55 protein-coding genes (1 of these 55 only partly in view) are annotated in these 55125 nt (G+C 67.5%); 26 read left to right on the top strand and 29 right to left on the bottom strand.

Annotated features, from left to right (window positions below; all coding sequences use genetic code 11):
• Positions 1 to 189: the 5' end (the start) of a thioredoxin domain-containing protein gene (locus tag GTW51_RS17850; RefSeq protein ID WP_425483276.1), read on the bottom strand. 213 nt of this gene lie to the left of the window's left edge; the window shows 189 of its 402 coding nt (coding positions 1–189); it begins with the start codon at positions 187 to 189; its stop codon lies off the left edge, out of view.
• A gap of 124 nt (positions 190 to 313) precedes the next feature.
• Between GTW51_RS17850 and GTW51_RS17845 the strand changes: the two genes are divergently transcribed.
• The 11 genes from GTW51_RS17845 (at position 314) to GTW51_RS17795 (ending at position 9794) form a co-directional block, all read left to right on the top strand.
• Positions 314 to 1048, top strand: a complete 735-nt coding sequence (locus GTW51_RS17845; protein ID WP_163045417.1) for a cytochrome c biogenesis CcdA family protein — start codon at positions 314 to 316, stop codon at positions 1046 to 1048.
• A 44-nt stretch (positions 1049 to 1092) separates the two neighbouring features.
• A complete protein-coding gene (locus GTW51_RS17840; RefSeq protein WP_425483279.1) occupies positions 1093 to 1674 on the top strand; it encodes a SoxW family protein in 582 nt (193 codons plus the stop codon).
• Between the two features lie 153 nt (positions 1675 to 1827).
• Positions 1828 to 2286, top strand: a complete 459-nt coding sequence (gene soxX / locus GTW51_RS17835; RefSeq protein WP_163045451.1) for a sulfur oxidation c-type cytochrome SoxX — start codon at positions 1828 to 1830, stop codon at positions 2284 to 2286.
• 13 nt (positions 2287 to 2299) lie between these two features.
• Entirely contained in the window at positions 2300 to 2755 is a 456-nt protein-coding gene (gene soxY, locus GTW51_RS17830; protein ID WP_163045415.1) for a thiosulfate oxidation carrier protein SoxY, read from the top strand.
• 85 nt (positions 2756 to 2840) lie between these two features.
• On the top strand, positions 2841 to 3167 hold the full coding sequence (soxZ, locus tag GTW51_RS17825) for a thiosulfate oxidation carrier complex protein SoxZ (RefSeq protein ID WP_163045414.1): 327 nt from the start codon (positions 2841 to 2843) through the stop codon (positions 3165 to 3167).
• Positions 3168 to 3241: 74 nt separating this feature from the next.
• The gene (soxA, locus tag GTW51_RS17820) at positions 3242 to 4108 is read left to right on the top strand and encodes a sulfur oxidation c-type cytochrome SoxA (RefSeq protein ID WP_203566159.1); all 867 of its coding nucleotides are present in this window, start codon (positions 3242 to 3244) and stop codon (positions 4106 to 4108) included.
• Positions 4109 to 4188: 80 nt separating this feature from the next.
• A complete protein-coding gene (gene soxB, locus GTW51_RS17815; RefSeq protein ID WP_163045413.1) occupies positions 4189 to 5883 on the top strand; it encodes a thiosulfohydrolase SoxB in 1695 nt (564 codons plus the stop codon).
• Positions 5884 to 5976: 93 nt separating this feature from the next.
• Positions 5977 to 7245 carry a sulfite dehydrogenase gene (gene soxC / locus GTW51_RS17810; RefSeq protein ID WP_163045449.1) on the top strand — a complete coding sequence of 423 codons (1269 nt, stop codon included), beginning with the start codon at positions 5977 to 5979 and terminating at the stop codon, positions 7243 to 7245.
• Positions 7229 to 7918 carry a c-type cytochrome gene (locus GTW51_RS17805; protein WP_163045412.1) on the top strand — a complete coding sequence of 230 codons (690 nt, stop codon included), beginning with the start codon at positions 7229 to 7231 and terminating at the stop codon, positions 7916 to 7918. Before soxC ends, GTW51_RS17805 begins: the two co-directional genes overlap by 17 nt.
• A gap of 50 nt (positions 7919 to 7968) precedes the next feature.
• Positions 7969 to 8490, top strand: a complete 522-nt coding sequence (locus tag GTW51_RS17800; RefSeq protein WP_163045411.1) for a DsrE family protein — start codon at positions 7969 to 7971, stop codon at positions 8488 to 8490.
• Between the two features lie 215 nt (positions 8491 to 8705).
• Positions 8706 to 9794 carry a YeeE/YedE thiosulfate transporter family protein gene (locus GTW51_RS17795; RefSeq protein ID WP_163045410.1) on the top strand — a complete coding sequence of 363 codons (1089 nt, stop codon included), beginning with the start codon at positions 8706 to 8708 and terminating at the stop codon, positions 9792 to 9794.
• A 90-nt stretch (positions 9795 to 9884) separates the two neighbouring features.
• Here the strand turns inward: GTW51_RS17795 and phnN are convergent, their stop codons facing one another.
• The 8 genes from phnN to phnK form a co-directional block, all read right to left on the bottom strand.
• Positions 9885 to 10505 carry a phosphonate metabolism protein/1,5-bisphosphokinase (PRPP-forming) PhnN gene (gene phnN / locus GTW51_RS17790; RefSeq protein WP_343034052.1) on the bottom strand — a complete coding sequence of 207 codons (621 nt, stop codon included), beginning with the start codon at positions 10503 to 10505 and terminating at the stop codon, positions 9885 to 9887.
• Positions 10495 to 11634 carry an alpha-D-ribose 1-methylphosphonate 5-triphosphate diphosphatase gene (locus GTW51_RS17785; RefSeq protein WP_163045409.1) on the bottom strand — a complete coding sequence of 380 codons (1140 nt, stop codon included), beginning with the start codon at positions 11632 to 11634 and terminating at the stop codon, positions 10495 to 10497. Before GTW51_RS17785 ends, phnN begins: the two co-directional genes overlap by 11 nt.
• Before the next feature lie 78 nt (positions 11635 to 11712).
• Positions 11713 to 12534, bottom strand: coding sequence for a phosphonate ABC transporter, permease protein PhnE (phnE, locus tag GTW51_RS17780; protein WP_163045408.1), 822 nt, complete (start codon positions 12532 to 12534; stop codon positions 11713 to 11715).
• Positions 12535 to 12644: 110 nt separating this feature from the next.
• Positions 12645 to 13652, bottom strand: coding sequence for a phosphonate ABC transporter substrate-binding protein (gene phnD, locus GTW51_RS17775; protein ID WP_163045407.1), 1008 nt, complete (start codon positions 13650 to 13652; stop codon positions 12645 to 12647).
• 38 nt (positions 13653 to 13690) lie between these two features.
• Complete coding sequence (gene phnC / locus GTW51_RS17770; RefSeq protein WP_163045406.1) at positions 13691 to 14545, bottom strand: phosphonate ABC transporter ATP-binding protein; 855 nt, start codon at positions 14543 to 14545, stop codon at positions 13691 to 13693.
• A 119-nt stretch (positions 14546 to 14664) separates the two neighbouring features.
• On the bottom strand, positions 14665 to 15282 hold the full coding sequence (locus GTW51_RS17765; RefSeq protein ID WP_163045405.1) for a DapH/DapD/GlmU-related protein: 618 nt from the start codon (positions 15280 to 15282) through the stop codon (positions 14665 to 14667).
• The gene (gene phnL / locus GTW51_RS17760) at positions 15282 to 16004 is read right to left on the bottom strand and encodes a phosphonate C-P lyase system protein PhnL (protein WP_163045404.1); all 723 of its coding nucleotides are present in this window, start codon (positions 16002 to 16004) and stop codon (positions 15282 to 15284) included. Before phnL ends, GTW51_RS17765 begins: the two co-directional genes overlap by 1 nt.
• Positions 16005 to 16007: 3 nt before the next feature.
• Complete coding sequence (gene phnK / locus GTW51_RS17755) at positions 16008 to 16802, bottom strand: phosphonate C-P lyase system protein PhnK (RefSeq protein ID WP_163045403.1); 795 nt, start codon at positions 16800 to 16802, stop codon at positions 16008 to 16010.
• 77 nt (positions 16803 to 16879) lie between these two features.
• On the opposite strand from phnK, the gene GTW51_RS17750 reads away from it, so the two are divergent.
• Both GTW51_RS17750 and GTW51_RS17745 read left to right on the top strand, forming a co-directional pair.
• On the top strand, positions 16880 to 17176 hold the full coding sequence (locus tag GTW51_RS17750; protein ID WP_163045402.1) for a BrnT family toxin: 297 nt from the start codon (positions 16880 to 16882) through the stop codon (positions 17174 to 17176).
• A 64-nt stretch (positions 17177 to 17240) separates the two neighbouring features.
• Entirely contained in the window at positions 17241 to 17471 is a 231-nt protein-coding gene (locus GTW51_RS17745; RefSeq protein ID WP_163045447.1) for a BrnA antitoxin family protein, read from the top strand.
• A 28-nt stretch (positions 17472 to 17499) separates the two neighbouring features.
• Here the strand turns inward: GTW51_RS17745 and GTW51_RS17740 are convergent, their stop codons facing one another.
• The 4 genes from GTW51_RS17740 to phnG all read right to left on the bottom strand — a co-directional run bounded on the left by GTW51_RS17740 (position 17500) and on the right by phnG (position 20713).
• Positions 17500 to 18375 (bottom strand): alpha-D-ribose 1-methylphosphonate 5-phosphate C-P-lyase PhnJ, encoded by an 876-nt coding sequence (locus GTW51_RS17740; protein WP_163045401.1) that lies wholly within the window; start codon positions 18373 to 18375, stop codon positions 17500 to 17502.
• 163 nt (positions 18376 to 18538) lie between these two features.
• Positions 18539 to 19642 (bottom strand): carbon-phosphorus lyase complex subunit, encoded by a 1104-nt coding sequence (locus GTW51_RS17735; RefSeq protein ID WP_163045400.1) that lies wholly within the window; start codon positions 19640 to 19642, stop codon positions 18539 to 18541.
• 1 nt (position 19643) lies between these two features.
• Positions 19644 to 20246 (bottom strand): phosphonate C-P lyase system protein PhnH, encoded by a 603-nt coding sequence (gene phnH / locus GTW51_RS17730; RefSeq protein ID WP_163045399.1) that lies wholly within the window; start codon positions 20244 to 20246, stop codon positions 19644 to 19646.
• Positions 20246 to 20713: a phosphonate C-P lyase system protein PhnG gene (phnG, locus tag GTW51_RS17725; protein ID WP_163045398.1), complete on the bottom strand. Its 468-nt coding sequence runs from the start codon at positions 20711 to 20713 to the stop codon at positions 20246 to 20248. Before phnG ends, phnH begins: the two co-directional genes overlap by 1 nt.
• Positions 20714 to 20836: 123 nt before the next feature.
• Between phnG and phnF (GTW51_RS17720) the strand changes: the two genes are divergently transcribed.
• Positions 20837 to 21562 (top strand): phosphonate metabolism transcriptional regulator PhnF, encoded by a 726-nt coding sequence (phnF, locus tag GTW51_RS17720; RefSeq protein ID WP_163045397.1) that lies wholly within the window; start codon positions 20837 to 20839, stop codon positions 21560 to 21562.
• 59 nt (positions 21563 to 21621) lie between these two features.
• Here phnF (GTW51_RS17720) and phnE (GTW51_RS17715) read toward each other — a convergent pair whose 3' ends face one another.
• From phnE (GTW51_RS17715) to GTW51_RS17705, 3 genes are read right to left on the bottom strand one after another with little or no spacing between them, the layout of a single operon-like run.
• Positions 21622 to 22428, bottom strand: a complete 807-nt coding sequence (phnE, locus tag GTW51_RS17715; RefSeq protein WP_163045396.1) for a phosphonate ABC transporter, permease protein PhnE — start codon at positions 22426 to 22428, stop codon at positions 21622 to 21624.
• On the bottom strand, positions 22421 to 23266 hold the full coding sequence (locus tag GTW51_RS17710) for a phosphonate ABC transporter ATP-binding protein (RefSeq protein WP_343034051.1): 846 nt from the start codon (positions 23264 to 23266) through the stop codon (positions 22421 to 22423). Before GTW51_RS17710 ends, phnE (GTW51_RS17715) begins: the two co-directional genes overlap by 8 nt.
• Before the next feature lie 2 nt (positions 23267 to 23268).
• A complete protein-coding gene (locus tag GTW51_RS17705) occupies positions 23269 to 24126 on the bottom strand; it encodes a PhnD/SsuA/transferrin family substrate-binding protein (protein ID WP_163045394.1) in 858 nt (285 codons plus the stop codon).
• Positions 24127 to 24197: 71 nt separating this feature from the next.
• Here GTW51_RS17705 and GTW51_RS17700 point away from each other — a divergent pair, with 71 nt between their 5' ends.
• Both GTW51_RS17700 and phnF (GTW51_RS17695) read left to right on the top strand, forming a co-directional pair.
• A complete protein-coding gene (locus tag GTW51_RS17700; RefSeq protein ID WP_246233247.1) occupies positions 24198 to 25409 on the top strand; it encodes an alpha-D-ribose 1-methylphosphonate 5-triphosphate diphosphatase in 1212 nt (403 codons plus the stop codon).
• Positions 25410 to 25413: 4 nt separating this feature from the next.
• A complete protein-coding gene (gene phnF, locus GTW51_RS17695; RefSeq protein ID WP_246233246.1) occupies positions 25414 to 26196 on the top strand; it encodes a phosphonate metabolism transcriptional regulator PhnF in 783 nt (260 codons plus the stop codon).
• A gap of 73 nt (positions 26197 to 26269) precedes the next feature.
• Here phnF (GTW51_RS17695) and GTW51_RS23600 read toward each other — a convergent pair whose 3' ends face one another.
• The gene (locus tag GTW51_RS23600) at positions 26270 to 26440 is read right to left on the bottom strand and encodes a hypothetical protein (protein WP_203566158.1); all 171 of its coding nucleotides are present in this window, start codon (positions 26438 to 26440) and stop codon (positions 26270 to 26272) included.
• 234 nt (positions 26441 to 26674) lie between these two features.
• Here GTW51_RS23600 and GTW51_RS17690 point away from each other — a divergent pair, with 234 nt between their 5' ends.
• Positions 26675 to 28039 (top strand): aspartate aminotransferase family protein, encoded by a 1365-nt coding sequence (locus GTW51_RS17690; protein WP_163045392.1) that lies wholly within the window; start codon positions 26675 to 26677, stop codon positions 28037 to 28039.
• Between the two features lie 21 nt (positions 28040 to 28060).
• Here GTW51_RS17690 and GTW51_RS17685 read toward each other — a convergent pair whose 3' ends face one another.
• The 5 genes from GTW51_RS17685 to GTW51_RS17665 all read right to left on the bottom strand — a co-directional run bounded on the left by GTW51_RS17685 (position 28061) and on the right by GTW51_RS17665 (position 33142).
• Positions 28061 to 29578, bottom strand: a complete 1518-nt coding sequence (locus GTW51_RS17685; RefSeq protein WP_163045391.1) for a tripartite tricarboxylate transporter permease — start codon at positions 29576 to 29578, stop codon at positions 28061 to 28063.
• Between the two features lie 18 nt (positions 29579 to 29596).
• On the bottom strand, positions 29597 to 30088 hold the full coding sequence (locus tag GTW51_RS17680) for a tripartite tricarboxylate transporter TctB family protein (protein ID WP_163045390.1): 492 nt from the start codon (positions 30086 to 30088) through the stop codon (positions 29597 to 29599).
• The gene (locus GTW51_RS17675; protein WP_425483278.1) at positions 30085 to 31038 is read right to left on the bottom strand and encodes a Bug family tripartite tricarboxylate transporter substrate binding protein; all 954 of its coding nucleotides are present in this window, start codon (positions 31036 to 31038) and stop codon (positions 30085 to 30087) included. Before GTW51_RS17675 ends, GTW51_RS17680 begins: the two co-directional genes overlap by 4 nt.
• Before the next feature lie 201 nt (positions 31039 to 31239).
• On the bottom strand, positions 31240 to 32505 hold the full coding sequence (locus GTW51_RS17670; RefSeq protein WP_163045388.1) for an MFS transporter: 1266 nt from the start codon (positions 32503 to 32505) through the stop codon (positions 31240 to 31242).
• Between the two features lie 13 nt (positions 32506 to 32518).
• On the bottom strand, positions 32519 to 33142 hold the full coding sequence (locus tag GTW51_RS17665) for a Uma2 family endonuclease (RefSeq protein WP_163045387.1): 624 nt from the start codon (positions 33140 to 33142) through the stop codon (positions 32519 to 32521).
• Positions 33143 to 33307: 165 nt separating this feature from the next.
• Here GTW51_RS17665 and metH point away from each other — a divergent pair, with 165 nt between their 5' ends.
• Positions 33308 to 37105: a methionine synthase gene (gene metH / locus GTW51_RS17660; protein WP_203566157.1), complete on the top strand. Its 3798-nt coding sequence runs from the start codon at positions 33308 to 33310 to the stop codon at positions 37103 to 37105.
• Between the two features lie 68 nt (positions 37106 to 37173).
• Positions 37174 to 37464, top strand: a complete 291-nt coding sequence (locus GTW51_RS17655; RefSeq protein ID WP_163045385.1) for a DUF1289 domain-containing protein — start codon at positions 37174 to 37176, stop codon at positions 37462 to 37464.
• Between the two features lie 88 nt (positions 37465 to 37552).
• Here the strand turns inward: GTW51_RS17655 and GTW51_RS17650 are convergent, their stop codons facing one another.
• Together GTW51_RS17650 and GTW51_RS17645 are read right to left on the bottom strand one after the other, a co-directional pair.
• Positions 37553 to 38035: a Dps family protein gene (locus GTW51_RS17650; protein WP_163045384.1), complete on the bottom strand. Its 483-nt coding sequence runs from the start codon at positions 38033 to 38035 to the stop codon at positions 37553 to 37555.
• Positions 38036 to 38133: 98 nt separating this feature from the next.
• Complete coding sequence (locus GTW51_RS17645) at positions 38134 to 38607, bottom strand: hypothetical protein (RefSeq protein ID WP_163045383.1); 474 nt, start codon at positions 38605 to 38607, stop codon at positions 38134 to 38136.
• Positions 38608 to 38768: 161 nt separating this feature from the next.
• Between GTW51_RS17645 and GTW51_RS17640 the strand changes: the two genes are divergently transcribed.
• Positions 38769 to 39041 carry a DUF1289 domain-containing protein gene (locus GTW51_RS17640; RefSeq protein WP_246233245.1) on the top strand — a complete coding sequence of 91 codons (273 nt, stop codon included), beginning with the start codon at positions 38769 to 38771 and terminating at the stop codon, positions 39039 to 39041.
• 19 nt (positions 39042 to 39060) lie between these two features.
• On the opposite strand, the gene GTW51_RS17635 is transcribed toward GTW51_RS17640, so the two are convergent.
• A complete protein-coding gene (locus tag GTW51_RS17635; protein WP_163045381.1) occupies positions 39061 to 41073 on the bottom strand; it encodes a vanadium-dependent haloperoxidase in 2013 nt (670 codons plus the stop codon).
• Between the two features lie 357 nt (positions 41074 to 41430).
• Between GTW51_RS17635 and GTW51_RS17630 the strand changes: the two genes are divergently transcribed.
• Complete coding sequence (locus GTW51_RS17630; protein WP_163045380.1) at positions 41431 to 41583, top strand: hypothetical protein; 153 nt, start codon at positions 41431 to 41433, stop codon at positions 41581 to 41583.
• 196 nt (positions 41584 to 41779) lie between these two features.
• Here the strand turns inward: GTW51_RS17630 and GTW51_RS17625 are convergent, their stop codons facing one another.
• Both GTW51_RS17625 and GTW51_RS17620 read right to left on the bottom strand, forming a co-directional pair.
• Positions 41780 to 45034, bottom strand: coding sequence for an autotransporter domain-containing protein (locus tag GTW51_RS17625; RefSeq protein WP_163045379.1), 3255 nt, complete (start codon positions 45032 to 45034; stop codon positions 41780 to 41782).
• A gap of 338 nt (positions 45035 to 45372) precedes the next feature.
• Positions 45373 to 46161 carry a DUF4394 domain-containing protein gene (locus tag GTW51_RS17620; protein WP_163045378.1) on the bottom strand — a complete coding sequence of 263 codons (789 nt, stop codon included), beginning with the start codon at positions 46159 to 46161 and terminating at the stop codon, positions 45373 to 45375.
• 353 nt (positions 46162 to 46514) lie between these two features.
• On the opposite strand from GTW51_RS17620, the gene GTW51_RS17615 reads away from it, so the two are divergent.
• From GTW51_RS17615 to GTW51_RS17605, 3 genes are all read left to right on the top strand, one after another.
• Positions 46515 to 47051 (top strand): sigma-70 family RNA polymerase sigma factor, encoded by a 537-nt coding sequence (locus tag GTW51_RS17615; protein WP_163045377.1) that lies wholly within the window; start codon positions 46515 to 46517, stop codon positions 47049 to 47051.
• The gene (locus GTW51_RS17610) at positions 47048 to 47773 is read left to right on the top strand and encodes an anti-sigma factor (RefSeq protein WP_163045376.1); all 726 of its coding nucleotides are present in this window, start codon (positions 47048 to 47050) and stop codon (positions 47771 to 47773) included. Before GTW51_RS17615 ends, GTW51_RS17610 begins: the two co-directional genes overlap by 4 nt.
• Before the next feature lie 204 nt (positions 47774 to 47977).
• Positions 47978 to 48535 carry a DUF3291 domain-containing protein gene (locus GTW51_RS17605; protein WP_163045375.1) on the top strand — a complete coding sequence of 186 codons (558 nt, stop codon included), beginning with the start codon at positions 47978 to 47980 and terminating at the stop codon, positions 48533 to 48535.
• A gap of 69 nt (positions 48536 to 48604) precedes the next feature.
• Here the strand turns inward: GTW51_RS17605 and GTW51_RS17600 are convergent, their stop codons facing one another.
• Positions 48605 to 51754: a multidrug efflux RND transporter permease subunit gene (locus GTW51_RS17600; RefSeq protein WP_163045374.1), complete on the bottom strand. Its 3150-nt coding sequence runs from the start codon at positions 51752 to 51754 to the stop codon at positions 48605 to 48607.
• Positions 51751 to 53175 (bottom strand): efflux RND transporter periplasmic adaptor subunit, encoded by a 1425-nt coding sequence (locus tag GTW51_RS17595; RefSeq protein ID WP_163045373.1) that lies wholly within the window; start codon positions 53173 to 53175, stop codon positions 51751 to 51753. The genes GTW51_RS17600 and GTW51_RS17595 overlap by 4 nt, the downstream gene beginning before the upstream one ends.
• Before the next feature lie 90 nt (positions 53176 to 53265).
• Between GTW51_RS17595 and GTW51_RS24380 the strand changes: the two genes are divergently transcribed.
• Together GTW51_RS24380 and GTW51_RS17585 are read left to right on the top strand one after the other, a co-directional pair.
• Positions 53266 to 53961, top strand: a complete 696-nt coding sequence (locus tag GTW51_RS24380) for a TetR family transcriptional regulator (RefSeq protein WP_343034050.1) — start codon at positions 53266 to 53268, stop codon at positions 53959 to 53961.
• Between the two features lie 166 nt (positions 53962 to 54127).
• Complete coding sequence (locus GTW51_RS17585; RefSeq protein WP_163045371.1) at positions 54128 to 54946, top strand: ferredoxin--NADP reductase; 819 nt, start codon at positions 54128 to 54130, stop codon at positions 54944 to 54946.
• The last annotated feature ends 179 nt before the right edge of the window (positions 54947 to 55125 follow it).

Raw genomic sequence — 55125 nt, 5'->3', positions numbered from 1 at the left:
CGCGAGGCGCCCGGCCGCCGTCGCCGGATAGGCCGGCGCGATCTCGGCGTCGAAGCGCTCGCACCAGATGCAGCCGGGCCGCTCCAGCACCAGCAGCTCGGCGGCCAGGGCCGCTCGGCCCGGCATCGCCGCGAAGGCCAGCAGCAGGGTGGTCAGCAGAGCGAAGCGCCGGCCGGGCGGCCGTGTCATCGCGAGCATCCGGTTTGCAATAGATGAAAACATATGCATTCTTCTATTTAATGCGAAGCCCGGATCGGCGCAATCACAAGCGCTTCCGGGAGCACCACATAATGTCGCACCCGGAAACGTCCAAATGCTAGATGTTGGCTACGGCGCAGCCTTGCTGGCGGGGCTCTTGTCCTTCGTCTCGCCATGCGTTCTGCCGATCGTCCCGCCCTATCTCGCCTATCTGGCGGGGCTGAGCTTCGACCAGGTCCGCGACCGCGGCGCCGAGCCGGCGGTCAAGCGCCAGATCATGCTGGCCTCGCTCGCCTTCGTCGCCGGCTTCACCACCGTCTTCGTGGCGCTGGGCGCCACCGCCAGCGTGCTGGGGCAGGTCGTCGCCGAGTGGTTCGACGTCCTGTCGGTGATTGCCGGCATCATCATCATCGTCATGGGGCTGCATTTCCTCGGCGTGTTCCGGCTGGCGCTGCTCTACCGCGAGGCGCGGGTGCAGGTGGCGCGCAAGCCGGCCGGCCCGGCCGGCGCCTACGTGATCGGCCTTGCCTTCGCCTTCGGCTGGACGCCTTGCGTCGGGCCCGTCCTGGCTGCCATCCTGTTCGTCGCCGGCACGCAGGACACGGCGCTGCGCGGTGCCGGGCTGCTCGCCGCCTATTCGCTCGGGATCGGCGTGCCCTTCTTGCTGGCGGCGGCCTTCGCCACCAGGTTCCTGGCTCTGGCGGCACGGTTCCGCCGGCATATGGAAACGGTCGAGAAGATCATGGGTGGCGCGCTGGTGCTGACCGGTATCCTGTTCGTCACCGGCCAGATGGCGACCATATCCTACTGGTTGCTGGAGACCTTTCCGGTCTTTGCCACGATCGGCTAGGTCCGGCGCCAGGCGCGCCGGAAACAAGGGAGGAGAAGCGCATGATGAGGCAGATTTTTTTCGCCGCTGCGGCGCTGTTGTGTCTGGCCTCGGCGGCCCCTGCCGCGGAGGTGGGCGACGACGGGCTGCACAAGGAGCCGTGGTTCACCCTGACATTCCGCGACGTCGCCGACGACATCGAGGCGGCCCGCGCCGACGGCAAGCGCCTGGCGCTGGTGTTCGAGCAGCGCGGCTGCATCTACTGCCGGCAGATGCACGAGGAGGTGCTCGCCGACCCGGCGGTCGCCGACTACATCGCGGCGAATTTCCACGTGGTCCAGTACAATCTCTTCGGCGACGAGGAGGTCACCGATCTCGACGGCAGCACGCTGGCGGAAAAGACCGCGGCGCGGCGCTGGCGCGTGGTGTTCACCCCGACGATCCTGTTCATGCCGGAATCAGCCCCATCGGAAGGGACCGCCGGCGACGCCGCCGTTGCCACCATGCCGGGCGCCTTCGGCAAGCAGACGTTCCTGCACATGTTCCAGTGGGTCCGCGAAAAGGGATACCAGGGCGAGGAGCATTTTCAGAAATATCATGCTCGCAAGCTGGCCGAGGCCGGTGCCACAATAGAGTCGAGCCAGTGATTGCTGCGCTGCGGTGCAAACCGTGAGCAGTCGCAATACATTCGAAAATAACAATACTTGCATTCATTCTCCCGGACTGCTTTACTCACTGCGGGAAAACGAAGCAGTTTCGGCCGACGAAAGCCGGCATTCGGGAGGTATAATTTGTCCATGATGCGCCCGTTCGCGCTCGGCCTTGCTCTGACCATGGCGTTGCCGCCGCTGGCCCTTGCAGCCGAGACCGCTCCTGCCGATGTATCCTTTGCCGACGCCCAGATCGCCGATCCGCTGACCGACAAGGCCGGCGACCCGGCCGAGGGTCGGAGCGTCTTCATGGATCGCGGCCTCGGCAACTGCCTGGCCTGCCATGCCAATGCCGATCTCGACGACCAGCTGTTCCACGGCAATGTCGGGCCGGAGATGAACGGCGTCGCCGATCGCTGGGAGCCGGGCCAGCTGCGCGCGATCCTGGTCGACGCCAAGCAGGTCTTCGGCGAACAGACCGTCATGCCGGGCTTCTACACGCTCGATGTCGGCGTCAACGTCGCCGAAAAATATCAGGGCAAGCCGATCCTCACGGCCCAGCAGGTCGAGGATGTCGTTGCCTATCTCGAGACGCTGAAAGGCGACTAGGAAGGAAATTTCCATGAACATGACGAGACGCCAGATCTTCGCGCTGTCCGCCGGCGCTGCCACCTACGGCCTGTTCGCCTTCACCCCGAGCCGGGCCTTCGCGAGCGTCGAGGCGACCGAGGAGGCGCTGGCCGCCTTCACCGGCGGCACCGAGCCGCAGACCGGTACGATCAGCCTGACGGCCCCGGAGATCGCCGAGAACGGCAACACCGTGCCGATCTCGGTGACGGTGGAGAGCCCGATGACCGAGGACAGCTACGTGGAATCGGTGACGATCCTCGCCGAGGGCAATCCCAACCCCGAGGTCGCCACCTTCCACTTCACCCCGATGAGCGGCAGCGCAACGGCGACGACGCGCATCCGGCTGGCGCAGACCCAGAACGTCATCGCGGTGGCGAAGATGAACGATGGGTCGGTGTTTTCCGACCGCAAGGAAGTGAAGGTCACGATCGGCGGCTGCGGCGGCTGATTGCCCGCCCTGAGCCCGTCGAACCGAGATCGAGAGAGATGCGTGACCTTGCTTCCGGCGAGCGTCACATGAGGAGAACCAGACCATGGCAACGCCGAAGCCGAGAGTGAAAGTCCCCAAGAGCGCCAGCGCCGGGGAAATCGTCACCATCAAGACCCTGATCAGCCACGAGATGGAATCGGGCCAGCGCAAGGACGCCGACGGCAACGTCATCCCGCGGCAGATCATCAACAAGTTCACCTGTGAGTTCAACGGCACCAAGGTGTTCGAGTGCGATCTCGATCCCGCCGTGTCGGCCAATCCGTATTTCGAGTTCACCGCCAAGGTGCCCGAGAGCGGCACGTTCAAGTTCACCTGGGTGGACGACAACGGCGAGACCTACACGGACGAGCAGCCGATCGAGGTCCAGTAGGCGCCGGATCCGCATCCGGGTGAGGAAAGAGGGTCGGCCGTAAGGCACTGGCCTCGTCGTGGGAGGAAAACCGTTTGAACAAGTCTGTCATCGCCCTTTTGGGCTTTTCCTGCCTCGGCAGCCTGGCGCTGGCGTCCGGTGCCTATGCCGATCCCGTCGACGAGACGCTGACGATCGACGGCGAGGAGATGATCACCGTCGCTCCCGCGCCGACGGAGCCGCCCGGCCACGCCTTCGAACAGGTGGAATCCGGCTGGCTCTACCGCGAGGCGGAGACCCGCGCGACGCAGATGGACAGCTTCGAGAATCCCGGCATGCTCAATGTCGAGCGCGGTGAGGAAATCTGGAACACGGTCGACGGTGACGCCGGCAAGTCCTGCGCGACCTGCCACGAGGACGCGTCCGAGACGATGGCGGGCGTCGGTGCCCACTATCCGAAGTGGAATGCCAAGGCCGGCAAGCCCTTTAATCTCGAGCTGCAGATCGATGCCTGCCGGACCGAGAACATGCAGGCCGAGCCCTACAAGTTCGACGCGCAGGACCAGAAGGACCTCGTCACCTTCATCAGGCACCAGTCGCTGGGCGAGCCGGTGGATATCGACCTCGCCGAGGGCGAGATGATGAGCTGGTGGGAGAAGGGCAAGGAGCGCTATTACCTGCGCACCGGCCAGCTCGACCTGTCCTGCGCCTCCTGCCACGAGAGCGCCAACGGCAAGTACATCCGCGCCGACCATCTGAGCCAGGGCCAGACCAACGGCTTCCCGACCTATCGCTTCAACACCGGCGGCATGGTGTCGCTGCACAACCGTTTCCGCGGCTGTGTCCGCGATACGCGGGCGGAAATGCCGAAAGCCTTCTCCGACGAGCTGATGGCGCTCGAGGTCTACACCGCCTGGCGCGGCGAGGGCCTGTCGGTCGAGACGCCGGCCGTGCGCCAGTAGCAAATCCGCGGCAGCTCCGGCTGCCAGCCCTTGAACCGGCCGGTCCGGATCGCCTCGGCGGTCCGGATGGAGGATGACCCATGTTTTCCAGACGCGAATTCCTGACGGCGACGGTGGCACTGGGGGCGCTGACGGGATCCGGCCTGTCGGGCCGCTGGTCCCGGGCCGCCGCGCAGCAGCGGCTGACCGAGGACGATTTGCTCGGCGCCGCCGATTTCGGCAACGTGACGCTGCTCCATGTCACAGACATCCACGCGCAGCTGAAGCCGGTGTATTTCCGCGAGCCCGCCGTCAATATCGGCATCGGCGCGGTGGCGGGCCTGCCGCCGCACGTGACCGGCGCGGACTTCCTGAAGCTTTACCAGATTGAGCCGGGCTCGCCCGACGCCTACGCCCTGACGTCGGAGGATTTCGGCGCCTTGGCGCGGCAGTATGGCAAGATGGGCGGCCTCGACCGGATCGCCACGATCGTCCGCCGCGCGCGCGCCGAACGCGGCGAAGGCAACGTGCTGCTCCTCGACGGCGGCGACACCTGGCAGGGCAGCTACACCGCCAACAAGACCGCCGGCGCCGACATGATCACGGCGATGAACGTGCTGGCGCCCGACGCCATGACCGGGCACTGGGAGTTCACCTATGGCACCGACCGGGTGCAGGAGGCGATCGACTCCCTGGCCTTCCCGTTCCTCGGCTCGAACATCTTCGACAATGAATGGGACGAGCCGGCCTTCGAGGCCTGGAAGATGATCGAGCGCGGCGGCGCGAAGATCGCCGTGATCGGCCAGGCCTTCCCCTACACGCCGATCGCCAATCCCTCCTGGCTGATCCCCGGCTGGTCCTTCGGCATCCGCGACGAGCAGATCGCGCTGCATGTCGAGGCCGCGCGGGCGGAAGGCGCCGATCTCGTCGTCCTGCTCTCCCACAACGGCTTCGACGTCGACCGCAAGCTGGCGACGCGGGTTCCGGGCATCGACATCATCCTGACCGGCCACACCCACGACGCGCTGCCGGAACCGGTGAAGATCGGCAACACGCTGCTGATCGCGTCGGGCTCGAACGGCAAGTTCCTGAGCCGGCTCGATCTCGACGTCTCCAATGGCCGGCTGAACGATTTCCGCTACCGGCTGATCCCGGTGTTCTCCGACGTCATTGCGCCGGACGCCGAGATGGCGGCGGTCATCGACGAGGTCCGCGCGCCCTATGCGGACGAATTGCAGCGGGTCATCGGCCACACCGAAGGGCTTCTCTACCGCCGCGGCAATTTCAACGGCACCTGGGACGACGTCATCTGCGAGGCGCTGCTCGCCGAGCAGGACGCCGAGATCGCGCTGTCGCCGGGCTTCCGCTGGGGCACGTCGCTGCCGGTGGACAGCGACATCACCGTCGAGGACCTGCACACGGTCTGCGCCATGACCTATCCGGCCGTCTATCGCAACACGATGAGCGGCGAGATGCTGAAGACCATCCTGGAGGATGTCGCCGACAATCTCTTCAATGCCGATCCCTATTACCAGCAGGGCGGCGACATGGTCCGCGTCGGCGGTCTCGGCTTCGCCATCGATCCGACCAGGACGATCGGCTCGCGGATCACCGACATGACCGTGCTCAAGACCAAGGCGCCGATCGAGGCCGGCCGCGACTACGTCGTCACCGGCTGGGCGTCGGTGAACGAGGGCACCGAAGGGCCGGCGATCTGGGACGTGGTGGAAAGCTACCTGGCGAAGAATCCGACCGTTTCGCCGGAGGAAAATCGCAGCGTGACGGTCAAGGGCTGACACGGGACGGTCGACAGGCACGCCGCGCGCTGATATATGCAAAATATCATATAATTCTATGTCGGGAGGTGGCCGATGACTGACAGGGCAGGAATGACCGGGGAGGGAACCTCCCGCCGAAGCTTCCTCATGCGCAGTCTGGCGCTGGGCGGCGCGGCAGCCTTTGCCGGAACCGGCGGTTCGCGGGCGGCCGAAGGCGGCGACCCGGCGATCACCGAGCTGAAGGACTGGAACAGCTATCTCGGCGAGGGCGTCGTCGCGCGCCCCTACGGGACGCCGTCGTCCTTCGAAGCCGGGGTCGTGCGCCGCGACGTGCCGTGGCTGACCGCCGATGCGACCAGTTCGGTCAGCTTCACGCCGCTGCACGATCTCGACGGCATCATCACGCCGAACGGGCTCTGCTTCGAGCGCCATCACGCCGGCATCGCCGAGATCCCGCCGGACGAGCACCGGCTGATGATCAACGGCCTCGTCGACCGGCCGCTGGTCTTCACCATGGACGATCTGAAGCGCTTTCCCCGCGAGAACCGCGTCTATTTCCTCGAATGCGCGGCCAACAGCGGCATGGAGTGGCGCGGCGCCCAGCTGAACGGCTGCCAGTTCACCCACGGCATGATCCACTGCGTGATGTATACCGGCACGCCGCTGCGCTACCTCCTGGAGGAGGCGGGCGTGAAGACTGCCGGCAAGTGGCTGCTCGCCGAGGGCGCCGACGCGTCCGCGATGACCCGCTCGATCCCGATGGAAAAGGCGCTCGACGACTGTCTCGTCGCCTGGAAGATGAACGGCGAGGCGCTGCGGCCCGAACAGGGCTATCCGGTGCGCCTGGTTGTGCCCGGCTGGGAAGGCAATATGTGGGTCAAGTGGCTCCGCCGCCTCGAGGTCGGCGACCAGCCCTGGGAGCACCGGGAAGAGACGTCGAAATACACCGACCTTCTCGCCAGCGGCAAGGCCCGCAAGTTCACCTGGGGCATGGAGGTGAAGTCGGTCATCACCAATCCGAGCCCGCAGGCGCCGATCACCCACGGCAAGGGCCGCACGGTGGTCACCGGCCTTGCCTGGTCCGGCAATGGCCGCATCGACCGGGTCGACGTTACGCTCGACGGCGGGCGGAACTGGCACGAGGCACGGATCGACGGGCCGAGCCTGCCGATGGCGCTGCACCGCTTCTACTACGATTTCGAATGGGACGGCTCGCAGCTGCTGCTGCAGTCCCGCGCCGTCGACGATCGCGGTTTCGTCCAGCCGACCAAGAACGAGCTGCGGGCCGCGCGCGGCGACAACTCGATCTACCACAACAACGGCATCCAGACCTGGCTTCTGACCGCGGACGGAGGGCTCGAAAATGTCGAAGTTTCCTGAGGCCCTGTTCCTCGCCGGACTGATCGCCGCCGGCGCGGCGGGCATCGTCGCGGTATCGGCGGAGGAGCCCGCCGGCGCTCCGCTCGGGCTCGGCCGCGTCGCCACGGAGTCCGAGGTCGCCGCCTGGGACATCGACGTCCGGCCGGACGGGCAGGGGCTTCCCGTCGGCAGCGGCACGGTGCTGGAAGGCGAAGCGATCTTCGAGATGCAATGCGCGTCGTGCCACGGCGATTTCGGCGAGGGGCGGGATCGCTGGCCGGTGCTGGCCGGCGGTTTCGACACGCTGACCCGCGCGCGCCCGGAAAAGACCATCGGCTCCTACTGGCCGTATCTGTCGACGGTCTACGACTACATCCACCGGGCGATGCCCTTCGGCAGCGCCCAGACGCTCGGCGACGACGAGGTCTACGCGCTGACCGCCTACGTCCTCTACCTCAACGACATCGTCACGGACGAGGATTTCGAGCTCTCCAACGAGAACTTCACCTCGATCGAAATGCCCAATGCCGGCGCGTTCGTCCCCGATGACCGGGAACAGGAAGCGCACTACAAGACAGGGGCCGAACCCTGTATGGTCGACTGCAAGCCGGCTCCTGCGGAGATCACCATGCGGGCGCAGGTGCTCGACGTGACCCCCGACAGCGAGGGCGCCGCCGGCGGACAGGTGGACTGAGGACGCGGGGCCTTGCCCGCTGCCGTCCGCCGCATCGGGAGTAGCTGGCCATGTTTCGATCCTTTCGTCTGCTTCGCGCGGCCCGCGCCACCGGGTTCCGCCTGCCCGCCGCAGGCCTGATGCTGGCGCTCGCCGCGATGGTAGCCGCCCCCTTCGCGGTGCTGCCCGCCGCCGCCCAGCCCGCCGAGGATGACGGCGGCTTCGTCACGCACCGTCTGGCGCTGCAGGTCTCCGACGACGACGAGGCGGCGATGCGCTCGGCGCTGGACATCGCCGCCAATGTCTCGCGGTTCTATTCCGACAAGGCCGAGGAGATCGACATCCGCATCGTCGTCTACGGTCCCGGCCTGACCATGCTCCGCCCGGACAGGACGCCGGTGATGGAGCGGCTGACCTCCTTCGACCAGAGCATGCCGAACGTCGCCTTCGTCGCCTGCGGCAACACGCTCGACACGCTCGAGCGCGAGGAAGGCAGCCGGCCGGAGATCGTCCCCTTCGCCGAGGTGGTGGAGGCCGGTGTCGCCGAGCTGATCCGCCTCGACGAGGAAGGCTTCACCATCGTCAAGCCCTGACGGGCCGGCCGAATGCCGACAAGGGTGCGCTCTGGCGACCGGCGCAGCCCTTGGTTCGGTCCCGGCCAAAGGGGCCTCTGGAACCAGAATCCAACATTGTGATAAGCGGCAGGAAACTGGTTCGCTGAACCGGCAGCTCGGGCACATCTGTGGCCTGAACATATTCGCTTATCCGCATATCTTCGCCGGAGCGGCAACCGGCAGGATTTCTCGCCATGGACTTCATCCCCCTGATCGATCTCATCGGCGAGAACGCCACGGCGCTCGTCGGCGGCATCGTCATTGGCAGCCTCTTCGGCTTCTTCGCGCAACGCAGCGCCTTCTGCACCCGCTCGGCGGTGCTGGATGTCACTCGCAGGCGCGATTACGCCGCGCTCGCCACCTGGGCGGCCGGCTTTGCCGCCGCGGTGCTCGGCGTCCAGCTGCTGCTGAACTACGGCTATCTGGACGTGCGCGACACGCGGTTCTTCTCCACCGCGCAGAGCCTCTCCGGCGCGCTGATCGGCGGCACGCTGTTCGGCATCGGCATGGTGCTGGCGCGCGGCTGTGTCTCGCGCATGCTGATCCTCGCCGCATCCGGCAATCTGCGGGCGCTCTACATGTCGCTGGTGATCGCGATCGTCGGCTATGCCACTTATGCTGGCCTGCTTGTGCCGCTGCGTGATACGGCGGGCGGGCTGTGGAGCACCGCGGCGATCGGCGGCAACGACCTCCTGGCGCATGCCGGGCTTGGCCCGTCGGCCGGCCTCGTCGTCGGCGGCGTCCTCGCCCTCGTCGCACTGGCGATCGCCTTCGCCGTCCGCGCCTCGGCCTGGCGCGTCCTCGGCGGCATCGGCGTCGGCGCCAGCGTCGTCGCCGGATGGTACTTCACCTACCAGCTGTCGCTGCAGGTCTTCGAGCCGATCCAGGCCGAGAGCCTCTCCTACATAAGGCCGCTGGCGACGACGAGCGCGCTCGCCGTCAGCCCCGACGCCTTTGCCGGCCTCGACCAGGGCGTCCTGATCGGCACGCTGGTCGCCGCCTTCCTCGCGGCCGTCGCCTTCCGGGAATTCCGGGTGGTGACCTTCTCCGAGCCGGGTACCCCGTCGATCCTGCGCTATACGGCGGGCGCCGCCCTGATGGGCTTCGGCGGCATCCTCGCCGTCGGCTGCACCATCGGCGCTGGCCTGACCGGCGGCTCGGTGCTCGCCGTCTCGTCGCTGGTCGGGCTGGGCTCGATGATCGCCGGCGCCGCGGTGGCGGATCGCTTCGTGGACCGCCAGGCCATTGCGGCGCCCGCATGCGATGCCGTCGCCGCGTCATAACGCCGGGCGTAAGCCGGCCTGACGAGCGGAAAGCGACGATGATGCTGCGGACCGGTGCGACGGCCTGATGACGGTCGGCAGTGCCCCGGATCAGCCCGCGCGGCGGCCTGACGCCATCAGAATCGCCACCAGCCTCTCGCATCCCTCGCGGGCCGCGCCGTCGTTCATGATGCGGTGGAACGCCTCGGCGCAGGCCGGAACTTCCAGCTCGACCTGGCGGGCGATCCGCGCCGCGACCTCGTCCGGGCTCTCGCGCCCGCGTGCCGCGACGCGCTGAACGAGCACCGCCTTCGGCGCGGTGATCTCGACGATGGCAAGGCGGGCGAACCGCGCGGCGGCCTCGGTGAGCGTGCGCCGGGAGATGTTGGCGACGACCGTCTTGCCCGAGGCCAGCGCATCGTCGAGGCAGGCGGGCAGGCCGTAGGCGAGGCCATGCGCATGCCAGGACAGGCAGAACGCGCCGGCGGCCTCGGCTTCGGCGAAGTCCGGCCGGCTCATCACGTCATGATCCTCGAGCTCGGTCATGGCGTCGCGGGTGACGATCCGGCGGGCGAAGACGACGTCCGGCTCGTTCGCGAGCGCCTCGGCGGCCATGGCCAGCAGCGTGTCCTTCCCGGCGCCGCTGGGTCCGACCACGGCGACGAAGGTGCCGGGCCGCTCCGCCGTCAGCGCGGCGTCGGCCGTGGGCCGTGTATCGGTGTCAGGAGACACGGTTGCCCTCGCGCCAGACGGACCGGACCACCGGCGGCTCGCCTTCGTGCGTACGTACGCGTACGAGGTCGGCGCGGAGGCCGACGGCAATGGCGCCGCGGTCGGTGAGGCCGACGGCGTCGGCGGGGTTCAGCGTCACCAGCCGGATCGCGTCCGGCAGACTCGCCTCGCCGCTGTCGACGAGGTGGAACACCGCCTGCAGCATCGAGAACGGCACGTAGTCGGAAGACAATATGTCGAGGATGCCGAGCCGCAGCAGCTCGATCGCCGAGACGTTGCCGGAATGCGAGCCGCCGCGCACGATGTTGGGCGCGCCCATCAGCACGTGAAGACCGGCTTCGCGCGAGGCGGCTGCGGCCTTCACGGTCGTCGGGAACTCGGCGACGCTGGTGCCCAGCGCCAATGCCTCGCCCACATGCGCAAGCGTCGCGTCGTCGTGCGAGGCGAGCGCGATGCCGCGCTCCCGGCAGGCATCGGCGATGTCCCGCCGGTGGCTTTCGGCGAACGCGGCGGATTCGCCCATCCGCTTCGTGCTGAATGTCTCGAAGGCTTCGTCGGAGAGGCCGAGCTTCATCTGGTAGTAGGTCCGATAGGCGCCGAGATCGGCGAACTGCCGCTGCCCCGGCGCATGGTCCATCAGCGAGACCAGCCGGAGCCGCGGATTGACCGCCAGCTTGTGAAAGCCTGCCAGCACGTCCTCGGCGGAGACTTCGCAGCGCAGGTGGATGTAGTGGTCGGCGCGCACCCGGTCCTCGGCCACCGCGCGGCCGATCATCTCGCCCATCTCGGCCATGTCGTCGGCAGTCAGCGTGGCGTTCTCGTCGGTGCCGACCCGCAGCGCGTCGAAGACGGTGGTGATGCCCGACCCGGCGATCTGGTTGTCATGCGCCTGGATCGCCGCCAGCTTGTTCCACAGCACCTTCGGCCGCGGCATGAAATGGCCTTCGATATGGTCGGTATGCAACTCGATCAGGCCGGGGATCAGCGTGTCGCCGCCGACGTCCTCGCCGGTCGCCGACGGACCATCGCCGATCTCGGCGATTAGGCCGTCGCGCAGCACCAGATGCCCGTCGATCACCGTATCGGCGGTGACGATGCGGGCATTGGTCAGGATCATTTCGTCAGGCATGTCGGATGGCTTCTGGGCTGGGGAATCGAAAGGCGAGGGGCGGCGACCGCTTCGTTGCGAGGCGGGCAGCGCCCATCGTCATGTAACGAAGCGCCGCAGCCGCTGCGAGAGGAGATCGGTCAGGACCACCGTCGCGACGATGATGATCAGGATGGCCGCCGATTGCGGATAATAGAAGCCGCGCACCGATTCGAACAGCACCTGGCCGATGCCGCCGGCCCCGATGACGCCAAGGACTGTCGCGGCGCGGACGTTGGATTCGAAGCGGTAGAGCGAATAGGAGATCCACAGCGGCAGCACCTGCGGGATGACGCCGAACACCACTTCCTGCAGCTTCGACGCGCCGGTGGCGCGGATGCCTTCCACCGGCCGCGGGTCGATCGCCTCGACGGCTTCGGAGAACAGCTTGGCGAGGATGCCGGTGGTGTGGATGAACAGCGCCATCACGCCGGCAAAGGGGCCGAGGCCGACGGCGACGACGAACAGCACCGCCCAGACGATCTCGTGGATGGCGCGGAAGAAATCCATCAGCCGGCGGGCGGGCTGGAGGATGTACCAGGGCACCATGTTGTGCGCCGAGAGGATGCCGAAGGGGATCGCCAGCAGCACCGACAGGACGGTGCCCCAGAGCGCGATCTGGACCGTCACCACCATCTCCGTCGCGTAATAGCGCCAGTCGGTGAAATCGGGATTGGCGAAGCCGCTGGCGTATTCCGCCATGTTGTCGGCATCGGTGAAGAGATAGGTCCAGCGGCCCATTTCGGCCGGCGCCCAGCTCCAGATCAGGCCGAGGGCGAGACCGCCCCAGATCACCGCGTTCCAGACGCTGCGGGACCAGTCGCGGCCGGCATTGAGGTCGGGCACGGCGGGGCGGGTAACGGAAAGCGCGTCGTTCGTCATGGCGGCATCCTGCGGGTCGAAACGGACCGGCCGGCCCCTGTCAGGGCGCCGGCCGGGTGGACGAGAACCAGTCGGCGGCAGGCAGGGCGCCCGCCGCCTTTGGGTCGATGTCAGCTCTGCTCTGCGCTCTTGATCTTGGCTTCGTAGCCGGCCTTTTCGGCTTCGAGCTTCGCGATCTCGGCTTTCTTCTCTTCGTCGGTCTTGCCGGTGTCGGCCTCGATTTGCGCGATCGACTTCGACAGCTCCATCACCCGGATCGGCAGCAGCTGGTCGTTGGTGCTTTCGCGGAACGGCGCCCATTCGAGACCGGCCAGGACTTCCTTCTCGGCGGCCACGTCACCGTCCGACTGGTCGGTGCCGTAGGTCAGGAAGAAGGTCTTGATCTTGTCCTTGGTTTCCTGCGGCAGGTTGGTCGACCAGACCATCGGATCCGACGGGATCAGGGGCGACTTCCAGATGATCTTCATCTTGGCGAAGGCATCCGGGTTGTTCTTCTCGATCAGCGCCAGGTTCTCGGTGTTGTTCGCGGCCGCATCGACCTGGCCGTTGGCGACGGCCATGGCGTTGGTCTCGTGATTGGCGTTGGTGACGTTCTTGAAGCATTCCTTCGGGTCGACGCCGTTGGCAGCGAAGACGAAGGTCATCGGCACGAGATAGCCCGAGGTCGAGTTCGGGTCACCGAGGCCGAAATCCAGCGACTGGTCGCAGGTGAGCAGGTCTTCGACGCTGGTGAGCGCGGAATCGGCCGGCGCGAGGACCAGCGACCAGTAGCCCGGGCTGCCGTCGAGGGCGACGGTCTGGGCGAAGATCTCGCCGTTCGCCCGGTCGACCGCTTCCATCGCCGACTTGTTGCCGTACCAGGCGAGCTGCACCTTGTCGAAGCGCATGCCCTCGATGACGCCGGCATAGTCGGAGGCGAAGAACGGCTTCACGTCGAGGCCGGTCTTCTCTTCCATGGCGGCCAGGAACGGCTCCCATTTCGGCCGCAGGTTCTGCTGGCTCTCGGTGGAGATGATCCCGAATGCGAGTTCGGTCGGCGCGGCGTCCTGGGCGAGGGCCGCGGACGACAGGCCGGCCGCCAGCGCGGCAGCCGCAAGGCTCTTGAGGATGGTCTTCATGGGGGTGTTTCCCTGTTGATGGTGTTTCAGGTCTGCTGTCACGCCGGAGCGAGTTCCGGTGTGGTGACCGACAGTTTCTTGGGCGCCGCGACGCGCCGGTCGTCGACCGGCAGCGCATCGGGCAGCACGAGCTCTTCCGAGTCGGAGCCGTAGAGCTCGGTGAGGAAGGCGTTGGTGAGGGCGCTGGACGGGCCGTCATAGACGATCTCGCCGTCCCTGAGCGCGATGGTCCGCGGGCAGTAGCGGCGGGCGTATTCGACCTGGTGCAGCGACACGACCGCGGTGATCTTGTCGGTGCGGTTGATGTCGGCGAGCGCGTCCATCACCCGCCTTGCCGAGGCCGGGTCGAGCGAGGCGATCGGCTCGTCGGCGAGCAGCACGCGGGACTTCTGGACGAGGCAGCGGGCGATCGCGGCGCGCTGCTGCTGACCGCCGGAAAGCGTCGAGGCGCGCTGCCAGGCGACGTCCGGAATGCCGACCCGGGCGAGGGCGGCGCGGGCCGCCATCCGCTCGGCCCGGGTGAACAGGCCGAGCGTGCCGCGCCAGCGTGGGATCCGGCCGAGATTGCCGAGCAGCACGTTGGTGATCACCGGCAGGCGGGAGACCAGGTTGAACTGCTGGAAGATCACGCCGATCTCGCGCCGCATGACGCGGGCGCCGTTGCCGATCCGGCCGCCGGTCTGGATCGTCTCGCCGAACAGCTGGATCTGCGAATGGCTGTTCTGGTCGGCGCGCTCCAGTCCGGCGATATGCCGGATGAGCGTCGACTTGCCGGAACCGGACGCCCCGATCAGCGCGACCATCTCGCCCTCTTCGATCGTCAGGCTGACCTTGTCGAGGGCCTGTTTGCGGCCGAAGCGCTTGGAGAGATCGCGGATCACGATGGCAGTCATTCTGTATCCCGTAGGGCTCGTTGACGGGGTCTTCCTAGGCCTGCTGCATGTGAGCCCGATGACGCGCCGGTGACCGTTCGGTGACGGTCGAACCACTTGGCGGCGCAGCCTTTTCCGACTTAGCCGCCGTGCCTGTCGAGGAAGGCTTCGGCGTCCAGCTGGCGGAAGTCGTCGAGGGCCGCGCGCAGCCTCTCGTGCGGCCAGTCCCACCAGGCGAGCGCGTCCATCCGGGCGCCGATCTCCGCGGCAAATCGGGGCCGGATCGGCCGGGCCGGCACACCGCCGACGATCGTGTAGGGCGCGACGTCCTTGGAGACCACCGCCCCGGCTCCGATCACCGCGCCGTTGCCGATCGTCACGCCCGGCAGGACGGTGACACCGTGGCCGATCCAGACGTCGTGGCCGATGGTCACGGTGCGGGCCCTGCGGGCGGCGAAGAACGGCGCCTCGTCCTCGGCGTCGTCGAAATAGTCGCCGGCGCGGTAGGTGAAGTGGTGCAGCGTCGCGCGCTCGACGGGATGGTTGGTGGCATTCAGTCGGACGCTGGCGGCGATGTTGACGAACTTGCCGATCACCGTTCCCCAGACGCCGCAATCGCGCATCATGTAGGAATAGTCGCCGATCACCGTCTCGGCGACGCGGCAGCGCTCGTCGATCTCGACATAGCGGCCGATCGTCGTCGTCTCGACGATGGCGGTCTCGTGGATCAGCGGCGTGTGTTTAGACAGGCGCGCCATCACGCCGCCGCCCGGGCCGAGAATGTTGAGACGTCGACGATCCGCGTCGCGATCCGGTCGCGCACCTCGCCGTCGTGGAAGATGCCGAGAATGGCGGTCCCTTCGGCCTTCTTGGCCTCGATCATGGCGCAGACGACGTCGCGGTTCTCGGCGTCCAGCGAGGAGGTCGGCTCGTCGAGCAGCAGCAGCGGATGGTCGGTGATGAAGCCGCGCGCGATGTTCACCCGCTGCTTCTCGCCGCCGGAAAACGTCGCCGGCGGCAGCTCGAACAGGGCTTCCGGCAGGTTGAGGCGGGTCAGCAGTTCCTTCGCCCGCGCCCGCGCCGCCTCGACCGATGTGCCGCGCGAGACCAGCGGCTCGGCCACCACGTCGATCGCCGGCACGCGCGGAATCGCCCGCAGGAACTGGCTGACATAGGCGATGGCATCACGGCGGAGCGCGATGATCTCGCGCGGGTCGCCGCTGGCGAGATCCGCCTCGTGGCCGCTCTTTGGATCGCGGATCAGGATCTGCCCGCCATCGACGGCGTAGTTGCCGTAGACCATGCGCAGGATCGAGGACTTGCCGACGCCGGACGGGCCGCCGAGGACGACGCATTCGCCGGGGCCGACCGTGAAGGCGGCACCGGCGACCACCGGCAGGCGCAGCCCGCCGCGCAGATGCATGGTGAAAGTCTTGGCGACGCCCTGCACCGTCAGGATCGGTTGGGATTGGTCGGACATGGCTCAGCTTTCCGGGATCGAGGCGACGAGGAGCTGCGTATAGGCGTGGTGCGGGTCGTCGAGGACGCGGTCGGTCAGGCCGTGCTCGATGATCCGCCCCGCCTTCATCACGATCATGCGCTGCGACAAAAGACGGGCGACCGCGAGGTCGTGGGTGACGATCACCACCGACAGGCCCATTTCCGACACCAGCGTGCGGATCAGGTCGAGCAGCCGCGCCTGCACCGAGACGTCGAGCCCGCCGGTCGGCTCGTCCATGAAGACGAGGCGCGGGCGGGTGACGAGGTTGCGGGCGATCTGCAGGCGCTGGCGCATGCCGCCGGAAAACGCTACCGGCTGGTCGTCGATCCGGTCGGCGGCGATCTCGACGCGGCCGAGCCAGTCGGTCGCCGTCGCGCGGATCTCGCCGTAGTTGCGGTCGCCGACCGCCATCAGCCGCTCGCCGACATTTGCCCCGGCCGAGACGCGCATCCTGAGGCCGTCGCTCGCATGCTGGTGGACGAAGCCCCAGTCGGTGCGCATCAACAGCCGCCGCTCGGCCTCGCCGAGGCTGGCGAGGTCGCGCATCGTGCCGTCGCGCATGGCGTAGGAGATCGTCCCGGACGTCGGCGCGAGGCGCGTCGAGATGCAGTTCAGGAGCGTCGTCTTGCCGGACCCGGACTCGCCGACGATGGCGACGACCTCGCCCGGCCAGACGTCGAACGACACGTCCTCGCACCCGACGCGCGCGCCGTAGGTCTTGGTGATGTCCCGGACGGAGAGGAGGGGCCCTGCGTCGGCGGGGATTGATTGGCTCATGGGACAAGCTCGCAGATGACTTCGGGGACAGCGCCCTGTCGCTCGCCTTTCGCAGGCGTCGCCGATAGTGTCGACGAATGGTCGAGGGGCCGCTTTTCGAATGGGATGATCGCAAGGCGGCCGAGAACGTCGCCCGCGGCCGGCCGCCCTTCGAAGACGTGCTCCGCTTCGATTTCACCTCGGCGATGATTGCCGACGATGGGCGCTGGGACTACGGCGAACGGCGTATACAGGCCATTGGCATGATCGATGGCCGTGCCCATTTCCTGGTCTATACTGAACGCAACGACCGTCGCAGGTTCATATCGCTCCGAAAGGCGAACAAGAGGGAGATTAGTCTCTATGAGCGTTACACGCAGATCGGCGATCGCTGACCATTCGCCCAGCCCCGAGAAGTGGGAAGCGGCGCGGGCTGCGGTGAAGCGGGCCTTGGCGGAAATGACGCCGGAAGAGGACGCCGCCATCACGGCGGACGCGTTATCCGATCCAGATTGCCCGCCGCTTCCTGAGGATACCGTCCTGATACCGTGGGTCGAATACGAAGCGCGTCGACTGGGCAGGACACGGGTCGCCGTCGACGACGATCTCGTCGCCAGGTTCCGGAAGACCGGAGATGGTTGGGAGGAGCGTCTCAACGACGCGCTTCGGGCCGTCGCGCCAGCGAAATAACGGAGCTCGAGCCTTTCGGCACCCGTCCTCATCGCGTCGCCTCCGGCCCGCCATCCCCGACATGCCCCGCCTCGCGGCGGGTTTCGCACCAGTCGGTGTCGGAGCAGACGAACATCCGGCCACCTTTGTCGTCGGTGACGACCTCGTCGAGATAGACGTTCTCCGCCCCGCACAGCGCGCAGGGCCTGTCGAAGGTCTGGACCGCGAAGGGATGGTCCTCGAAGTCGAGGCTGACCACGTCGGTGAAGGGCGGCAGCGCGTAGATGCGCTTCTCGCGGCCGGCGCCGAAAAGCTGGAGGGCCGGTGAGCGATGCAGCTTCGGGTTGTCAAATTTCGGGATCGGCGAGGGGTCCATGACGTAGCGCCCCTCGACCTTCACCGGATAGGCATAGGTCGTCGCGATGTGGCCGTGCCGGGCGATGTCCTCGTAGAGCTTGACGTGCATCAGCCCGTATTCCTCCAGCGCGTGCATCACCCGTGTCTCGGTCTCGCGCGGCTCGAGGAAGCGCAAGGGTTCGGGGATCGGCACCTGGAAGACCAGCGTCTGGCCGGCGGTCAGCGGCGTTTCCGGCATGCGATGCCGGGTCTGGATGATCGTCGCATCGACGGTCTTCGTGGTCGTCGCCACCCTGGCGGTCTTCTCGAAGAAGGCGCGGATCGACACGGCGTTGGTGGTGTCGTCGGCGCCCTGGTCGATGACCTTGAGCACGTCGGCCGGCCCGATGATCGCCGCCGTCACCTGCACGCCGCCGGTACCCCAGCCATAGGGCATCGGCATCTCGCGCGAGGCAAAAGGGACCTGGTAGCCGGGGATGGCGATCGCCTTCAGGAGGGCCCGGCGGATCATCCGCTTGGTCTGCTCGTCGAGATAGGCGAAGTTGTAGGTCGGAAGCGCCGCCGTCATCGTGCCGGGCCTTCTGCTGGAATGGAGAGCGCGGAAAGCCGCGAAGGGGAAAGGCGATGGGAGCCGGCTGGCTGGCACTCGGCAAACTGGCCGCCATCCTCGGCGGCCTGGCGGTCGCCTGGTACCTGCTGAGCCGTAGGGACCGCTGAGGCGAAGCGGGCACTCATTCCGCCGCGTCCTTCAGCTCATCGCCCGCTTCGGTTGCCGCAGCATGCTCGCGCCGCAGGCGGCGGACGAGGTCGAGCTCGGCCTGGAAGTCGACGTAATGCGGCAGCTTCAGGTGCTCGACGAAGCCCGTTGCCTGGACGTTGTCGGAATGGGCCATGACGAATTCCTCGTCCTGCGCCGGGGCGTTGCGCTCCTCGCCGAACTCGTCCGCCCTGAGCGCCCGGTCGACGAGGCTCATCGCCATCGCCTTGCGCTCCGACTGGCCGAAGACGAGGCCGTAGCCGCGGGTGAACTGCGGCGGCTCCTCGGCCGAACCCTTGAACTGGTTGACCATCTGGCACTCGGTCAGCCGCACCCGGCCGATGGTGACGGGAAAGCCCACTTCCGGCATCTCGATCTCGACATCGACGAAGCCGATGCGGATCTCGCCGACGAACGGATGCGAGCGGCCGAAGCCGCGCTGGGTCGAATAGGCGAGCGACAGCAGGAAACCCTCGTCGCCGCGCGACAGCGCCTGCAGCCGGAGGTCCCTTCCGGCGGGAAATTCCAGCGGCTCGCGGGTGAGGTCGCCCGGCTCGCTGGTCTCGGCGGCGGCATCGGGCTCGATCAGCCCGTCCTCGCCGAGAATGTCGGTGACCCGCGCGCAGCGCTCGCCCGGCCAGTCGCGCCGGGCCCCGGCCTCGACCGGCTCGTCGCCGGCCATCGCCGGATCGATCAGCCGGTGCGTGTAGTCGAAGGTCGGCCCCAGCAGCTGGCCGCCCGGCAGGTCCTTGTAGGTCGCCGAGACGCGGCGCTCGATCCGCATCGCGCCGGTGTCGACCGGCACGGAGTAGCCGAAGCGCGGCAGCGTCGTGCGATAGGCGCGGATCAGGAAGATCGCCTCGATCAGATCGCCGCGCGCCTGGCGCACGGCCATCGCCGCGAGCTCGGGGTCGTAGAGCGAGCCCTCGGCCATCGCCCGGTCGACGGCCAGCGCCAGCTGACCGGCGATCTGCTCCAGCGTCAGCGCCGGGACATTGCGGTCGCCGCGGCGACGATCGGCGAGCAGGCGGTGGGCGGCGCCGATGGCGGCCTCGCCTCCCTTGACGGCGACATACATCTCAGCGCTCCGCGATCTGTGTGGTGCGCGGCAGGCCGAGTGCCTCGGCGCCGGCAACGAGCAGCACGTCGATGCCGCAGGGATAGAGGCCGCGATTGTCGGCCCAGTCGGAAAGGAAGCTCGCCGGCAGCCCCCGCGGGCTGGCGAAGGCTTCGGTCTCGATGCCGGGACCGGTGAGAAGCAGCGTCGGGCCGCCGCGCAGGTCCGGCAGGCAGAGGATCAGCGTTGCCGAGCGGTCGGGGAAGTCGGCCGTGCCGACGGCGAAGCGCGACAGCGACGGCAGCGCGGATGGCTCGCAGATCAGCGCGAAGGACGCCGCCGCGGGATCGGCAACGATCGCCGCGCCGGTATGGAAGATCAGCCAATCGGCGATGCCGGTAGCCTTCGCCGCGTCGTCGAGCCAGACCGGCGTGTCGTAATCGGCCAGTGCTGCCAGGAAGGCGCCGGCCGCCGGCGGTACCGGTGCCGGGGGCTGGGCAAGACCTGCGAGGTCGACGATGGTGCCGGGTCGGGCGAACGCGCCCATGATCGCGGAAAACGCCGCCTGGGCGTCGAACACCGGGTCGGCGAAACCGCCTTCGAGGGGAGCCATCGTGTCGGCCATCAATCGTCTCCCCGGACCATGGTGAAGAAGTCGACTCGGGTCGCTTCCGTCTCCTCGGCGGAGTGCCGGTCGGCCTCCGCCTGCTTCGCCAAGGCCGGCTCGACGACCTCGGCCTCGATCGCGTCCCGCCAGTCGTCGCGCTGCCAGCCGGCATCGAGCTGGGCGGCAAGCCGGGCGTGGTCGGTGTCGCGGCCGAGCACCATCGCGTGGCCGACCTCGCCTGAGGCGAGGCGGACGCTGGCTCTCGTCACGCTGGCCTCGCCGAGATTGAACGGCGCGCCGCCGCCGCCGATCCGGCCGCGCAGCATCACAAGCCCGGCTTCGGGCCCGCGCAGGCTGGTGGCCGCCGTCTCGCCGGCTATGGCGTCCCAGGCGGCCGCCAGCGTCGGCGCGTCGCTGGCGGCGAAGGCGCCCATGGCGCGGCGGCGGGCGGTCGGGTCGGACGGATGGCCGGGAGCGGCTGACATGAAGGCTTCGTTCCTATTAGTCTATTGGAGTAGACAACTAGATCTGCTCGATGATAGATACACAAGCGACGATGACGTGACAATGACGATCGTGCGTCGGACAGACGGGGCAGGGGCAGAATCATGGACGACACGGCCGATGGCATCGCGCGCTGGCGCAAGGTCGCCGACGAAATCCGCGCGATGATCGGCGCCGCCGGGGCGGGCGCGCCCGACAGGCTGCCGGTCGAGACCGAGCTGGCGGCCCGCTTCGGCGTCAACCGCCATACGGTGCGGAGGGCGATCGCGGCGCTGGCGGCCGAAGGGCTGCTGCGCCCGGAGCGCGGGCGCGGCACCTTCGTCGAGCGCCGGCCCGACCGGATCGTCTATCCCGTCGGCGCCCGCACGCGGTTTACCGAGAACATCTCGCAGAATGCCCGCCAGGCGGCGGGCCGGCTCATCGGCTCCGGCCGGGAGAGCGCCGATCGCCACATCGCCAACCAGCTGCAGCTTGCGCCGGGCGCGGCGCTCGTCCGGCTCGAAAGCCTCAACGTCGCCGACGGCGTGCCGCTGTCGGTTGGCACCAGCTGGTTTCCGGCCGATCGCTTCCCGCGCATCGTTGCCGCCTATGCCGAGACCGGGTCGATCACGAAGGCGCTCGCCGCCCACGGCGTCGCGGACTACGCCCGCCGCAGCACCAGGATCACCGCCGAGCGTGTCGCGCACGACGACGCCGAGCACCTCGGCTGCGCTTCGGACGCGATCGTCATCGTGTCGGAGTCGGCGAACTACGATGCCGACGGCGTGCCGATCCAGTTCTCCCGCAGCCGCTTCCTCGCCGACCGGGTGGAGCTCGTCTTCGACAGCTGAGCGCGGCCTCATCGGCCGACCGGCCCTCGAGGCTGCTGTGAGCACGATCATCGACCGGCCTACTGGAACCGGGCGCGCAGCCGGTCGGTGAAATATTCCATCACCAGCACGATCGCGAAGATGGCGAGGATGATCGCCGAGGCGTTGCGGTACTGGAAGAGATCGAAGGCGACCTTCAGCTCCTGGCCGATGCCGCCGGCGCCGACGAGGCCCAGCACCACCGAGGAGCGGACGCCCTTCTCCAGCGCGAACAGCGAGCTGTTGATCAGCGTCGGCATGATGCTCGGCAGCGTCGCGCCGAACAGCACGCTCACCTGGGATGCGCCGATCGCCCGCAGGGCCTCCTGCGGCTTCTTGTCGGCCTCCTCCATCGCTTCGGCGAAGAACCGGCCGCAGAAGCCGACCGTATCGACGACGATGGTCATCGTGCCGGCAACGGCGCCGAGGCCGACGGTCGACACGAAGATCAGCGCCCACACGAGATCCGGTATGGTGCGGAACAGCGAGACGAGCGCCCGCGGCAGTTGCCGAAAGGCGCCGAGCGGCGAGATGCCGCGCGCCGCCAGCCAGGCGATCGGCAGGCTGATGACGACGCCGATCACCGTGCCGACGAGCGCGATCTGCAGCGTCTCGAGAATGCGCCAGCCCATGCGCTGGAGGAATGACGGCTCGAGATTGGGCGGCAGCATCCGGCCGATCAGCTCGATCATCTGCGGCGCCCCGGCGGCCAGCCGCTCGGGCGACGGCGCGACTTCGCCGAGCGAGACCAGGAACACCGCTGCGAAGGCGACGAGCAGGGTGAAGGTGATCGGCGAGATCGACGGCAGACGCGAGGGCACGCGTGACGGAGCGGGCGCTTCAGCCATGGAAGACGTCTTCCATCTGCTGCCGGTCGACCATCGGGGTCGGCAGGTCGAAATGCACCCGGCCGGCCTTCAGCGCGATGATCCGGTCGGAGTAGTTCAACGCGTGCTCCATGTCGTGCGTCGTGTACACCAGCGTGATGCCGTGCTCGGCGGCGAGGTCGGAGAAGATCGTCATGATCTCCCGCCCGACCGCCGGGTCGAGGCTGGCGGCGGGTTCGTCGGCAATCAGCAGCTTCGGCTTGCGGATCAGCGCCCGCGCGATGGCGATGCGCTGGGCCTGGCCGCCGGAAAGCTGGTCGGCGCGGGACGATGCCTTGTCGGCGAGGCGCACTTCGGCGAGCACCGCCATCGCCTCCTCGCGCCAGTCCTCGCGGGCCAGCGAATGGTGCCAGGCGCGCCAGCCGCCGGGCAGGCCGAGCTTGCCCTGGATGACGTTGGTCAGCACGGACTGGCGCCCGACCAGGCCGTGGTGCTGGAAGACGAAGCCTATCTGCCGCCGCAGGCGCTGCAGCTGCGCTCCGCTCGGCGCCGACCGGAAGGTCTCGCCCAGCGTCATGATCTCGCCGTCGCTGAGCGGCAGCAGGCCGACCAGGCATTTCAGCAGCGTCGACTTGCCGGCGCCGTTCGACCCGATCAGCGCGACGCGCTGATCGGTCTTGATGTCGATCTTCAGTCCGGCGAAGACAGGTTTCCCGTTCGCATAGGACTTGCCGAGATCGCGGGTGCTGATGATGGTCGAGGACGGCAGGCCGTTAATCGCCTGCAGGACCTCTGCTGGCGGTGTGGGGACGGGCGGCCGGAACCGCCCTCCCGTCGCAGGGGTCTGGGTCAGCGCCACGCTCATTCGACGAAGGCGGTGAAGGTGTCGACGCCGATCGTGCGGTACATCGAGCGCACGTAGTCGTATTCGCTGTCGTCGATGTCGGTGAGGAACGTGCCGCCCTTGAACTTCTGGTTGTCCTCGCCCTGCAGCACGGCGCCCATCAGCTCGTTGCCCTTTTCGAGAAAGGCGTCGCGGATCGTCTCGAAGGTCTCTTCCGGAATGTCCTTGCGGGCGACGAGAATGTCGTTCGGCAGGTCGCGGCCACGGGCGACGACGGCGAAGGCCTGATCGGGGAAGGCTTCGCGGATCGAGTTGAGGTGGCCGAAATTTAGCCCCATCGCGGCGATGTCGCCGCGGATAAGCGCTTCGGCCGCGACGTTGCGCGAGATGATCACCGCCTCGTAGTCCTCGCCATAGACGATGCCCTGGTCGGCGAGTGCCTGTGCGGGTCCGAGATGCTGCGAGGTCGAGCCGACCGAGCCGAAGGCGATCTTCTTGCCGTTCAGGTCCTCGATGGTGCGGATGGGCCCGTCGGCGAGGACGGCGATCTGGGCGAAATAGTCCGGACGCTGCCAGGCGACAACGATCCGCGGATCGCTGAGTTCCTTCATCACCACGTATTCGGCCGGGCCGGTCAGGACCAGCTCGACCTGTCCGGCGTTCAGCGCCTCGACGGCCGCGGTGCGCGAGCTGACGGCGATGAGCTCGATGTCGAGGCCGGTCTCGGCTTCGAGGGCTTCCTGGAAGCCGCCGAATTCCTGCTGCAGGGCCTCAAGACCCTCGATGTCGGTGACGGCGAAGCGGACCGGCTCGGCATAGGCCGAGACCGTCGTGGCCACCGTGGCGGCGAGGGCGAAAACCAGGGAACGAAGCATTTTGGCGGTCCTTCTGTATAGACAGGAGATTGGGTTCGGGGGTACCTGTATAGACAGCAGATGACGCGTCGATGACACGCGAGGACAGGGCGACGACGATGAGCTGGGTGATCGAGAACGGGCGGGCGCTGGTGGATGGCGACTGGAGCGAACGGCCCTTGCACGTCGAGGGCGCGCACATCGCGGACACGGCCGGGCGGCCGCGGCGCCTGGACGCAAGCGGCCTGCTGGTCCTGCCCGGCATCATCGACATCCACGGCGACGCCTTCGAGCGGCAGATCATGCCGCGGCCGGGGGTGCGCTTCGATGTCGGCCTGGCGCTGCGCGATACCGACCGGCAGCTGGTCGCCAACGGCATCACCACGACGTTCCATGGCGTGACGATTTCCTGGGAGCCGGGGCTGCGCTCGCTCGAGGCGGCGCGCAGCTTCATCGCGTCGCTCTACGCGCTGCGCCCGCGCCTCAGCTGCGACACGCGCCTGCATCTGCGCTGGGAGACCTTCGCGCTCGACGCAGTGGCCGAGGTGACCGAATGGCTGTCGCTCGAGCCGTCGCCGATCCTCGCCTTCAACGACCACACGACGGGCTCTGTGCTGAAGGGGACGATCGCCCGCAAGATCGGCCAGATGGCCGAGCGCTCCGGCCTTTCCCGCGAGGACTACATGGCGCTGCTCGACGCGGTCTGGGCGCGGCGGGACGAGGTGCCCGCCGCCATTGCGGAACTGGCGGCGTCTGCGCGGGCAGGCGGCAACGTGCTGCTCGCCCACGACGAATCATCGCCCGAGGAGCGCGCCCGCTTCCGGGCGCTCGGCGCGCGCTCCTGCGAGTTTCCGCTGAACGTCGAGACGGCCGCGGCCGCCCGCGCCGGCGGCGAGGACGTCATCCTCGGCGCGCCGAACGTCGTGCGCGGCGGCAGCCACAATGGCGCGATGGACGCCCGCACCGCAGTCGAAGCCGGCCACTGCACGGTCCTGACCAGCGACTACCACTATCCATCGCCGCTGCATGCGGCGTTTGCCCTGGCCGATGGCGACCCTGCCGCGCTGGCCCGCTACTGGTCGCTGGTCTCGGCCAATGCGGCGCGGGCGGCCGGCCTGCCGGATCGCGGCAGCCTGGCAACGGGGAAGCGTGCGGACCTGATCCTGGTGGATATGTCCGACCGGCATCACCCGCAGGTCGTTGCGACGATGGTCGCCGGGCGTATCGTCCATGCACGCCGGGCGCTGGGCGAATCGCCCGTCGCGGCGCCGTCGGTGGCGGCGCCGGCACTGGCGGTGGGGTGAGGACATGAGCAGCAACGTCTCGCGCATCGCCGACACGCCGGATTTCGGCGGACTGGTGTTCCGGCCGCGCAGCGATGCGCCGATCTGGCAGCAGATCCACGACCACGTGCTGGCGCTGATCGAGGACGGACGGCTCCTTCCGGGCAGCCAGCTGCCCGGCGAGGTGCATCTGGCCGAGATGTTCGGCGTCACGCGCATCACGCTGCGCCAGGCGCTGCTGCAATTGCAGCAGGAGGGGCACCTGACCTCGCGCAAGGGCGTCGGCGTGTTCGTGCGCAGCCCGCCATCGGCGCTGTCGGTGCGCGACGGCAGCCGCTTCTTCGACAGCCTGCGCGCCGACGGCAAGCTGGTCGAGACCCATACGCTGGTGCTGGAGGAGGATTTCGCGGATGCGGCGGCGGCGGCGCAGCTGCATCTGCCGGTCGGCGCGCCGGTCATCCGCCTGTGCCGGGTGCGCGCCGCCGACGGGCAGCCGATCCACGCCAGCACCAAGATCCTGCCGGCGAGGCTGCTGCCGGACTTCGCCGCGGTCTATGCCAGGCGGCAATCGGTCACCGACGTCTTCGTCGCGCATGGCATCGGCAAGTATCGCCGCATCGAGACGCGGATCAGCGGCGGTTTCGCCACCGTCGAGGAAGCCAGCCAGCTGGCGCTGACGCCCAGCACGCCGGTCTTCCGCACCAGCTCCGTCAATGGCGACGCGGCAGGCAACCGGATCGAATGGAGCACCGGCTGCTGGCTGCTGACGTCCGTCGACTTCGTCTTCGACGCCCCGCATCCGCGATGAGGACCGGCTCCTGCGGAACAACCGTGCCAGCAGTCATCGCGTCGCGGCCTGGGCCGCAACGATGGTCAGCGCATCAGAAGCGGTCGAAGCTCGTCGGGTCGATGCCGAGCGCCTTGAGCGAACGCGGGTCGGGACGGCGACCCGCCTCGACGGCGGCCGCGCAGCGGTTCGAATGGACCAGCAGGCTGGCGAAACCGCGGATCTGGCCGGCGACCCTGCTGGTGAAACTTGTGGACTGGGACATGGAACTCTCCTCGAGTGATGCCCTCAATATCGCGATGCAGCATGGCGATCGGTAGAGACGAAAACAGCTGGCTTCCATGCGGCGACGGAATAGCTCGGCGCCGTTCTTGACCCCCGTGCCCGCAAGGGCCTACCGCTAGGAGCGAGCCGCGCCGGCAAGGAGCTTGAAGTTCATGCCATCGCAGACCTGCCCACAGTCGGCCCCGCGCGGCTGGAACGAGACCCGGAGACCTTCATGACCGTGCAGCCGAATTCGATCGAGGCCCGCGACATCGCGTACCACCTCCACTCCTACACCAATGCCCGCCAGCACGAGGCGACGGGTCCGATCATCATCGACAAGGGCGAGGGGGTGTTCGTCACGGACACCGACGGCAACCGCTACATCGAGGCGATGGCCGGGCTCTGGTCGGTGGCGGTCGGCTTCGGCGAGAAGCGCCTCGTCGATGCGGCAAGCCGGCAGATGGCGCAGCTCAACTATTACCACACGTTCAGCCACAAATCGCATGGGCCCGCGATCGAGCTCGCCGAGCGGCTGGTCGCGATGGCGCCGGTACCGATGTCGAAGGCCTACTTCACCAATTCCGGCTCCGAAGCCAACGACACGATGATCAAGCTGGTGCGCTACCGCTCCAACGCGCTCGGCCTGCCGCAGAAGAAGAAGATCATCAGCCGCATCCGTGGCTATCACGGCGTCACGCTGGCCTCGGCCAGCCTCACCGGCCTTCCCAACAACCACCGCGCCTTCGACCTGCCGATGGAGGGCATCTTCCACACGACCTGCCCGCATTACTGGCGCGAGGGCCGTGACGGCGAGAGCGAGGAGGCCTTCGCCACCCGCTGCGCCGAGGATCTGGAAGCGCTGATCCAGGCCGAAGGCCCGGACACGATCGCCGCCTTCATCGGCGAGCCGGTGATGGGCGCGGGCGGCGTCGTCGTGCCGCCGGCGACCTACTGGGAGAAGATCCAGGCGGTGCTGAAGCGGCACGACATCCTGCTCGTCGCCGACGAGGTGATCTGCGGGTTCGGCCGCACCGGTCAGATGTTCGGCAGCCAGACCTACAATATCGAGCCCGACATCATGACGCTGTCGAAGGCGCTGTCCTCGTCCTACCTGCCGATCTCGGCGCTGCTGATCAACGACCGCGTCTACCAGCCGGTGGCCGACCAGTCGTCGGAGATCGGCACGTTCGGCCACGGCTACACCGCCTCCGGCCATCCGGTGGCGGCCGCCGTGGCGATGGAAAATCTCGACATCATCGAGGAGCGCGGCCTTGTCGCTCGCGCCGCCGAGATGGGCGAGCTGATGCAGGCGGGCTTGCGCACCCTCGAAGACCACCCGCTGGTCGGCGAAGTGCGCGGCGTCGGCCTCATCGCCGCGGTCGAGCTGGTCACCGACAAGGCCGCCAAGACCGCGCTGGAGAAGCCCGGCGCGCTCGGCGCCCATGCCTTCGCCATCCTGCAGAAGAACGGCATCATCTCCCGGCCGATCGGCGACGCGCTCGCCTACTGCCCGCCGCTGATCATTGAGAAGGCGCATATCGACCTGATCGTCGAGACCACCCGCAAGAGCCTCGACGAGCTGCACGCAACGCTGTGATACGGAGCGCCGACGGGGACGTCAGTCCTCGTCGGCGGCCATCTGGCTGAGCACCTGGCCGCGGCCGCGGGCACGCATGACGAGCGGCACGACCAGCGCGAGCAGCGCCAGCGTCAGCAGGATGATCGTCAGCGGCGAGCCGACCAAGACGCTCGGATCGCCCTGGCTGATCGCCAGCGCCCGGCGCAGTTGCTGCTCGGCCAGCGGCCCGAGGATCAGCCCCACCACCACCGGCGCGATCGGATAGCCGAAGCGGCGCAGCATGTAGCCGAGCAGGCCGAAGCCGAGCAGCATGCCGAGCTCGATCGGCGAGGGGTTGGCGCCGATCGTGCCGAGCGTCGCGAAGACCAGGATGCCGGCATAGAGCCACGGCCGCGGGATCGTCAGCAGCCGGACCCAGAGGCCGACCAGCGGCAGGTTCAGCACCAGCAGCATCAGATTGGCGACGAGCAGGCTGGCGATCAGCCCCCAGACCAGTTCCGGCCGCGTCGCGAACAGCAGCGGTCCCGGCTGCAGGCCGAATTGCTGGAAGCCGGCGAGCATGATCGCCGCGGTCGCGGTCGTCGGCAGGCCGAGCGTCAAGAGCGGCACGAGCGTGCCGGCGGCCGAGGCGTTGTTGGCGGCTTCCGGCCCGGCGACGCCCTCGATGGCGCCGTGGCCGAATTCTTCCGGGTGCTTCGATAGCTGCTTTTCGGTGGCATAGGACAGGAACGTGCCGATCTCGGCGCCGCCCGCCGGCATCGCGCCGATCGGAAAGCCGATCGCCGTGCCGCGCAGCCACGGCTTCCACGAGCGCTGCCAGTCGGCCTTCGTCATCCAAACCGAGCCGCGGATCGCCTCGACCTTTTCCTGCAGGCGCTGCGAGGAGGCGGCGACGGTCAGCGTCTCGCCGATGGCGAACAGCGCGACGGCCAGCGTGGTCACCTCGATGCCGTCATAGAGGTCGGGAACGCCGAAGCTTAAGCGCGCCTGCCCGGTCTGCAAATCGATGCCGACGAGGCCGAGCGCCAGGCCGATGCCCAGCGCGGTGAGGCCGCGCAGTGTGGAATCGCCGAAGGCTGCCGAGACCGTGACAAAGGCCAGCACCATCAGGGCGAAATACTCGGCCGGACCGAAGGACAGCGCGAAGCGCACGATCACCGGCGCGATCAGCGCGAGGCCCATCGTGGCGATCAGGCCGGCGACGAAGGAGCCGATGGCCGCCGTCGCCAGCGCCGGACCGCCCCTGCCGGCGCGGGCCATCTTGTTGCCCTCCAGCGCGGTGACGATCGAGGCGCTCTCGCCGGGCGTGTTAAGGAGGATCGAGGTGGTCGAGCCGCCATACATGCCGCCGTAATAGATGCCGGCGAACATGATCAGCGAGCCGGCCGCGTCGAGCTGGTAGGTCACCGGCAGCAGCAGCGCGACGGTGAGCGCCGGGCCGATGCCGGGCAGCACGCCCACCGCGGTGCCGAGCGTGACGCCGATCAGCGCGTACATCAGGTTGGTGGGCTCGAGGGCGGTGAGGATGCCCTGGCCGAGAAGCACGAACGTGTCCATGGCGATTCCTGCCGGCCCTCAGCCGAAAAGTCGCTCCAGCACGCCTGCCGGCAGCGAGAGCTTGAGAAGCTTGGTGAACATGAGCCAGAGCGCCAGCGACAGGAGGATGCCGATCGGGATGGTCTTCCAGAAGGCGCCCCGCCCGAAGGCCTTGGCGGTCGCGGCAAAGAGCAGGCCGGTGGCGATGGAGAACCCGACGACATTCAGGAGCAGCAGCTGCGCCGTCAGCCCGCCGACGATCCAGACGATCGGGCCGACCGCGTCATGCTCGCGTTCGGGAAAGCCGCCGCGCAGCGCGCTGGCGATCGTCCAGATCGAGAGGACGCCGAGAAAGGCCGCGATGGCGTAGGGAAATGCCTTCGGGCCAATCTGCGTATAGGCGCCGCCGGTGACCAGCAGCGTGTTCCAGAAGATCACCAAGGCGAGCGCCAGCAGCGCGATGCCGATGGCGACCGCCGCCCAGTCTGGGCGGCGGCGGCTGGTCCCGGAGGACGGGACGTTCTCGCTCATTCCTGGACGAGGCCGATGGTCTTGAGGATGGCGCGGGTCGTCTCGACGTCCGTCGCCAGCTGCGCGGTGAAGGCGTCGCCGGAGAGATAGGTATCTTCCCAGCCGTTGCGCTCCAGCGCTTCCTGCCACTGTTCGGACTTCACCATCTTCTCGATGTCGGCGGTGATCTGCGCCTTCTGTTCGTCGGTGATGTCCGGCGCGGCCGCGACCATGCGCCAGTTCTGGATCACCACGTCGATGCCCGAGCTCTTCAGCGTCGGCGCGTCGATGCCCTCGATCGGCTCTTCGCTGGTCATCGCCAGGAGACGCAGCGTGCCGGCGGCGATCTGCGACTCGAACTCGCCGTAGCCGGAAATGCCGGCCGCGACCTGCTGGCCGAGAATGGCCGCCAGCGCCTCGCCGCCGCCGGAGAAGGCGATGTAGTTGATCAGCTTTGGGTCGACGCCGGATGCTTCCGCCAGCAGGCCCGCGGCGATGTGGTCGGTGCCGCCGGCCGAACCGCCGGCGATCGCCACGGCGCCGGGATCGGCCTTCATCGCGGCGACGAGGTCGTCGATGGTCTGGAAGTCCGAGGCGGCCGGCACGACGATCGCCTCGTATTCGCCGGTGAGGCGGGCGATCGGGGTGACGTCGTCGAGCGAATAGGGCGCGTTGTTGGTCAGGATCGCGCCGACCATGACGTAGCCGCCGACGATCAGCGCCGAGGCATCGCCGCTGTTCTGCGAGATGAACTGCGCCAGGCCGATCGTGCCGCCGGCGCCGGGAACGTTGACGACCTGCACGTCGCCGGCGACGCCGGCTTCCTGCATCGCGGTCTGCATGGTGCGGGCGGTCTGGTCCCAGCCGCCGCCGGGCGCCGCCGGCGCGATGATCGTGTAGCTTTCGGTCTGGGCGAGGGCGCCCGTCGCGGTGATGCCGGCGATCAGCGCGGCACCGAGCAAGCGTTTCAGCATGGTCTTTCCTCCCAAGGTGGTCCGCCCGGCTCGGCCTGTCGGACCACCCCGCGCCCGCGTCCCAACGCGTCGGCGAGGCAGGCCCCTGATGACAGGCGCCGACGGATCCTGCACAGGATGCGTAACGCCAGAAACGCGCAAGTTGCAAGCGGCTCGATGGGGAGGGCGCGCTGGTTCGCGGCAACTGACGTTGCCTTCTCAGATCTCCTCCACGCTGCGAACCATGAACAGGGACGCGAAAGACAGGAGGCCGAAAAGAGCAATCGTATTGCCGAGTCCCAAACCCGAGTTCACCAGCCCTGCCAGCGGCGGAGCGACCACATTGCCCAGTGCGTAGACCATGAGAACGGCGGTGAAGCCGGTCGTCGCGATGTCCGGAAACAGGCGCTCGCTCCAGAACGAGTAGGTCGCACTGAGCGCCATGAGGCAAATGCCTTGCAGAGCGGCGGAGACGATGGCGCCCACCCAGCTATGCGGCAGATAAGCCAGCAGCAGTAAAGAGACGCCCGAACTGGCGAACAGTCCTAGAAGCAAGGCACGCAGGCCCACCTTCTTCTCGACGTCGCCCGTGAGGAGGCCCAAAGAGCCAGCCAGTCCGAAAGCCAGGAAAAGAACCGGGCCGGTCAGATTGCTGGAGAGACCGGCGAGCCCGCCCGCCTCGGTGACGTGTTCGATCCAATAGGAAAGATAGGTGCCATTCGTTGCGCCGAAGGAGAACGCAAAGCCGTAGAGCGGAACGGCCGCGCGAGTGCTGACGCGTCTCAGAACCTTGCGCAGGTCGACGGGACTCGGGCGGTCGAAGCCATCACGCTTCGACAGGAGGATGATCGGGGCGATGACGGCGCATAGCCCTATGGGCGCGAAAGCCCACCAGGCCATCCGCCAGGACTGCCCGAGGGCGGCGACGCCAAGAGCCAGCAGCCCAGCGGCAACGATGCCGAATGTTGTTCCCGTGCTGACGATCGACAGGACGCGCTTCTCGTAGCGATCTGCCACGGCATGTTCAGCCATCGCGTTGAAGGGGGTCCAGGCGAACCCCGCGCTTCCAGAGGCCATGGCAACGCCGAGGCTCATGACAATCAGGTCGGAGGAATAGGCCGTAAGGGCGAACCCCATCGTGGCAACGCATCCTCCGAGGAGAACCGGCAATCTCGGCCCGAACCGGGAGGTCAGCCAACCGGTCAGGAAGAGCGCGAGAAAGAAGGACGCAAATGCAAAACTCGCGATACCGCCAGCCACGCCCGCGCCGAACGAGAACTCTTCCCTTAACTGCGGAAGGAATAGACCGTAGGCCATGCGCCCGGGCCCGAAGGCCACGGCTGTCGCTATGAAACCGACGATCGCAATTCGATTTCGAACAATCACTACAGCGGCCTCATCTTGGGGACCGGTGAAGAAGGCTGGCAGCGAAAATGCGTTCCGTGCCGCATCTGAAACAGAACTGGTTTCTTCCGTTTCAGGCAATTCTCACCAGCATCTACCCCAGGAACCGCCCGTACTCTTCCAGCCGCAGCGCAAAGCTCGGCACGCCCAGCGGCTCCAGCGCCTCCCCGGCAGCAACGTCGCTGATGACGCCATACCCCTCTGCTCCCGGCTCCCGAAACACCCGCGTTTCCAGCCGGCGGCCGTCGATGACCCACAACTCCCGGACGCCGAACGCGGCGTAGATCTCGGCCTTGCGGCCGCGATCGTAGGAAAGGCTCGACAGGCCGATCTCGATCGCCAGCAGGCAGGTGCCGCCGTCGAGCCGCTCCAGCCCCGAGGCGCGTTCGAACACCACGAAGTCGGGTTCGAGGAACGTGTCGTCGGCCAGCCGGAAGGTCGTCTCGGGGTTGGTTGCGAACTGGCGCGGAAGGTTGCGGACCAGCTGTTCGTTCAGCCACATCTTGATCCGCTCGTGCGTCATGCCCTTCGGTGACATCGGGACGATCTCCCCGCCGATCAGTTCGAACCGTTCTTTCTCGGGAATGACGCCGGTCTCGACGAAAGCCTCGATCTCCGCGACGGTGAACCGGCGGCGCGGCAGGCCTTCGGCGGCGCGCGTCGTGTTGGGCGCAACGGCGGTGTCGTCGTCGATCGGGTAAGCGATGAGTTTGGACATGGCGCGACCCTTCGCGATGGTCGATGGCATAGTAATCCGTGGAACGGACGCCCAATTCAAGGCGTAACGTCTCAAGGCATCCGACACCCGCGGGAAAGCGCGTTTGTTGACATAAGCATATCTTTATGTGATTTCCTGCCGTGAATGACGGAAGGTACGTCCCCCATGATCGATACGCTCGACCAGCTCTTCGGAGCACTGACCGAAGGGCGTTCGCCGGCGGAGGCCGCAAGGGCCCTGCGCAAGGCGGCGTCCGAACGCATCCTTATCCTCGACGGCGCGATGGGCACCGAGATCCAGCTGCTGGGTCTGGGCGAGGACGATTTCCGCGGCCACCGCTTCGGCGCCTGCGAATGCCATGTCCAGGGCAACAACGATCTCCTGAACCTGACCCAGCCGAAGGCTATCGAGGACATCCACTACGCCTACGCCATCGCCGGCGCGGACATTCTGGAAACCAACACCTTCTCCTCGACCACCATCGCCCAGGCCGACTACCAGATGGAGGACCAGGTCTACGAGTTGAACCGCGACGGCGCGCGGCTGGCGCGGCGCGCCTGCATCCGCGCCGAGCAGAAGGACGGCAAGCGCCGCTTCGTCGCCGGGGCGCTCGGGCCGACCAACCGCACCGCCTCGATCTCGCCGGACGTCAACAATCCGGGCTATCGCGCCACCTCCTTCGACGATCTGCGCATCGCCTATGGCGAGCAGCTGCGCGGCCTGATCGATGGCGGCGTCGACCTGATCCTGATCGAGACGATCTTCGACACGCTGAACGCCAAGGCGGCGATCTTCGCCTGCGAGGAGATCTTCGCCGAGAAGGGCGTCGACCTGCCGCTGATGATCTCCGGCACGATCACCGACCTGTCCGGCCGTACGCTCTCCGGCCAGACGCCGACGGCGTTCTGGCACTCGGTTCGCCACGCGAGGCCCTTCACCATCGGTCTCAACTGCGCGCTCGGCGCGAGCGCGATGCGGGACCATCTGTCGGAGATTTCGGCCGCCGCCGACACGCTGGTCTGCGCCTATCCGAATGCCGGCCTGCCGAACGAGTTCGGCGAATACGACCAGAGCCCGGACGCCATGGCCGCCGAGGTCGAGATCTTCGCCAAGGAAGGCCTCGTCAACATCGTCGGCGGCTGCTGCGGCTCGACGCCCGACCACATCAAGGCGCTGGCGACGATGCTGGCGGGCTACAAGCCGCGGCCGATCCCGGTCATCGAGCCGCTGATGCGCCTGTCGGGCCTCGAGCCCTTCACGCTGACGTCCGAGATTCCCTTCGTCAATGTCGGCGAGCGGACCAACGTCACCGGCTCGGCGAAATTCCGCAAGCTGATCACCGCCGGCGACTTCGCCGCGGCGCTCGTCGTCGCGCGCGACCAGGTCGAGAACGGCGCCCAGATCATCGACATCAACATGGACGAGGGCCTGATCGACTCCGAGCGGGCGATGGTCGAGTTTCTCAACCTCGTCGCCGCCGAGCCCGACATCGCGCGCGTCCCGGTGATGATCGACTCCTCGAAATGGTCGATCATCGAGGCCGGGCTGAAATGCGTCCAGGGCAAGTCGATCGTCAATTCGATCTCGATGAAGGAGGGCGAGGAAGCCTTCCTGAATCAGGCCCGTCTGGTGCGCGCCTATGGCGCCGCCGTCGTCGTCATGGCCTTCGACGAGGAGGGCCAGGCCGACACCGAGGCGCGCAAGGTCGAGATCTGCACGCGGGCCTACAAGCTCTTGACCGAAGAGGTCGGCTTCCCGCCCGAGGACATCATCTTCGATCCGAACGTCTTCGCGGTGGCCACCGGAATCGAGGAGCACGACAATTACGGCGTCGACTTCATCGAGGCGACGCGCCGGATCACGTCGACCCTGCCGCATGTCCACATCTCGGGCGGCGTGTCGAACCTCTCCTTCTCGTTCCGCGGCAACGAGCCGGTGCGCGAGGCGATGCACGCCGTGTTCCTCTACCACGCCATCCAGGCGGGCATGGACATGGGCATCGTCAATGCCGGCCAGCTGGCGGTCTACGACACGATCGAGGCCGACCTGCGCGAGGCCTGCGAGGACGTCGTCCTCAACCGCCAGCCGAAGGGCGGCGGCACGGCGACCGACCGGATGCTGGAGATCGCCGAGAAATATCGCGGCACCGCCGGCAAGGAAGCCCGCGTCCAGGATCTCGCCTGGCGCGAGAAGCCGGTCGGCGACCGGCTCGCCCACGCCCTCGTCAACGGCATAACTGAGTATATCGACCTCGACACCGAGGAGGCGCGGCTCGAAGCCGCGCGTCCGCTGCACGTCATCGAGGGGCCGCTGATGGACGGCATGAACATCGTCGGCGACCTGTTCGGCGCCGGCAAGATGTTCCTGCCGCAGGTGGTGAAATCGGCCCGCGTGATGAAGCAGGCCGTCGCCCATCTCCTTCCCTACATGGAGGAGGAGAAGCGGCTGAACGGCGGCGAGGGCCGCAAGAACGCCGGCAAGGTGCTGATGGCGACCGTCAAGGGCGACGTCCACGACATCGGCAAGAACATCGTCGGCGTCGTCCTCGCCTGCAACAATTACGAGGTCATCGATCTCGGCGTCATGGTGCCGGCCTCGAAGATCCTCGAGGTGGCGCGCACGGAAAAGGTCGATATCATCGGCCTTTCCGGGCTGATTACCCCGTCGCTCGACGAGATGGTGCATGTCGCGGCCGAGATGGAGCGCGAGGGCTTCGACATCCCGCTGCTGATCGGCGGGGCGACGACCAGCCGCGTCCACACGGCGGTGAAGATCCACCCGCGCTACGAACGCGGCCAGAGCGTCTACGTTACCGATGCCAGCCGTGCCGTCGGCGTCGTCTCCAGCCTGATCTCGGAGGAGACCCGCGACCAGACGATCCAGACGGTCCGCGACGAGTACAAGAAGCTCGCCGACGCGCATGAGCGCAGCGAGCGCGACAAGCAGCGGCTCGCCCTCGTCAAGGCGCGCGCCAACCGCTTCCAGACCGACTGGGCAAGCTACGAGCCGACCGCGCCGTCCTTCAGCGGTACGCGGGTGTTCAGCGACTGGGACCTCGAGGAGCTGTCGCACTACATCGACTGGACGCCGTTCTTCCAGACCTGGGAGATGAAGGGCCGCTATCCGGGGATCCTTCAGGACGAGCGCCAGGGCGAGGCGGCGCGGTCGCTGTTCGCCGACGCGCAGGCGATGCTGAAGCAGATCATCGCGGAAAAGTGGTTCCGCCCGCAGGCCGTCATCGGCTTCTGGCCGGCGAATTCCGTGGGCGACGACATCCGCCTCTATACCGGCGAGGACCGCAAGGCCGAGCTGGCGACGCTGTTCACGCTGCGCCAGCAGCTGACCAAGCGCGGCGACCGGCCGAACCTCGCGCTGGCCGACTTCGTCGCGCCGGCGGAAACCGGCCGACCCGACCATGTCGGCGCCTTCGTCGTCACCGCCGGCATCGAGGAGGAGGCGATCTCCAACCGCTTCGCCAAGGCCAATGACGACTATGCCTCGATCATGGTCAAGGCGCTCGCCGACCGCTTCGCCGAGGCTTTCGCCGAACGGCTGCACGAGAAGGTGCGCCGCGAGTTCTGGGGCTACGCGACGGACGAGACCTACAAGCCGGACGAGCTGATCGGCGAGCCATATCGCGGCATCCGGCCGGCGCCGGGCTATCCGGCGCAGCCCGACCATACCGAGAAGACGACGATCTTCGACCTGCTCGACGCGGAAGCGGCGATCGGCGTCAAGCTGACCGAGAGCTTCGCCATGTGGCCGGGCTCGTCGGTCTCGGGGATCTATCTCGGCCATCCGGAGGCGCATTATTTCGGCGTCGCCAAGGTCGAGCGCGACCAGGTCGAGGACTATGCCGCCCGCAAGGGAATGGACGTGCTGGAGGTCGAGCGCTGGCTGGCGCCGGTGCTCAACTACGTGCCGAAGCCGGCCGAGCAACCGCGCGCCGAGGCGGCGGAATAGGCGAGGGGCTCCCGCCCCGGCGTCCGGCTCCCTATATGCGGCCGGACGCCAACAGATCCCGAGCATCGATGGATATCAAAGAGACCATGACCGCCGACGAGGTCTGGGCCAGCGCCCCGTCGCCCTGCGTCGACATCTGCAAGTACAAGCGCCAGGGCCGCTGCGTCGGCTGCTCGATGACGCAGATGGAAAAGCAGGCCTTTCCCCATTCGGGCGGCGCCGAGGCGAAGAAGGCGTTTCTCGAGACGCTGATCGCGCGCCTCGCCGAGACCGGCCGCAACCCGGCCTTCTGGGTGATGTCCTACCGCCGCAAATGCGAGCGCGAAGGCGTGCCCTGTCCGCTCGACCTCGAAAGCTGAACCCCAAAACGAAAAGAGCGAGGCCGCCCTTCGGCAGCCCCGCTCTTTTTCATGGCGACGGCGCGGGTGACGCGCCGGGATCGGCCGATCAGGCCGCGGTGGTCTTCAGGTGGGCGCGCAGCATCCAAGCGAACTTGTCGTGCGCCTCGATGCGGGCGGTGGCGAGATCGTTGGTCGCGTAGTCGCCATGCTGGTCGGCGACTTCAGCCAGCGCCGAAAGCGTCGCCGACAGCGTCTCCTGGTCCTTCAGCATCACCTCGATCATCGTCTTGGCGTCGGTGCGGCCGTCATGCTCCTCGACGGCGCTGCGCTCGAGGAAGACCGAATAGCGGCCCTCGGCATGGACGTCGAACTGCTTGATGCGCTCGGCGAGCGTATCCTGCCCCTCGAAATGATCCTCGTAGATCTCCTGGAACAGCTCGTGCAGCGGACCGAAGGCCATGCCGGTGACGTTCCAGTGGAAGTTCTGCGCCTTCATCGTCGTGACCGAGGTCTCGGCCAGGGCCTGGGTCAGGCCCCCGACGATCTCTTCCTTGGCGGTCGGCTCGATCTTCGCGGCTATCAGTCCCATGGACCCATCCTTTCGTGCGGCGTTGTTCTTAGAATGACTCCAAACTAAGCCGCCGCGCGGTCCGGATCAAGTCGGCGTGACGACTTTTTAGAAACTTTCTAAAGAGCGCGGGCGAGCGAGCCGGCGAGGAAGCGCATCCAGCGCCGCGCCTCGGGCCGCACCCGCCAGGCCACATGCGCGGCAGCAGCCGAATCCTGCCCCGATGCCGACGCGTCGAGCAGCCGGAGCAGCCAGATCTCGTCGTCGGAAACGCTGACGGTACCGGGGCGGTAGAGCGCGATCTCGCGGCTCGCCTTGTCGGCCAGCCCGCGGAAGAACGCCGTCGCGAAGCGCTCCAGCGAGACATTGTCCTCGCCGGCGAGCAGGAAGCAGGCGCGCTCCAGATCGGGCTTGGGCGCCAGTCGGCTCTTCAGCGCGAACCAGCGTAGCCGGTCGAGCATCTCGCGCTCCGCCGTGGTCAGCGACGGTGCGGCTGGCGCACCGGCTGGCAGGGCGGCGCCGGGAAAGGCGAGAATGCGGGCTGTTCCGTGGGAGGAAGGCTCGGCAAGAAGGTCGACAGCAAGCGCGGTCATGGTCATCCGGATGAGCAGGTTGCGGCCGCGATCAGCTATTTTTGAACGATTCTAAACTTGACAGCGGCTGTCATGTATCTTCATAGCAGCGGTCAAAGCGAATGCAAAGCGCGACATTCCGCGCGGCACGCCGACCCCCAGAATCCTTAGGAGCCCGGCTCTTGGCCAAGCGTTGGCGCGACGCGCCGTCCCCCTGCATCGACATCTGCAAATACCGCGACGCCGGCCAGTGCATCGGCTGCGGCATGACCAAGCCCGAGAAGAAATCCTTCAAGCGCCTCGGCGGCAAGGAAGCGAAGAAGGCGTTCTTCCGCGAACTCATCGCGCGCCTCGGCACCCGCACCGACCGCTGGGCACATGTCTACCGGCGCAAATGCGACAAGAAGGACGTGCCCTGTCCGCTCGACCGGCTGGAGACCCGCGCCGACGCCTGAGCGCCGACGCGGGGCCCGCTCAGCTTGCGTAGCGCTCGTACCAGTCGGCGGCATGCGACCCGTCGACGATCACCCGCGCGCTGTCACCGTTCGACGTGATGCGGATCGGCTCGCCGTCGAAGGTGGTGAAGCTCATCGAGACCGGCTCGTCATAGAGCGAGAGCTGCTCCTCGATGATCGACACCGCGACGCGTTCGCCGAGACGCAGCGACTCGTAATAGTCCGTATAATAATGGACGCCTGCCATGTTGCGGGCATTCGCGATGTTCATCGCCAGCTTGTCGAGTTCGCCCTGCACCGTGTAGCCGGCGGCATCGGAGGCCGGGACCAGTTCGCCACCCTCGTTCTGGTTGCCGTTCGAGAACGTGGGCATGAAGACAGGCCAGGGCCAGGCTCTTTCGGTCACGCCGTCGGCCTCGAACATCTCGAAGAAGGCCTTCAGCATGGTGACGCAGGCGCCGGCCACCGTCGCGTGGCCTGCTCCGTAGGCGGGGTGGGTCGGCGAGCCCTCCGGGAAGGCCATCGGCAGGAGATAGTTCGCGCTGTCCTGGATGGTCGGGAAACCCTCTGGAGGCGGAGCCTTTGGCTTGATGCGGCTGGCGCCGTTCTGTTCCAGGTTGTGCGCGGCGATGGCGGTCAGCAGGGAGGCGGGAATCGCCCCCCTCAGCATGCCAACCCGGTCCGCCACGTCCCCATGGCCGAGATGGTCTGGATCGGCGGCATGAAGCGTAATCAATGCTGCGGCGACTTCCGGGCGCATGCGCCGGTGATGCATCCATTTCTGCCGCCATACGGCTTTCAGCGCGCGGGTGGCGACTTCTGTCACCAGGCTGAGGATGTGCGGCCCGCCGAACGAGGCGAAGGCGCTGCGCGTGCTGCTGCGCGTTTCCGGCATGCCGCGATCCTTGGGAAAGCTGCGGCCGTCGTTTGCCATCATCAGGCAGGCGACGAGGTAAGCCTGGTAGAGCGCGTCGTAGTGGACGTAGGTCGCGATGTCCCGCGGCGTCGTCAGATAGCGGCGCCGGCCGAGGAAGATGTCGAAATTGTTGCCGTCCACGCCATTCTGAGCGTCCAGCCACGTCGCCCAGCTGGTCAGGTAATCGACGCACGGCTGCGCGACGATCGAGCGCTGGTCGATGATCTGGGTGCCGAAGAACACGAACCCGTCATTGTGGTCGACTTCGGCGCAGATGCCGCGGAAGTCCGGGCCGGCGCCGTTCTCGGGCGCAACCGTTCCGTCGAGGTTGACGAATTTTCCGGCGGGGGAATCGTTGGAGTTTCCGCTCAGCATGAATTGCGAGACCCAGTGGCCGTGCTTCGAGCCCGGGGTCGAGCCGCGGAACAGGGAATTCCCGTCGGTGATCGTTCCGCGTGTTTCGTAGCGGCGTTGAGCGGCGGGGGACAGCTTGCCGGTAACGCTGCCGTTGAGAAACGGAACGCTTCCCAGCGCGTCGATGATGGTCTGGACCGCAATGCCGCCGGCGGCGGTGCCGGTACCCGTGGCGATGTCGGTGAAGTAATTGTCGCGAAGCAGCGCCATCGCGTAGAGCTCGGCCATCTCGGCGGCGAATTCGGGACTGGTGATCTCGGGCGCTGCACCGATGGCGAGCGCGCCGGCGTCGGCCCCTTGCGTGTCGTAGACCAGCCCCGTCAGCGGGCTGGTCAGCTTGCGGTACCCCGGCGCGCCGCCGGGATACTCGGCGTATTGCGGGGGATTGGTTTCCGTGAACGGTCCGGCATTCGATCGATTGGCGCCGATGGGAAGCGTCTCGAGCGATCCGGCGTCGCCGCTGGTCAGCGCGGCCACCATTGCCTGATAGGTCGGGGCATGGACGCGGCCCAGCACGTCATGGGGCAAGGACTTGTGGTAATTGGCTAGCCTGCCCGCGCCGAAGCCTGTCTCTTCGCCATTGGGCGACGTGACGCCGGCGCCGCGTCTGCTGGCGAGTTCCGCCAGCGAAGCGCGTCGTTCTGAAGACCGCGTACGGCGGGAATGACAATCGGGCCGGGGAATACCGAGCGTGTTGGTCATGGCGCAAATCCTGTCAGAGTGAATGGACGATGCGTGTTGCTCGCCTTTCAACAAGTGCGAACCAGGATCACGTACGCACGCCGATCATCTTCGGAATAGCTTCTACGTCACACCAGAAGTATACGTTTTACTTAGAATATGTTGGAGATAACGACATGTAAGATGCGGGAGTTTGCGCGAGGACAACAGAAGAGGACAGCTCGGTTCGGCGGTCGCTCTCGCACGGCCACGCGTCCGGCTGGCTTCTGTATGGCGCGCCAATGCTGTGCCCGGCGACGTCGCTTGGCGCTTGTCGCCAAACCTCGATAGAGAACGTCGCGGACAAGCCTTCGACGGCACCAATGAGACGGAGCGACCATGGACGAGAATCCCCAGCGCCAGGACAAGCCTTGGCCGGCCTTCCTGGACTTCATCTTCAGCGCCAACATGACCGCCGGCACCATCCGCATGGTCGCCACCATCGCGGTCTTCGTGGCGGTGTTCGGGACGGTCTTCTGGCTGTTGGACTGAACCCGAGCGCCCAGGCGTCTCAGGGTCGCCGATGGCGACACGCTGGCCCCGGGGCCTTGGCTGCCCGTACCGCAGGCGCTAGCGCGCGCGGCTAGGTCATGAAAGTTCAAGACGGCCGGCCAGCAGTCCGCCGGCCGGCCGGCCGAAACGAAGAGACCCCGAGACACGATTCCCGGGGTCTCCTCTGCTTGCTGCATCAGAAGCGGAAGGTGAAGTCCGCCCGCGCCTGGTTTTCCGACGCATCGCCGGAGAACTCGCCGTGATAGGACACGCCGAAGTCAGCGCTGTCGCTGAGTTTCATGCCGACGCCGAGGGAGACCTTCGCCGCATCGCGGCCGATCGGCGCGCCCTCGACGGCGAAGTTGCCGCCATCGGAGAACGCCACAAGGGTCTCCGGCGCCAGATCACCAAAGGCATGCTGCCAGCCGGCCATGGCGTCGACAGTCAACGCGGTGCCTGCGAGATCGAAATCTCCCGAAGCCCTCAGACCCACCGTGGTGAAGGTGACCTGAGCGTCGCTGTCGGTCGCCGAAAGAGCCGCGGCCCCGCCGGTTTCGGAGAAGTCGTCCGTCGACAAGATCGCATGCGACAGATTGGCGAAGGGCGCCAGTTCCGTGGTTTCGCTCAATGCGATGCCGTAGCTGGCCTCGCCGAAGAACTGCGTCACCCCGGCATCGTAGTCGGCCTCCAGCTCATCCGAGAAGCCGCCGAAGCCGAGCGAGCGTTTCGTGTCGACCTGGCTGAAGCTGTAGGCCGCACCCGCCTTGAACGACAGCTGGCCGATACCGGTGCTGCCGTAGATGCCGACATGATAGCTGTCGATGTCGGCCGAGCCGACGCTGCCGCCGCTGTCGAGGGACGAGCGTCCCCAGCCGGTCATCAGGCCGAGAAGCAGGTTGTCCGCGACCTGGCCGTCGCCGCCCACGAAGACGCCGCCGCCGTCCAGATCGTAGGAGGCGGTGTTGTCGTTGCCGTCGAACTGGCCGAGGGCGCCGTAGCCCGACGTCCAGAAGCCGGTATTGCCCGCGCTCATGCGGTCGAAGACCGTGTCGCTGACGATCCGGGAGTTGGAGAGCAGCGCCGACTGGACGCTGGCGTGCAACTCGCCCGAGACCTGATCGAAGGCGTCGCGGGCTTCGGCTTCGTTCATGAACAGGACGGCATTGTAGAGGGCGAGGCTATCGGATCCCGCCGTCTGGTCGAGCGCGTCGAGCCCTGTGGCTGCGGCGCGCTGGTTGGCGGTCTCAGCCGCCGTGACAAAGGCCTTGCCGCTCCATGTGGACAGGCGCAGCGTCACGTCGGTCGGCGTGTAGAAGAGCTTCGAGTCGATGAACGCCGAGTCGATCAGCAGGCTGGCGAATTCCCCGGTCACGTTGCCCGCGGTGAGGAAGCTGTAGCGCTGTCCCGCCGCATAGCTGACCGTGCGATCGAGGACGATGGCGTTGAGTGTCGCGCCGTCGATCGCGGCGGTGCCGCTGACGATGGTGCGGTCGGAGCTGCCGTTGCTGGCAAGTTCCAGGTCGTAGGTGGACCCGGCGGCGAGCGACAGGTCACCATTGACGGTGATCGTGCCGATCGAGTTGCCCGGCGACAGACGGCTGCCCTTGTTGAGCGTCACGCTGCCGACCGTGCCGGTGCCACCCAGGACAGCGCCGCTTTCGACGTTGAATGCCCCGCCCCAGGAGCCGTCGACGGAGAAGCGTCCGCCGCTGACGAGCGTCTTACCGGTGAACTGCGAGCCGTCGCCGGTATAGACGAGATTGCCCGTGCCGCGCTTGTCGAAGCTGCCGGTGCCGGCGACGTCGTTGGCCATCCTGCTGTCGACGAGGGTGTTGACCGCCAGCTGACCCGTCGCGTCGATCTGGATGTCGCCGGTGCCGAAGGCCTGGCCACTGGTGCCGACGAGCATGCCGCCGCCGACGCGGGTGCCGCCGGAATAGGTGTTGAGGCCGGTCAGCATCAGCGTGCCGGTGCCGTCCTTGGTCAGCTTGCCGGCGCCGCTGATGTCGTTGCGCCAGGCGTCGAAGGCGTTGAAGCCGTCGAGGCTCTTGTCCATGGTGACGGTGACGTCTTCCGGGAAGGCGCCGTAGCCGTCGGCCGCGGCGAACAGGTTGAGACGGCCGTAGCCCTCCGGATCGTCCATCACCGGCAGCCCCGAAGGCAGGCCCGTCGTCGCCAGGACCGCGCGGCGCTGGTCCGCGGTCAGATAGGGCATGCGGGTTTCCAGAAGGACTTCGGCGCCCTTGGGAACGTGCATCGGCTTGTCGGTGGCGCCGATCGGCGCGAAGCCGTAGGTGAGGCGCTCGGCGACATAGGCGGCGTTGGCCTCGCGGTCGGCGAAGCGGTCGACCGACAGGTCCCCGTCATGGGCGGCGACATAGAGATCGGACGCCGTCGCGGAACCGGTCTCCTTCATCAGCCAGGCCTGCGCCTGCTCATAGGCGTCGTGCTTCAGGTCCTGCCAGTTGAAGCCCTCGTCGCCATTGGCGCGGTTGAGGTTGTAGACCACGGCGGCGGTACCGAGCATGCGGCCGCCGATGACGTCGAGCGGCGAGTGCATGCCGGCGAGGATGCGGCTGTCGCCCATCGACACGCCGCGCGTCACGAGTTCCTGGAAGCGTTGCGGAACCATGTAGGCAAGGGCGAGCGTGTCGCGCCAGCCTTCTGCGGTATGACCGCTCGGAAAGCCGCCGTCCCTGACGGGCGTCGTGCTCTTGGCGGGCTCCAGCGACGGCACGACGGATACCGCGTCCGACCAGCGCCAGGGGCGGGCATATTTGAAATAGCGCTTCGTCGGCTCGGTCGAGGCGTGATAGCCCATCCGGCCGACGAGTTCGACGGCGATGCCGAGATCCTCGTTGCCTTCCCACCAGCCTTCGCCGTTGTTGTTGCCCTTGTCGTCATACTTGACGGTGGTGGCATCGTCGGCGACGCCGAGAATCGTCGTGTACTGCTTGCTGCCCTTGACCCAGGCTTCCTGGAGCGGCCCAAGTCCGTTCAGGACGCTGTAACCCTTGGCCCGGCGGTCATCGAGATAGGCGTCGGTCGCTTCCTGGTCGGTGCGATCGCGCGTGATGTCGATGACGTACTGGATGTTGTGGTCGTGGACGGCCTGGTTCAGGATCCGGCCATCCGTCGCGCTGCCGGGAATGCCGTCCCAGTCGGTCTTCGGAACGGCGGGAAACCCGTAACCGGCACCGATCGCGTTGTCGGCATCGACATAGGGCGTCCGTGGTTCCCAGATTTCCAGGAAGCCGCTGAGCAGCCGCACCCCTGCGTTGGTTTCCTTGGTCGCATAGCGCGGGTCGTTGCGTTCGTTGGAATACCCGGTGTCCATGAACGCCGGGACATCTTTGTTCAGATACGCTTCCTGCGCCAGGGCGATGGAAGGACAGACGGTGAGCAAGACGGCGAGTGCCGTCGAGAGCTCGAGCTTCTCGATGTTAGACAATGGTGGTGCCCCCTGAAAAGACTGCGTTAGGACAGTCAGGGGGGGCTGCCTATACGGCCTCAGTAACATCTCCGTGACGTCGCCAAGGTGCTGATGGTGCTGAGTGTTTTCGGTACGCCGAAGCCGTTGTGGTCGCGAAGGCGTCACTTGCGATTCCCGATCGCCGTCGAATCCAACTGTCGAGCAATGCCAGGGATGGCATTGCATTGCCGCCCTCCGGAATTCATCTGGCCCCAACTCGGACAGCGGCCGTCCCGGACACGCCCTGGCGGCGCCGACCGGACGGAGCGACCGCAAGAAAAGGGATGGCAGGCGTGCCCCGCCATCCCGGGGGATCGTTATTCGGCTGGCATCGCCGCGATGTCGCGGATGGCGCCGTCGACGCCGGTGATGGCACCGGTCTCGGTGGCCGCGCCCGTCTCCAGGTCGACGGTATAGAGCGTCGTGCCGTTGACCAGCCAGGCGGTGTTTGTGCCGTCCTCGGTCGTCTGCACGTCGAAGGCGTAGGTGTCGGCCGGCTCGGCGATGCCGAACTTGCCGACGGCCACCAGCGTGCCGTCATTCGGCGACGTCTGCTGGATCAGCGCGCGGATGGTCGCATCGACGTCGTACATGGCGGTCGATTCCGGTTTGCCGAACGAGTTGATATAGGCGGCCGCCACGATCGCCGGCGCTTCGCCCGAATGCATGTCGGCGGCGGCGAAGGCGAGTTCGCCGTCAACGGTGACCTCGCCGGTATCGACATTGACCCGGTGGTTGGTGGTGCCGGTCATGTAGCGCAGGCGGTCCGCCATCGGGTTGAAGTCGACGATCACCGGCGCGTCGCCGATCTCGAGCGGCGTGTCCATGGTCGAGAGTTCGGTGGCCGCGCCCGTCATCGGATCGATCGTGATGATCGTGTTCTGTGCCGTCACGCCGATCAGCGTGCCGTTGGCCGGACGCCAGTCGATGCCGACCAGCCGGTCGACGCCCGTGACCTCGACGGTCCCGCTCGCTGCCGGATTGTCGGTGTCGAGCATCACCAGGGTCTTGTCCCCGGTCAGCCCGACGAGCGGCGCGGCGAAGCCTGCCGTGGTGGCGGCGAAAAGCGCGGTGGAGGCGATCATCGCCATTCTGACGGTCTGCATTTCGTATCTCCCGGAAGGTCGTTGCCGGACAGCGGTCGACGGACGAGTTCCGCCGGCGCTTCCTGATGGGAGGACACGGCCCGATGCCGAACGGGTGCAGCATCGGCGAAATTTTCCGGAAGTTCGTGACCGGGCCGCCGCCTGACGGGGTTTCTGCCGATCACGCTGCACCCGTTCCGCCCCGACGCGTGTTACCGCCATGGATGAAACGAGAACCGGACACCACAGAAGAGATGATCGGTCGGCCAGCGCCGCTCGTCCCGGCAGCGACTTTCGCGGCGGGATCGCGTATTGCGGCAATCTCGCCAGCTGCGACCGGTGGCTGTCCGCCTGAGAGTTCGTGCAGGGCTGAAATGGGATTCGATCACGCGGCCGCCATCCTTGCCTGTGCGAGGGGACGCCATGAGGCGCTGAAGGCGCTCTACGACGAGGACGCCGCGCGCCTTCTCGGTATCGCGATGCGCATCCTGCGGCGGCGCGACGTCGCCGAGGACGTCGTGCAGGAGGTCTTCATCAGCGTCTGGCGCAAGGCCGACAGTTTCGACGCCGGGCGCGGCAATGGCCGGGCCTGGCTGTCGCGCATCACCCGCAACGCCGCGCTGAACAGGCTGCGGGCGATGCGCCCGACGGCCGAGCTGGATGAGGCCCGCCTGGACGAGGTGCCCGACGACGCCGACGATCCCCACGCGGCGCTGGCGCGGTTGCAGGACGCCAGCCTGCTGAGAGCGTGCCTCGAGCGACTGGACGAGGCGAAGCGCAAGGCGATTCTCCTCGCCTATGTCGACGGCTGTTCCCAGACCGAGATCGCCGAGCGCATGGCCATGCCGCACAATACCGTCAAGTCGTGGATCCGGCGCGGCCTCCTCCTGCTTCGGGAGTGCCTCACATGACCCGCCGGAACGACGTCCGTACCGATCTTCGCGCCATGCTGGCCGTGCTCGGCCACGAGGGCGCCGCCGGGTCCGCCCGCCAGGCTGTCGACCCGGAAGCGCTGGCGCACTGGCAGGCGGCGTTCGAGCCTCTGACCGCGCTCGCCCCACCGGTCGAGCCCTCGCCGGAACTCTGGTCCCGCATCGCGGCCGCGACCGCGCCGGAAGCCGTGCCGTCGACAAGCGCTGGCGCGCAAGCCCAGTCACGGCAGCCCGCTGCCGCGCCGCTGTGGGAGCGCCTCTGGTCGAGCCTCGGCCTGTGGCGCTTCGCGACGGCGGCGCTCGCCGGCACGGCCGCGGGCTTCCTGTTCTTCGAAGCGCCGGACACCGGCCCGACCGACCCCGCCGCCTATGTCGCGGTGCTGCAGGCGCCGGAAGGCGAGCGCCAGGCCGGCTGGATCGTCGAAGTGGCGGCGGACCGCAGCATCCGCCTCGTCGCGCTCGGAAACACCAGCGTCGGCGATGACCAGGCCCTGGAGTTCTGGACCAAGGCTTTGGATGCGGCCGGGCCGACCTCGCTCGGGCTGGTACCGGGCGGCGGCGTGACCGCGATCCCCCCCGGCGCGGTTCCCCCGATCGGCCCCGACCAGCTGTTCGAGATCACCCTCGAGCCGGCCACCGGATCGCCGATCGGCCGCCCGACCGGCCCGATCCTCTTCATCGGCCGCGCCAGCGCCGTGTGAGGGGGGTCGCGGACCGTGCGCGCTGCACCGCGGGGCACGTAGGCTGGGTCCCAGCCGCGAGGGACGGGAAGCGTCGCCGGCTTGCTGCTGATGCTTCGACCGCGTGCCTGCTCGGCCCGGGCGATCGGCGGCGATGCTTGTCAGCCACCCTCCGGCTGCGGATAATCGCCGCCTGCTCTCGCTGCCGATCCGAAGGACCACCCCTTGCCCCATCTCGCCCTCTACAACTTCAACAATTTCCGCGTTCCGTCGCAGGAGTCGGCCAACCGCGGCTTCCACGACCGCAACGACGTCAACTTCGCGGCGGCCGAGCTGAGCGAGGGGTTCGTCGCGCGGTCGGGCCATCCGGACGAGCCGGGGCCCGAAAGCTGGGGCGAGCAGGTCTATCCGCGGTTTCATGTCGAGAACGGCGACGGCTGGGCGCCGGCGACCCTGTCGCTGTGGCGCGACCTGCCGGCGCTGTTCGCGTTTTCCTATGCCGGCATCCACGCCGAAGCGCTGCGCAACGCCCGCCAGTGGTTCGACCGGCAGGCCTGGCCGACCTACGCCCTGTGGTGGGTGGAGGAGGGGCACATTCCGGAATGGCGCGAGGGCGTCGACCGCTTGGAGCATCTGCACGACCACGGCCCGTCGCCGCACGCCTTCGACTTCAAGCGGTCTTTCGATCCGGCGGGCAATCCGACCACCGTCGACCATGACGCGGTGAAACGCTGCCGGGAAGCGAACGAACGGGCGCAAGCCCGGTTGGTCGATACCGTGTAGTGTTTCAGGTCATCGCATCGGCGAAGGCGGCGCGCTAACAGCCGCCGCCCTTGCCCGATGTAGGCTTCGCTACTCCGCCGGCACGGCCTCGCCCGCCGGCTTCGCCGTCGGCGCCGCGGTGCCGCGTGGGGCGTCGTTGCGGGCCAGCAGCTTGTAGAACAGCGGGATGAAGAAGATCGCGACGAAGGTCGCGGCCAGCATGCCGCCGATCACGCCGGTGCCGATCGAGTGGCGGCTGGCCGAGCCCGCGCCGGTCGAGATCGCCAGCGGCACGACGCCGAGGATGAAGGCGAGCGACGTCATGATGATCGGCCGGAAGCGCAGCTTGGCGCCTTCCAGCGCGGCGTCGAAGGCCGACAGGCCCTCGGCCCGCTTCAGCACGGCGAACTCGACGATCAGGATGGCGTTCTTGGCCGCCAGACCCACCAGCGTGACCAGGCCGATCTGGAAATAGACGTCGTTGTCGAGGCCGCGGATGCTGATCGCCAGCAGCGCGCCGAGCATGGCGAAGGGCACCGCGAGCAGCACCGCGATCGGCAGCGACCAGCGCTCGTACTGCGCCGACAGGATGAAGAACACCATCAGGATGCCGAAGCCGATGGCGATCAGCCCGGTGCCGCCGGAGGCGATCTCCTGGTAGGCAGAGCCGGTCCAGGCGACCTGGTAGCCGTCCGGCAGGCTCGCCGCGGCGATTTCCTGCATCGCCGCCAGCGCCTGGCCGGAGGAGAAGCCGGGGGCGGGGCCGCCCGAGACCTTCGCCGCGGTGAAGGCGTTGAACCGCTCGATCAGGTCCGGCCCGACGACGCGGCTGACCGTCACCAGCGTGTCCAGCGGGATCATCGAGCCGTTGGAGGCCTGGACATAGACGAAGCGCAGATCGTCCGGCTTCTCGCGGAAGTCCGATTCCGACTGCAGCGAGACGCGGTAGTTGCGGCCGAGCAGGGTGAAGTCGTTGACGTAGAGCGAGCCGAAGGTCGACTGCATGGTCTCGAAGATCGACGAGATCGGCACGTTGAGCGCGAGCGCCTTCTGGCGGTCGACGTCGATCTCGTATTGCGGCACGTTGGCCGCGAAGGTGGTGCGCACGCCGGCAAGCTCCGGCCGTTCGGCGGCGGCCGCGACGAGCGCGTCGGTCGCCGCGATCAGCTGCTGCGCGCCGGCGTTCTGCCGGTCCTGGACGAACAGGTCGAAGCCGCCGGTGGTCGACAGGCCCTGGATCGGCGGCGGGTTGAAGGCCAGCACCATGCCGTCCTCGATGCCGGCATTCATGCCGATGAACGGGCCGACGAGGTTGCGGGCGTCGAGCGAGGGATCGTCGCGCTCGCCCCAGTCCTTGAGGCTGACGAAGGCGACGCCGGCGCTGGATTTCTGCGTGCCGGCGAGAAGGTCGAAGCCGGCAAAGGCGGTGACGTCCTGCACCGCCGGATGCTGGCGGAGATTGGCGCTGACCTGCTCCATCACCTCGGTGGTGCGCGACAGGGAAGCGGCCGGCGGCAGGATGGCGATGACGAAATTGACGCCCTGGTCCTCGTCGGGGACGAGCGAGCCGGGGATCGTCTGGAACAGATAATAGCTGCCGCCGACGACGCCGGCGAAGATGACCATCGCCAGGATCGCCCGGCGCATGATGAAGGCTACGCCAGCCCCGTAGGCGTTGGTGAGCTTGTCGAAGCCGCGGTTGAACCAGCGGAACGGCGCCCAGGGCTCGGAATGGGTGTTCTTGAGGAGCACGCCGCAGAGCGCCGGGGTCAGCGTCAGCGCGACGATGCCGGAGATGGTGACGGAGACGGCGATGGTCACCGCGAACTGGCGGTACATCGTGCCGGCGAGGCCGCCGAGAAAGGCGACCGGGATGAACACGGCGCACAGCACCAGTACGATGGCGATCACCGGCCCCGCGACCTCGGTCATCGCCTTGGCGGTGGCATCCTTGGCGTTCTTCCCCTCGGTGCGCATGATGCGCTCGACGTTCTCGAGCACCACGATGGCGTCGTCGACGACGATGCCGATGGCCAGCACCAGACCGAACAGCGTCAAGAGGTTGATCGAGAAGCCCAGGGCCAGCAGCACGCCGAACGTGCCGATGATCGACACCGGCACCGCCAGCATCGGGATCAGCGTCGCGCGGAAGCTCTGCAGGAAGACGAAGACGACGATGAACACCAGCACCATCGCCTCCAGGAAGGTGATGACCACCTCCTCGATCGACGCCTCGATGAATTTGGTCGTGTCGTAGGGAATGGCGTAGGCGATGCCGCTCGGGAAATTGCCCGAGAGCTCGTCCATGCGGTCCCGGACCCCGGCCAGCGTGTCCAGCGCGTTGGCGCCCGGCTGCAGATAGATGCCGATCGGCACGGTCGGGATGCCGTTGTAGGTGGCGTTGAAGCCGTAGTCCTGGGCCCCGAGCTCGACCCGCGCGACGTCCTTGAGGAGCAGCGAGGCGGTGTTGGCGTCGGAGCGCAGGATGATGTTCTCGAAGGCTGCCGCGTCGGGCAGGCGGCCGGCCGTGGTCACCGAATAGGTGAAGGCGAGGTCGCTGTCGGAAGGCTCGGCGCCAAACTGGCCGGCGGCGAATTGGGCGTTCTGGTCGCGGATGGCGGTGGCGACGTCGCCCGGCGTCAGCCCGTAGGAGGCGAGCGCGTCCGGGCGCAGCCAGATGCGCATCGAATAGTTGCGGGCGCCGAAGAGCTGCGCCTCGCCGATGCCCGGCAGCCGCTTCAGCTCGTCGAGGACGTTGAGGAGCACGTAGTTCGACACGTAGGTCGCGTCGTAGCGCGGGTCCTGCGACGACATGGTCAGGACGGCGAGGATCGACGAGTTCTGCTTGGCGACGGTGACGCCGAGGCGCTGCACCTGCTCGGGCAGGGAGGCGTTGGCCTGCTGGACGCGGTTGTTGACGTTGATCGTCGCCTGGTCCGGATCGGTGCCGCTGGCGAAGGTCACGGTGATGGTCGCCGAACCCGTCGAGGAGTTCGTCGACTGCATGTAGAGCATGTCCTCGACGCCGTTGATCTGCTGCTCGATCGGCGCGGAGACGGTCTGGGCGATGGTCTCGGCGCTGGCGCCCGGATAGGAGGCGCGCACCTGGACCTGCGGCGGCACCAGCTCGGGATACTGCTCGATCGGCAGCGAGGTGATCGACATGATGCCGCCGAGCACGATCAGGATTGAGATGACCGCCGCGAAGATCGGCCGGTCGACGAAGAAGCGGGCGTTCACTGGCCGGCCTCCGCGCCGCTCTGCTCGTCACGCGCCGCCTGGCCGTCGGGCAGGGCGGTCAGCGGCACCGGTGGGCCGGCCGCCGCCTTGGTCGGCGCGGTTTCCGCATCGCCGGTCGCCGGAGCATTGCTTGCCTCGGCCGGGGGCCCGTCCCCGGCGGCTTCCGGGGGCGTCACGGCGGCCGGCGGCGTCGCCGGTGCCGCGTCGGCCTCTCCTGCGGGCGCTGTGGAGGCATCCGCCGGCGCATCCGCTGCCGGCGGAACGGCGTTCGCGGGCTGGCCGCCGGCGGGGGCCTCCTCCGCCTCGTGCGGCGCCACGGGCGCGTTCGGGCGAACCTTGACGACGCCCTCGATGATCACCCGGTCGCCATCGGACAGGCCGTCGGCGAGGAGCAGCGAGCCGTTCAGCTCGCGGTCCACCCGCACCGGCCGGACTTCCGCGATGTTCTCGGCATTGACCGTGTAGACGAAGGTACCCTGCGGCCCCTGCATCAGCGCCTCGGTCGGGACGGTGACGGCGTTTTCCACCGAAAGCCCCTCCAGCTGCAGCCGCACGAACTGGCCGGGCAGCAGCTTGTCGTCGGGGTTCGGCAGCACGGCGCGCGACAGGATCGTGCCGGTCTGGGAATCGATCGAGGTCGAGGTGAAGTCGATCGTGCCGGTCTGGTCGTAGGTGGCGCCATCGCCGAAGGCGATCGTCACCTTCAGGTCCGAGGGATTAGCGCCGCCCTGAAGCCGGCCGCTGTCGATCAGGTCGCGGATCGACGCCGCCTCGCGGTCGGCGGCGGAGAAATTGACGTAGATCGGGTCGAGCTGGCTGATCCGGGTGAGCAGATCGCCGGTGCTGAGCAGGCTGCCCTCGGGCACCTGCTCGAGGCTGGTGATGCCGCTGACCGGTGCCTCGACGGTCGCATAGCCGAGCGACAGCGTCGCGGTGCGCAACTGCGCCTCGGCGGCGGCGACCTGCGCTTCGGCAAGCTCGCGCGCCGAAACGGCGTCGTCGAGCGCGGCGCGGCTGGAAGCGCCGCTCTGCGCCAGCGTGCGGGCGCGCTCTTCGCTTCGCTGCGCCTGGCCGCGCTGGGCCTCGGCCTGCATCACTTCGGCCCGCGCGAGCGCGACCTGCGCCTCGTAGGGCGCCGAATCGATGCGGAAGAGCAGGGTGCCCTGCGCGATGCGGGCGCCTTCCTCGAAATCACGCTCAAGCAGGATGCCGCCGACCCGGGCCCGTACCTCGACCTCGCGGGACGCTGCGACGCGGCCGGCATATTCGTAGGTCACCGGCAGCGTGCGGCTCTGAATGGTCATCACCGTCACGGCGGGCGGGGGCGTCTCGCCGCCACCCTGCGCATGGGCCGGCACAACGACAGCCAGGAGCAGCCCCGTCAGGGCCGCGATTGGCAGGAATGCTCTCGATCCGGACATTCTCAATCACTTTCCGGCCGCAGCGGCCCCTTCCTCTTGCATTGCAGCATACATACAGCCATAAATGTATCCGAGCAAGGGGAGGCACATGTGCGACGCACCAAGGACGATGCACTGCTGACCCGCGAGGCGATCCTCGACGCGGCGGAAGCGCGCTTCTACGACCATGGCGTCGCATCCACCACCCTGTCGCACATCGCCACTGCAGCCGGGCTGACGCGCGGGGCGATCTACTGGCACTTTCCCAACAAGCTCGAACTGTTCCGCGCCATGCACGAGCGGGCGAAGCTGCCGCAGGAAGCCTTCTTCAGCAGTGCCACGCCCGCCGCACGGCGATCCCTGGAAGAACTATACACCAATTCGATCGAGGCGTTCCGTCATCTTGAGCGCGACGAACGGGCGCGCAAGGTGCTGACCATCCTGCTGCTGCGCTGCGAATATGTCGGCGAGATGCAGGACGCGATGATGCGGCGGACCGACGCGGACAATGCCATGCACCGCACCGTCGCCGCGATCTTCGCCGCCGTCCAGCATCGCGGCGAGCTGAAGCCGGAATGGCAGCCGGAGATCGCCGCTACCGCCTATGTCTGCGCCGTCGGCGGGGTCATCTCGGAATGGCTGCGGTCGGAGCGCGGCTTCGACCTGGTGACGGTGGGCGGCGGCGTGGTGCGCAGCGTCATCATCGGCTTTGCCTGTCCGGGGGTGCCGATCGCCTGCCTGGAAGAGAAATCACTCGCGGCAGAAGCAGCCCGCGGCTGCACGGGCGGACCCGCGGGCGGGCGCTAATCGCGCGGCCGCCGGGGGGTGCGGGGAGATTTCTTTTCCGCATGGGCCGAAATTTGGAACGCCGGCCGCTGACCTCGCGCCGTTGAGGTTCTATGTAGCGACGGCCCATGGCGTGTCGCACCCTCGCAAGGCGTGGCGTGCCGCGGAATGAAAGGACGTGTTCTCGATGAATTCTCTCGCCGCTCAGTCCGAGCCGCAGCCCGCCTTCCCGATCCCGGCTGGTGTCTTTGCCGAGCGCGTCACCGCGGTCCGGCATTTCACCGATACGTTGTTCTCCTTCCGGATCACGCGGCCGCAGAGCTTTCGCTTCCGCACCGGCGAGTTCGTGATGATCGGTCTTCCCAACGCCGAGAAGCCGGTGTTCCGCGCCTATTCGATCGCCAGCCCATCCTGGGACGAGGAGCTGGAGTTCTTCTCGATCAAGGTGCCGAACGGCCCGCTGACCGAGCATTTGCAGAAGATCGCCGTCGGCGACACGGTGCTGATGCGCAAGAAGTCGACCGGCACGCTGGTCCTTGACGCGCTGATCCCCGGCAAGCGGCTGTTCCTGTTCTCCACCGGCACCGGCATCGCGCCTTTCGCCGGCGTCGTCCGCGACCCCGAGACCTACGAGAAGTTCGACCAGGTCATCCTCACCCAGACCTGCCGCAGCCAGGCCGAGCTGCGCTACGGCCGTGACCTGGTGGAGGAAGCGCGCTCCGACGAGCTGATGAGCGAGTTCATCGGCGACAAGCTGCTGTTCCACACCAGCGCCACCCGCGAGGGCGAGACCCGCGGCCATCGCATCACCACGCTGATCGAGAACGGCCAGCTGTTCGAGGCGCTGCAGATCCCGCCGCTCGACCCCGCCACCGACCGCGCGATGATCTGCGGCTCGATGGCGATGCTGAAGGACACCGAAAAGCTGCTCGACGCCCGCGGCTTCGAGGAGGGCGCGAACAACAAGCCCGGCACCTACGTGGTCGAGCGGGCTTTCGTGGACTGAGCGAACGCTCTTCGACTGTGGTGCTGGAGCCGACAGGTCATCCTTTCGGCTCATACCAACGTGCGCTGATCAGAACTCATGCGCCCAGTCCCGCATTCCGATTGAGATGATTTTCCAGGGCTGATCGACGAGCTTGTTCCAAGCGTCACAGCAGTGGGCGACGATGTCGTCGTAGTCGG

The organism is Aurantimonas aggregata (assembly GCF_010500835.1).
Taxonomy (GTDB): domain Bacteria; phylum Pseudomonadota; class Alphaproteobacteria; order Rhizobiales; family Rhizobiaceae; genus Aurantimonas; species Aurantimonas aggregata.
Note: the sequence above shows the minus strand (reverse complement) of the source record. Positions and strands in the feature narration are given on the sequence as shown.

What these genes read in the sequence shown, in the direction of transcription:
- phnL (WP_163045404.1), bottom strand. Translation starts at nt 16,004, where the DNA reads ATGTCCGACCAATCCCAACCGATCCTGACGGTGCAGGGCGTCGCCAAG.
- phnK (WP_163045403.1), bottom strand. Translation starts at nt 16,802, where the DNA reads ATGAGCCAATCAATCCCCGCCGACGCAGGGCCCCTCCTCTCCGTCCGG.
- GTW51_RS17840 (WP_425483279.1), top strand. Translation starts at nt 1,093, where the DNA reads ATGAGGCAGATTTTTTTCGCCGCTGCGGCGCTGTTGTGTCTGGCCTCG.
- phnH (WP_163045399.1), bottom strand. Translation starts at nt 20,246, where the DNA reads ATGGCCGACACGATGGCTCCCCTCGAAGGCGGTTTCGCCGACCCGGTG.
- GTW51_RS17645 (WP_163045383.1), bottom strand. Translation starts at nt 38,607, where the DNA reads ATGACCGCGCTTGCTGTCGACCTTCTTGCCGAGCCTTCCTCCCACGGA.
- GTW51_RS17630 (WP_163045380.1), top strand. Translation starts at nt 41,431, where the DNA reads ATGGACGAGAATCCCCAGCGCCAGGACAAGCCTTGGCCGGCCTTCCTG.
- phnC (WP_163045406.1), bottom strand. Translation starts at nt 14,545, where the DNA reads ATGACTGCCATCGTGATCCGCGATCTCTCCAAGCGCTTCGGCCGCAAA.
- soxX (WP_163045451.1), top strand. Translation starts at nt 1,828, where the DNA reads ATGCGCCCGTTCGCGCTCGGCCTTGCTCTGACCATGGCGTTGCCGCCG.
- soxC (WP_163045449.1), top strand. Translation starts at nt 5,977, where the DNA reads ATGACCGGGGAGGGAACCTCCCGCCGAAGCTTCCTCATGCGCAGTCTG.
- GTW51_RS17685 (WP_163045391.1), bottom strand. Translation starts at nt 29,578, where the DNA reads ATGGACACGTTCGTGCTTCTCGGCCAGGGCATCCTCACCGCCCTCGAG.
- GTW51_RS23600 (WP_203566158.1), bottom strand. Translation starts at nt 26,440, where the DNA reads ATGTCCCAGTCCACAAGTTTCACCAGCAGGGTCGCCGGCCAGATCCGC.
- GTW51_RS17705 (WP_163045394.1), bottom strand. Translation starts at nt 24,126, where the DNA reads ATGCTTCGTTCCCTGGTTTTCGCCCTCGCCGCCACGGTGGCCACGACG.
- GTW51_RS17650 (WP_163045384.1), bottom strand. Translation starts at nt 38,035, where the DNA reads ATGGGACTGATAGCCGCGAAGATCGAGCCGACCGCCAAGGAAGAGATC.
- GTW51_RS17655 (WP_163045385.1), top strand. Translation starts at nt 37,174, where the DNA reads ATGGATATCAAAGAGACCATGACCGCCGACGAGGTCTGGGCCAGCGCC.
- soxZ (WP_163045414.1), top strand. Translation starts at nt 2,841, where the DNA reads ATGGCAACGCCGAAGCCGAGAGTGAAAGTCCCCAAGAGCGCCAGCGCC.
- GTW51_RS17680 (WP_163045390.1), bottom strand. Translation starts at nt 30,088, where the DNA reads ATGAGCGAGAACGTCCCGTCCTCCGGGACCAGCCGCCGCCGCCCAGAC.
- GTW51_RS17740 (WP_163045401.1), bottom strand. Translation starts at nt 18,375, where the DNA reads ATGACGGCGGCGCTTCCGACCTACAACTTCGCCTATCTCGACGAGCAG.
- GTW51_RS17845 (WP_163045417.1), top strand. Translation starts at nt 314, where the DNA reads ATGCTAGATGTTGGCTACGGCGCAGCCTTGCTGGCGGGGCTCTTGTCC.
- GTW51_RS17635 (WP_163045381.1), bottom strand. Translation starts at nt 41,073, where the DNA reads ATGACCAACACGCTCGGTATTCCCCGGCCCGATTGTCATTCCCGCCGT.
- GTW51_RS17615 (WP_163045377.1), top strand. Translation starts at nt 46,515, where the DNA reads ATGGGATTCGATCACGCGGCCGCCATCCTTGCCTGTGCGAGGGGACGC.
- GTW51_RS17800 (WP_163045411.1), top strand. Translation starts at nt 7,969, where the DNA reads ATGTTTCGATCCTTTCGTCTGCTTCGCGCGGCCCGCGCCACCGGGTTC.
- GTW51_RS17765 (WP_163045405.1), bottom strand. Translation starts at nt 15,282, where the DNA reads ATGGCGCGCCTGTCTAAACACACGCCGCTGATCCACGAGACCGCCATC.
- phnE (WP_163045408.1), bottom strand. Translation starts at nt 12,534, where the DNA reads ATGACGAACGACGCGCTTTCCGTTACCCGCCCCGCCGTGCCCGACCTC.
- GTW51_RS17735 (WP_163045400.1), bottom strand. Translation starts at nt 19,642, where the DNA reads ATGTATGTCGCCGTCAAGGGAGGCGAGGCCGCCATCGGCGCCGCCCAC.
- phnE (WP_163045396.1), bottom strand. Translation starts at nt 22,428, where the DNA reads ATGGCTGAAGCGCCCGCTCCGTCACGCGTGCCCTCGCGTCTGCCGTCG.
- GTW51_RS17795 (WP_163045410.1), top strand. Translation starts at nt 8,706, where the DNA reads ATGGACTTCATCCCCCTGATCGATCTCATCGGCGAGAACGCCACGGCG.
- GTW51_RS17750 (WP_163045402.1), top strand. Translation starts at nt 16,880, where the DNA reads ATGGTCGAGGGGCCGCTTTTCGAATGGGATGATCGCAAGGCGGCCGAG.
- GTW51_RS17620 (WP_163045378.1), bottom strand. Translation starts at nt 46,161, where the DNA reads ATGCAGACCGTCAGAATGGCGATGATCGCCTCCACCGCGCTTTTCGCC.
- metH (WP_203566157.1), top strand. Translation starts at nt 33,308, where the DNA reads ATGATCGATACGCTCGACCAGCTCTTCGGAGCACTGACCGAAGGGCGT.
- GTW51_RS17745 (WP_163045447.1), top strand. Translation starts at nt 17,241, where the DNA reads ATGACGCCGGAAGAGGACGCCGCCATCACGGCGGACGCGTTATCCGAT.
- phnD (WP_163045407.1), bottom strand. Translation starts at nt 13,652, where the DNA reads ATGAAGACCATCCTCAAGAGCCTTGCGGCTGCCGCGCTGGCGGCCGGC.
- GTW51_RS17700 (WP_246233247.1), top strand. Translation starts at nt 24,198, where the DNA reads ATGACACGCGAGGACAGGGCGACGACGATGAGCTGGGTGATCGAGAAC.
- GTW51_RS17595 (WP_163045373.1), bottom strand. Translation starts at nt 53,175, where the DNA reads ATGTCCGGATCGAGAGCATTCCTGCCAATCGCGGCCCTGACGGGGCTG.
- soxB (WP_163045413.1), top strand. Translation starts at nt 4,189, where the DNA reads ATGTTTTCCAGACGCGAATTCCTGACGGCGACGGTGGCACTGGGGGCG.
- GTW51_RS17610 (WP_163045376.1), top strand. Translation starts at nt 47,048, where the DNA reads ATGACCCGCCGGAACGACGTCCGTACCGATCTTCGCGCCATGCTGGCC.
- GTW51_RS17665 (WP_163045387.1), bottom strand. Translation starts at nt 33,142, where the DNA reads ATGTCCAAACTCATCGCTTACCCGATCGACGACGACACCGCCGTTGCG.
- soxY (WP_163045415.1), top strand. Translation starts at nt 2,300, where the DNA reads ATGAACATGACGAGACGCCAGATCTTCGCGCTGTCCGCCGGCGCTGCC.
- GTW51_RS17805 (WP_163045412.1), top strand. Translation starts at nt 7,229, where the DNA reads ATGTCGAAGTTTCCTGAGGCCCTGTTCCTCGCCGGACTGATCGCCGCC.
- GTW51_RS17585 (WP_163045371.1), top strand. Translation starts at nt 54,128, where the DNA reads ATGAATTCTCTCGCCGCTCAGTCCGAGCCGCAGCCCGCCTTCCCGATC.
- phnG (WP_163045398.1), bottom strand. Translation starts at nt 20,713, where the DNA reads ATGTCAGCCGCTCCCGGCCATCCGTCCGACCCGACCGCCCGCCGCCGC.
- GTW51_RS17690 (WP_163045392.1), top strand. Translation starts at nt 26,675, where the DNA reads ATGACCGTGCAGCCGAATTCGATCGAGGCCCGCGACATCGCGTACCAC.
- phnF (WP_163045397.1), top strand. Translation starts at nt 20,837, where the DNA reads ATGGACGACACGGCCGATGGCATCGCGCGCTGGCGCAAGGTCGCCGAC.
- GTW51_RS17785 (WP_163045409.1), bottom strand. Translation starts at nt 11,634, where the DNA reads ATGCCTGACGAAATGATCCTGACCAATGCCCGCATCGTCACCGCCGAT.
- phnF (WP_246233246.1), top strand. Translation starts at nt 25,414, where the DNA reads ATGAGCAGCAACGTCTCGCGCATCGCCGACACGCCGGATTTCGGCGGA.